This is a genomic window from Hymenobacter aranciens (assembly GCF_030580865.1).
In the GTDB taxonomy this organism is placed as follows: Bacteria; Bacteroidota; Bacteroidia; order Cytophagales; family Hymenobacteraceae; genus Hymenobacter; species Hymenobacter aranciens.
This window is the reverse complement of the sequence record NZ_JAUQSY010000012.1, coordinates 1-55,837: the sequence shown is the minus strand read 5'-3', so window position 1 is coordinate 55,837 and position 55,837 is coordinate 1. Positions and strand designations below refer to the sequence as shown.

The following is a 55,837-nucleotide window of genomic DNA, read 5'->3' as shown; positions in this document are numbered from 1 at the left end:
CGCAGGGTCATGTTGATGCCGGTGAACTCGCGGGTCACGTTGTCGGGCTCCCACTGCATGGGCTTGCCGTCTTCGACGTAGTTGATGGTCACGCGCTGGTCGCGGATGCGGTCGCAGGGCGAGTAGCCGTTGTCGAGGGCCGTGAGGTACACGAAGGGCTTGAAAGTGGAGCCGGCCTGGCGGCGGCCCTGCTTCACGTGGTCGTACTGGAAGAAGCGGTAGTCGAGCCCGCCCACCCAGGCCTTGATATAGCCGGTGAAGGGGTCCATGCTCATCATACCGGCCTGCAGGAAGTGCTTGTAGTAGGCCAGCGAATCGAGCGGCGACATGACGAGGGTGGTGTCGTTGTCGTCTTTTTTCCAGGTGAATACCTTCATCGGCCGCTTGGTATTCAGGGCTTCTTCGAGCTTCGCCGGGTCGTTTTTGTAGCGGGCGGCCAGGGTTTTGTAGGCCTCGGTGCGCTTCATCTGGGTGGCGATGAAGTCGGGGATTTCGTCGCCTTTTTCGTCCACCCAGGGCTGCTTGCCCTTGTTGCGCCAGAAGTTGTCGAAGCTGCGCTGCAGGGCCTTCATGCGCTCGTGCAGGGCAGCCTCGGCGTGCTCCTGCATGCGCGAGTCGATGGTGGTGTACACGCGCAGGCCGTCGCGGTAGAGGTCGTAGCCGTTGGCCTCGCACCACTTATTAGCCGCCTGACTGATGGCCGAGCGGAAGTAGGTTTCGGGGCCGTCGATGTGCTTTTCGACCTGGTATTTCAGGACAATGGGCTGGGGCTGCAGCCGTTTGGCCTCGGCCTCGGTGATGACGCCGGCCTGGGCCATGCGGTCGAGCACCACGTTGCGGCGCTTGCGGGAGGCTTCGGGGTGGAAGCGCGGGTTGTAGGCGGTGGGGTTGTTGAGCACGCCCACGAGGGTGGCCACCTGCTCGGTGTTGAGGCTGTCGGGCGAGGTGCTGAAGTAGGTTTTGGCCGCCACCTTGATGCCGTAGGCTTTCGAGCCGTACTCCACGGTATTCAGGTACATGCGCAGGATTTCCTCCTTCGTGTAGCGCTCTTCGAGCTCTACGGCGGTCAGCCATTCCTTGGTTTTGGCCACGATGAGACTTACGCCGGGGATGTAGCCGAGGCCGCCGCGGGTTTCGCCGCGCCGGGTATTGTAGAGGTTCTTGGCCAGCTGCTGGGTGAGCGTGGAGCCGCCACGCTTGTCGCCACGCAGGTTGGAATACACGGCGCCCACCAGCGAGGTGGCGTCGATGCCGGAGTGCTCGTAGAAGCGCACGTCCTCGGTGGCTACCAGCGCCTTGATGAGCATGGGCGACATCTTATTCAGCGTCACCGGCACCCGGTTTTCGCGGAAATACTTGCCGATGAGCACGCCGTCGGCGGTGAAGAGCTGCGAGGGCTGCTCGACTTTGGGGTCTTCCAGCTCGGCCAGGCTCGGCGACTTACCGAAGAGGAACATGAAGTTGGTGCTCACCATAAAAGGATACACCAGAAAGAAAATCACCCCTACCACGAAAGCCACCCAGGCCCAGCGGACTAACCGGCGCGGCCAGCGGCTTTGCGGGGCTGGCTTTTTGGGGGCAGAGCGGGGGGAGGTCGGCGGGTTGGAATCGGCCATGCGAAGGCAGCAGAGTGGAAACGGGGCAAATATACCAGCGGCCGGGGGCCGGGGCATTTTAACACCGGGCAGGGCGGTTTGATTTCACCTTACTGCCGGCCCCGGGCAGCGGCGATGGCGTGGTGGTGCACATTGCGCCGCGCCTTGGCCCGTTGGCGCTGCCAGCGCCAGCCGATTTCGAGCAAGGCGGTGATAATAATGGCCAGGCCCACGAAATAGCTCCAGTACATAAACCGCACCTGCCCTTTCGTGGCGTGTTCAAATTCGCCGAACAAGAGCAGGCCCCAGGCCTCGTCAATCAGGGTAAAAATCCAGACGATGACGGCCAGGCGGCGGGGCGGGCGGCCCAGTACCAGGTGCCAGTGCAGCAGGTAGAGCACCACGCCCGGCAGCGCCGTGAGCAGCGCCAGCGGCACGGCTTTCACCAGCGGCAAGCCCAGAAAAATGATGGTCAGCGTTTCTTTGGCGACCTGCAGGGCGGCTAGGCCGCGGCCGATGCGCGAGAGCTTCGGCAGCGAGGGCAGCGGGTGGTGGTGGGAATGAGGCATGGCGCGGGCGCAATGGGAGAGAACAAAGCGCTGGCAATATACTCAGTAGCGGCGCGTCAGCATGCGGCTGGCCTGGCAGCGCCAGGTGAGCACGACGACGAGCAGGCCGGTGAGCGAGTCGAGCAGCAGGAATTCGGGCCGCTGAAAGCGCAGAAACAGCCCCAGCCCAATAGCCAGCCACCAGAAGCCCAGCAGGTAGCACAGCGTGGCGTAGCGGGCCCGCCGCTGCCACAGCTGCCCGAAAGCCACTGCAATAATTGCCGACACAAACAGCAGCAGCCAGCCTGCGAGGAAGGTGAGAAACGCCATTTCGGGCGCATACGTCAGCTCGAACTGCTGCATGGTGAAGGCGGGCGCGAAAAAGGCACCGCCCGTCAGCGCCAGCTCGGCGAGGAGCGCGAGGAACAATACCCAGAGAAGCAGCGTGTGGGCCATGACGCAAGGCAGCAGTGAATAGAGCCGCCAAGCTAATCAATGGCATTCGAAGAATCACAATTTCAATTTAAAAATTGAGCACTGGCTTGAAAAAGCTGAACACCGCCAACGCCAGCAATACAATTCCGGGCAGCACGGCAGCTACCGTGGCCCCCAGCAGCCCCAACCGGAGCAGCAGGGCCATCCAGCGCGGGCCCGGGTAGGCAGCCAGCCAGCGCCAGAGCAGGTGCAGCGTTTGCCCGATGGCCGCCAGCATCAGCAGGCACCAGGCCGTAAACAGCCAGCGTTCCGCGGGTTTTGGGTCGGTCCAGAGCTCGCGGCCGAAGCACAAGCACAGCAGGCAGCCCAGGCCGGCTGCCCCGGTGAGCCATAGCGCGGGCGGCGGCACCGGCCAGCTGGGAAACAGGCGGCGAAGCAGGGAGGTAGCGGGTTTCATGAGAGAGAGATGGTACGAGCCGGAAATGGCCCTTACTCCACGGTTTCAGCGGCGGGCTGATTGATAAGCAGGTCAGCCAGCCCGCCGCAACAGATGACGACGCCCAACAAGTAGAGCGGTTCCCAGTGTTCGAGCGGCGTGCTCATTTCTCCGCCGGAACTGTGCGGGTGGTCGCAGTAAAACATTATCAGGCAGAGCAATTCGTGGAGCAGGCTCAGCGCCCAGAGCACCATCGTCGCCGTCGGGTCGCCGGTGCGGCGCAGGAGCTTCCAGCGCAGGTAATATAGGATGAGGCCGGGAATGCCAATTCCTCCCAAGATGCCGAAGAAGAGGTAGCCATTGCCAAGAAACAGCAGAATATTTGCTGTGTCTTTGAGTTGCTGGGCTAGGGCCAGCCCGCGCTGCAGGACGCTGCGACGCGGCAGCTCCTGATGATTAACAGCAGCCATAACTAACTGGAAATTTGAGAATTGCTACTGCCGCGACCACAGCAGCATGGTTTGCACCAGGGCCAGCAGCAGCAGGGCGCCCAGCACCAGCGCGCCCGGCAGCACGCCGCGCAGCAGCCGCATGCGCCGCACCAAGGGCGAAGGGGCCCGCTCCTGCCAGGTAAGCAGCACGCCCAGCGCTGCCACGTCGCCGGCGCAGAAGAGGATTCCTAGAAGAGTAAAGCCGAATTGAGAGAGGGATTCCATAAGAAGAAGTTGAGAAGTGAATTGACAGCTTACTGCCTGACTAAAAGTGTAAACCAGGATTAGGGTCGCCCACTGCCAACAGGGTACAGAGCAGCAGCACGAGGTTCAGACAGCCCCAGCAGCCGTGGAGCAGCAGTTGAAAAAGGCACCATAGACAGGCTATTACTTCGATGCCAGCCGGGGCCTTTGTGGGGCCGGCGCTGGCGGGCTTAAACAGCGACAGCCCCTGCCTGAATGCCAGCCACTGCCCGAGCAGCAGGGCCGGGGTAAGCACTACCAGCAAGCCGCTGGTGCCGCAGGAAACACACATGGCATCAGCCCGTTCGACAATGAGATACCAGAGCCCGCCGCAGGCCAGCACACAGGCCGCAACGCCGGCCAGGCTGCGCCCGAGCCACTGGGCCAGATTGGCGGGCGGCGCGCCAGCGAATGAGTTACTCATGCGGTGGCAGTGCTTCAGCGGTTTGATAAGCAGCCCAGGTCAGGCTTTGCCAGTCGGGGCGGGCAGCGTGGTGGGCTTGCCAGTCGCGGATGGCCATATCGAGGCGGGCCAGGGCGGCGGCATTGTCGATGCTGGTGACGTTGCCGTTTTCATCCTCCACGTTGAGTTGCCGGGCTTCGGCGATGACGGCGCGACGGGCCTGCAGCACGGGCAGCACGCGGCCGGGCATGTCGAGCAGGAAGCCGATGTCGAGGCTGGGGAAGCGGCGCTGCAGGTTGTAGCCGGCAATCCAGGGCTCCCAGTTGCCGGCGGCCAGGGCCAGCAATACCGCGTACACCGCCAGCGAGTTGAGGCGAATGAGCGAGTAGGCCGAGCGACGCTGCCATATTTTGAGCAGCACCGTAGCCAGCCCGAAAAACACCAGCACCAGGAAGAAGCACACGCCGATACGCTTGTAGGCAATGCCGCTGTGCCAGATGTAGTAGTAGTTGCGCAGCCCCACCGAAATGGCCAGTACCGCGTTTTGCAGCACCCACACCGTGGCACCCCAGCGCAGCCAGGGCAGGCCGGGCTGGTAGAAATTGAGGTTGCGGCGGAAAAACCACAGCACGATGCCCATCGCCAGCAGAATGCTGAAAATAAGCACGTACGTACCCTCGTGTACGAATTGCGCAAGGTCGAAATTGGCCTTGGGCACGAAGCCGAACCACAGCCAGTTGATGTCGATGGCGTTGACGACCAGCAGCAGCAGATTCACGAGCCCGAACACGGCCCCGGCAGCCAGAAACTCCTTGCGCAAATCGAGCGTGCGGAAGTTCTTGGCGGAAAAATCGGGCCGCCGCACGCCGAACGAAGCCACCCTATCGCGCTGCCGCCGAATGAATTCGCCGAAGCGCGACTCGTGGTCGGCGAAGTAGTGCACCGGTACCACCACCAGCGCCCCGGCTGTGAGCAAAAAGCCCAGCGCGAAAAACAGCAGATGCGCGAACGATATGTCGGGAATGAGTAGCAACAGCCAATCCATCAGCTTAGCCATTACCTTATAGCTCAGCATGTCGTAGCGCGGGTTGGCCATCGCAAACAGCAGGTGGAAGCCCACCAGCACCGCCAGCGGCACCAGCAGCAACCGGGCGTAGAACCAGCCCCGGCGCAGGCCCGCGCCGCTTTGCCGGGGCGCCCGCAGCCCGCGCAGCACCCGCGGCCCGGCCTGCAGCCAGTTGGCACCCGCTGTGAGCACGGCGTAGAGCACCAGTTTCAGGTGCGGCTGGTTGACGTAACCCAGCAGCATGGCCAGCGAGGCCAGCGTGGCCAGGCCCGCCGCGCCCGAGCCGTACACCGCCACCATCGCGGCGCTGAACAGGCTGCCCGCCACCGCCAGCCAGAAATAGCCCGAGCGCCGCGCCGCCGCATGGCGCGGCAGCAGGTACAACTGCGCCGCCACCACAAAAATCGTAAACACCAGCACGTTCAGGCCCGTGCCTTCGAGCCAGAACAGCCAGTCGAACAGCAGCGCGCCGAGCGGCAGCAGTAGTTTTTGGGCGGCCGTGAGGGGCAGCGGGGCGGGTTGGGCGGGAGTGGCCGACGGCCAGGCGGCCGCGCCGGGTTGGAAAGCAGGATTCATTATTAAAGAACTTTGTGTTTCAAAGTTTAAAGACAAAAAAGAGATTTATCGCTGGTAATGGGTGAGTTGAAGGTCGTCCGCCATAATCAGCCGGTAGCCCTGCAGGTCCGCAAAGTCGGCGGTTTGCTGCATGCGCTCCACTTGGGCATATTCGGCCGCAATGGCGGCGCCGAAGCGCCACAGCCCGAAGCCCCCGGCCCGGAACGTGCGGCGGCTGGCCAGGTACACCACCAGCGCCGTACCCGCCATCAGGCCGCGGTAGGCCTGCCGCCACAGCCAGGTGCTGAGCGGGTTGCGGCCAGCCGTCAGCTGCCGCACGGCCAGGCAGTGAAAGGCCAGGTGCATTTCCTCGTCGTGCAGGATGCGCTGGCAGATGTCGCGCAGCAGCCCCGAGTTAGTAGCCTGGCCCAGCGCCTGATAGTAGATGGTCGCCACCACTTCGGCCGTCAGAATCACCTGCACCATATGGCCCAGGCCCAGCGGCCGCCCCAGGTGCCGGAACACCTCGTGCAGCCAGTGCGCCCGCAGGCGCGGGATGCCCTGCTGGTCCATGAAGCCGCCCAGCATCTCGGCATGACCTTCTTCTTCCTGAATGAACAGGCGCATGGCCGGCGCGTAGTCGGGCGCGGCCCAGCGCTGGGCCAGGGCCAGCAGGTGGTCGCCGCCGGTGCCCTCGCCGCGCTGGAAGGTTTGCAGCGAAGCGCGCACGGCGCGGTGCTCGGCCGGGGTGAGGCGGTAGGCCTCGGCCCAGGGCAGGGCGGCGCGGTGGCGGCGGTTAGCCTGGAAATAGGTTTTGACGTCGGTGAAGGTCATGATATATTGGCGGTTAGGCAAGGCTGCATTTTTCAATTTGTAAACCAGCTGGATTCGTTCGTGCCGCCAGAAATAAATCCTAACGCCCCCAGCAACAAAAGCAAGCTGAATAATTGGAACAGGCCAAGAACAGCCATCCAAACCCTGGCAACCAGCTCCAATAGCCATTCATCAGTACCCGCCCCCCATGAGCCGGCAAACCCTTTCCACCACAGCAGCACATGAGCAATAGCCGCACTACCAATCAGCAGTTCCCAAGCCAATACACTGTATGGCAAGGTGATGTTCCGCAGGCTCACCAGCACCATGCTGTTGAGGAAAGTCCAGCCACCCAGAATGCTTAGCGTCCAGCCGAAACTTCCAGCCAGCCACTGCCCAGGGGTAAGCGTTTCGTTTGACCGTGTATTCATGGCTTGTTGGGAGGGCGACCCGGCCATTTTATTCATTGCAATACTGGCAGCGGCAGCAGCATTTCTGAGGCCGCCGGCGTCGTCGGCCCCTCCCCCACCCCGGTCCGTGGCTCGGTGCCGCGCACCTTGCTCAGGATGGCTTCGAGCAGCGGGCGCATCGAGTGCAGGTGGCGCGACTTTATCATGAAATTCCAGAGCGGCTCGAATTTTTTCCAGCCGCCGGCGTAGGCGAAGTGCTTGAGCTGGTGGCGCAGCGTGTCGTGGGCGAGGCTGGCCTTGGTGATGTTGGTCCAGGAGTAGAAGTCGCGGTAGGCCTGGTCGTAGCCGGCTTTCAGCTGCTCGGCGGTGAGGTGTGGGCCGGGCCGGTGCACCACGGTGCGGGTGTCGTACTCGTTCCAGCGGCGGTGCAGCAGGCGGCCCTGCCGCTCCATCTCGCCGTAGAAAGCCGTGCCGGGGTAAGGCGTGGCAATGTGGAAGGTAGCCGTGGTAATGCCCTGCTGCACACCCCACTCCACGGTGCGGCTGAACACGTCGGGCCCGTCATCATCGAGTCCGAACACGAAGCTGCCGTTCACCATGATGCCCAAATCGTGCAGCCGGCGGATGGCGGCCGCGTAGTCGCGGCCCAGGTTCTGGGGCTTGTTGCTGGCTTTCAGGTTGGCCGGGCTCAGCGTTTCGAAGCCCACGAACAAGCTGCGCAGCCCGGCGCGGGCGCCCTTCTCCAGCAGGCCATTGTCGCGCAGAATGCTATCGACCGTGGCGGCGCCCTGAAACAGCCGCCCCATGCCGCGCATGCCCTCAAACAAGCCGCTGGCAAAGCGCACGTTGCCCAGCAGGTGGTCGTCGAGAAAATACAGGTGCCGGCCCGGCAGGCGGTTTATTTCGGCCAGCGCATCGTCCACGGACTGGGTGTAAAACGACTTGCCGCCCTCAAAAAACGCATCCTTGTAGCAGAAGTCACAGTGGTGCGGGCAGCCCCGCGTCACCACGATGGAGTTGGGTACCAAGTACAGCTCGCGCTTAATCAAGTCGCGGCGGATGGGCGGCACGCCCACCAGCGTGCGCCCGGCGCCCGACACGTAGCGCGGCTGCGCCCGTCCCGCCCGCCACTCGGCCAGGAAGGTCGGAAACGTCTCCTCGCCTGGCCCCAGGAAGATGCTGTCGGCGTGCGGCGCGGCCTCCTCGGGCAGGCTGGTCACGTGCAGGCCGCCCAGGCATACGTAGCTGCCCCGGGCCCGGTAGTGGTCGGCCAGGGCGTAGGCCCGGAAGGCATTGGTGATGTACACCTGAATGATAACCAGGTCGGGAGTATCGTCCAGCCGTAGCGCTTCGACGTGCTCATCCTGCAAATCCGCCTCCCAGTCGGCGGGCAGGTAAGCGGCCAGCGTGGCCAGCCCCAGCGGCGGAAACAGCGAATACTTGATGGGCCGCCAATACGGGTTGGTGGCTTCGGTGAGCGCGGGCAGGATGAATTTGACGTGCATAATAAAGAACTTTGTGTTTCAAAGCATGAGAGTCAAAAAAAAGCGCCAGCAACTGCGCCCACCGAAAAACCGGCGTTTCAAACGACAACCTTTACCTTACTTCAACTTTATTTTTTTAAATCAACTACTTATGGTCGTAACAGCTTTTCCAGTGCCGCTAGGTGCTCCTGAAAAGCAGCCTTGCCCTCGGCCGTGGCGTTGTACGTCGTATTGGGTTTTTTGCCAATGAACTGCTTGCTCACCAGCACGTAGCCCGCTTTTTCCAGCGCCGCGACGTGGCTGGCCAGGTTGCCGTCGGTGAGGTCGAGCACTTCCTTGAGGTCGTTGAAACTCACCGACTCGTTGGCCAGCAGCACGGCCATCACGCCCAGCCGCACGCGGTGGTCAAACGCTTTGTTGAGAGTGTGGATGAGGTGTTTCACGAGTCGGCAGGCCGCGGGGGCAAAGTTAGGACGTGGGGCCGGCCGTTTCGGCCCGCTCGTAGCGGTTATACATCAGCAGGCCGTAGCCAATATGGCCCAGCCCGAAGCCCAGGGCGAAGAAAACCAACCCCCAGCCCGGCTGCAGCATGGCCACCAGCCCCAGCCCTATCTGCGTGATACCCAGCCAGCGAATCTCATCCAGCGTGTACTTGCTGGCATTCAGTAGCGCCAGGCCATAGAACACCAGCATGCCCGGCACCACCATGCCCGCGTCGCCGCCCAGGTAGAGGCGCAGGCAAAACAGCCCGCCCGTCACCAGCGGCAGCGCCAGCGCCACAAACAAGCGCCTGGTGATGCTGCTCCACAGCGACTGTCCGTGCCGGTGCGTGCGCCGCCAGGTGAAGTACACCGCCAGCAGCAGCGCCCCGCCCAGCACCACGCCCGCCAGCAGCAGCAGGAAGGGCAGCGCCGCCCAGCGCTCGGCCGCCGAGCCGTTGATGAGGTGGATGTAGCCCGCCGGGTAGTGGTCCTGCAAATAGAAATGCCCGGCGGCGGCCCCCAGCAGGCCCACCACGCCCGCCCCTACCCCACTCAGCCCCGAGAGCGACAAAAAGCGCGAGCTGCGCTCCATGATGGCGCGGATTTCGGTGAGCTGAGCGAGTGGGTCGGGCGTGGCGGCGGGCTTCATAGGGAGCGAAGTGCTTTGTGCTGCAAAGTTAGAGGAAATTCTTTTAGCTTCGCAAAAAAATACTGATGAATTCCCGACCTGCCCCCACTTTTCTTCGTGCGACACTCTTGTGGTTGCTTACGGTAGTGCTTGGAACCTTTGGCATCTGTATCTGGCTAAGCATAGTACCAACTGGGGATGTACTGGCTGTACCGGAAATAGCTCCGCTTTACGGCTATTTTGCTGGCTTCTTTTCGCTACCAGTTATTCCGGCAGCATACTTCATTTTTCGATGGATAAGCGGTTTCGATGAATTCGTTGACCGCTTGATAAGTGCGTTGTTCTGGTTAACTGTGTTTTTTTTAGTGCCAATGCTTTTCCTGACAAGCGGTGACTTTGGCAGCATCTGGCGCGACGCTTCCTCCCGGCCCGTGTGGGCATACTTACCGGCAGCATGGCTGGCGGGGTTGTGGCTCTACTGGCCCTGGTTACGCTCCACCTCAACCGCTACCACCTGACACAATGCCGCCTCTCGTTCGTCAATGGCTGCTTACACTGCTGCTCGGCAGCATCTTCTATGCCGGCTACCACCGCGTAGTGCATTTCAGCGACTGGTGCTACCTGGGCACATCCACGTTTTTTGCCGCCGGGTCGTCCTACCTCGTCATTCCATTGAATGGCTGGCTGCTACGGCAGTTGGCTGCTAGCTCTTGGCCGGCTATTGGCCGCTGGTTGGCGCTGTTGGGTGGCACGCTGGCGCTGTTTGCCTTGGCCAACCTGCTGGTATTGCCGCTCCTGTCGTGGCCGGGGCCGGGCAGCACCTGGCCCTGGGGCGTGGCGGCGCTGCTGGTAGCACCACTTGTGCATCGACAATTGTTGTCGGCCCCCCAGCCGCAATAGCTTTCCGGCGCCGACCTGCGTATGCGGGCTGCATGCGCCCACGTTTGTTCGAGTTTGAGGATTTACCCTGGTTTCCGGCCGTCATTCGCTCGGGCATGATGGATTACCTGCGCTTTATGATTTCGGCGCTGCGTATCTATCAGCCCATTGTGCCACTACTGGCCGAGGCCCTGCGCCGTAGTGGGCAGTGCCAGCTGCTGGAGCTGGGCGCCGGCAGCGGCGGCGGCACCGAAACGCTGTGGCGGGCGCTGCGCACCGAGGGATTCCCGCAGCTGCGCATTACGCTCACCGACCTCTACCCCCAGCCCGCCGCCTGGGCCGACCTTGCCGTGCACACGCACCACGCCATTGGTCACGAAAGCCGGCCGGTTAATGCGTTGCGGGTACCCAGGGAGTTAGTCGGCTTCCGGGTTATTTTCTCGGCCTTTCATCACTTTGCGCCGCGCGCCGCCGAAAGCCTGCTGCACGACGCCGTGCAGGCGGGCACGGGCATCGGCATATTTGAAGGAGCAGGCCGGCGCTGGTGGGAATACGCCGCCGCCTGGACCGTGCTACCCCTGGCGCAGCTGCTGCTGACGCCTTTCTTCCAACCATTTCGCTTTAGCCGACTGGTTTTTACCTATTTGCTACCCATCATTCCGCTCTGCACCATCTGGGATGGCACCGTGTCGCTGCTGCGGCTGTATTCGGAAGCCGAGCTGCTGGCGCTGGCCCGGCGGGCCGACGACACCGAAAAATTTGCCTGGCAGGTGGGCAAAAAGCGCCACCGCTGGGGCGCCGAAGTCAGCTACCTCATCGGCTGGCCCAAGTAGCCCCACCTTTGCACCATGCTAGCTGCTTACCGCCGGTCGCTGCCACTGCTGCGCATCCCATTTTCGCTGTATCTGATGCCCGTGTTCTGGTTTGGGCTAAGTGCCCTGCCCGGGCCGTGGGCGGCGGGGCGGGCGGCGGCCGTGTTCGTGGTGTTGCACTTATTTGCCTACCCCGCCTCCAACGGCTACAACTCCTTCTACGATAAGGACGAAGACAGTATCGGCGGCCTTAAGACCCCGCCCAAAGTCACGCCTGAGCTGCTGCACCTCGTGCGGCTTTTCGATGCGTTGGCCGGGCTGGGGGCGCTGCTGATTTCGCCGGTTTTTGCGGCCCTGCTGGTTATTTACCTGCTAGTTTCCAAAGCCTACAGCTACGACGGCATCCGGCTCAAAAAGTACCCACTGCTCAGCACGCTGGTGGTGGTGATATTCCAGGGCGCCTTCACGTTTTTGATGACTCAGGTGGGCGTGGGCGCTACCGTGCCGCAGCTGCTGGAGCCTACCAACCTGCTGCTGGCGCTAGTGAGCAGCTTGTTTTTGTGCGGCTCCTATCCTCTCACGCAGGTATATCAGCACCAGGAAGATGCTCGCCGTGGCGACCGTACCCTAAGCCTGCGGCTGGGCATTCGGGGCACGTTCGTGTTCGCGGCTGTCGGGCTGCTGGCGGGGGCCGCTACCCTGGCCCTGGCCCACTGGCTGCGGCAGGATGCGCGGGCTATTCTCATTTTTCTGGTGGCCACCGGGCCAGTGGTAGCCTTATTTATCCGCTGGGCCTGGCAGGTATGGCATAATCCCACAGCGGCCGACTTTGAGCACACCATGCGTATGAATCAAGTATCATCATTGTGCTTGAGTAGCGCCTTTATCGCGCAGCTGTTACTGACTACCTGACTGAACTTTACCCAAAAATTCAAGGTTGACACACAGGTATTTTCAGCCGTACTTGAGCCTTTTATCCTGCACCACCCGAAACAATCGTCGCTATTGCCGCAGTTGTAGTGGTCTCACGGCCCGATTCCCAGAAATAGACAGCCCATTTATCATCCAAAACTGCGTCAAGCCACTTTTTCTTGGTACTATTCCGGTTTTGACACTTACCCTACTGCGGTTTTTTAGCTAAAATGGGCTATATTTCGCCTTCGTTTGCTTGGCTCGCCCAATTGAGGGCAACTTTACCTCACCCTTCTTGAAACAAACTTTACCTTTCATTCTGCATTATGGTCAATTTACCAGACGGTACACTCTCTTTCCAAACTGCACCCTCGACTTTGCTCATGCCTAATACTGTCGTTGTTCAGGCGCGGCCAGCTAAAGCCAACCGGTTTCGTCAGCTATGGAAGTTTAGGAAATGGCTGGGGGCTACGGCGGCATTGGTGCTGCTGGCCTTTATCAGCTACTGTAATGTTGACCGCACCCTCACCGATGAGGACCGGCAGTACATTCACCTCTACCTGCCTGGCGTACCCGAAGGCATTGCTCCCACGCTAAGCTTCGAAGAGCAAATTCGCCTGATTGAGCATGCTCAACAGGCCGTGCATAAGCGCACTACCGGCTGGGAAGGAATTCCCGAAGGGCAGCCGCGCGAGCCCAAGCAGCTCTACCTCGGCCGCACCGGCATGTGCTATGACCGCAGCCGGGTGCTGGAAAAAATCTTTACCTACCTGGGGTTTCCCAACCGCCACCTGGCGATGTTTGAGCGCGAGCCCAACGTGCACGCCTACACCACCATCCTGCTACACCACGTTTCGAGCCACGCCATTTCGGAAGTCAAGACCAAAAAAGGCTGGCTCATGGTCGACTCCAACACCCTCTGGCTGAGCCTCAACGACGACTACCAGCCCGTTTCTATGCCGCAGCTGCAGCAGCGCTACAAACACGGCGAAACCATTCACTGGGCCAACCCCATCGTCACGGAGTTCGACAACTTCTACAACAGCCGCTGCATTGCCCTCTACGGGCTGTATTCGCGGCACGGCCGCTTTTATCCGCCCTACGTTTCGGGCATTCCCGACTACCGTGTGCGCGGGCTGCTCTATAATTTTGAGCAGGTCGGCGACTAGCTGCCGCTTTATTTTTCCGATAACAAAAAGCCCCGCGCCGATAGTCGACGCGGGGCTTTTTTTGGCCTGACGAGTGGCAGCTTAGCCGTTCATCGCCAGCAGGAATTCTTCGTTGTCGCGGGTGCCTTTGATACGGTCCTTGAGGAATTCCATGGCCTCGGTGGCCGTCATGTCCGACATGAACTTGCGCAGCACCCACACCCGGTTTAGCTCGTCCTTGCTCATGAGCAGGTCTTCGCGGCGGGTGCCGGAGGCCGGAATGTCGATGGCCGGGAACACGCGCTTGTTGGCCAGCTTGCGGTCGAGCTGCAATTCCATGTTGCCGGTGCCCTTGAATTCCTCGAAAATCACCTCATCCATCTTCGAGCCCGTGTCGATGAGGGCCGTGGCGATGATGGTGAGCGAGCCCGGCCCTTCGATGTTGCGGGCGGCGCCGAAGAAGCGCTTGGGCTTTTGCAGCGCCCCGGCGTCGATACCCCCCGAAAGGATGCGCGACGAGCTGGGCTGCACGGTATTATAAGCCCGGGCCAGGCGGGTGATGGAGTCGAGCAGAATCACTACGTCGTGCCCGCACTCCACGAGGCGGCGGGCTTTGTCGAGGGCCATCTGCGCGATTTTCACGTGGCGGTCGGCCGTTTCGTCGAAGGTCGAGCTGAGCACTTCGGCCTTCACGGTGCGAGCCATGTCGGTTACTTCCTCCGGGCGCTCGTCGATGAGCAGCACCATGAGGTACACCTCGGGGTGGTTTTCGGCGATGGAGTTAGCAATTTCCTGCAGCAGGACGGTTTTACCGGTCTTGGGCTGGGCCACGATGAGGCCACGCTGGCCCTTGCCGATGGGCGCAAACAAATCGAGCACGCGGGTGCTAATCTGCGTGGGCTTGCTGGTAAGTTTCAGCTTCTCATCGGCGAAGAGCGGAGTGAGGTGGCTGAAGGGCACCCGGTCGCGGACTTCCTCCACGCTGCGGCCGTTCATGCTTTCCACGTTCACGAGGGCGAAGTATTTTTCGCCTTCGCGCGGTGGGCGAATGGTGCACACCACCGTGTCGCCGGCTTTCAGCGCAAACTGTTTCACCTGCTGCGTCGACACAAAAATATCGTCGGGCGAGGCCAGATAATTATAGAAGGGCGAGCGCAGGAAGCCGTAGCCGCCGTCGGGCATCAGCTCGAAGGTGCCGTGGCCGGGCACCACCATATCGAGCTCCTGGCGCTGCGGACGCGGCTGGTTTTGCTGCTGCTGAGGCTGTTCACCGCCGTTTTGCTGGCGGCGCTCCTGCCGTTCCCGGTCGCGCTGGGCAAACCGGTCTTCGCGGCTCGCGCGGGGCTGGCCGTCCTGAGCGGGGCTGCCTTCGGCGCGGGGGGCGTCGTTGCGGGGCTGGTCGTTGGGGCGCGGCTCGCGGGGGGCGTCGTTGCGGGGCTGGTCGTTGCGGCGCTCGCGGCCATCGCGGGGCTGGTCGTTGCGCCGTTGGCCATCGCGGCCGTCCCGGGGTTGGTCGCGGCCGTCGCGCTGGTCGCGGTTGTCGCGCTCAAAACGGTCGGCGCGGCTTTCGCGGCGCGGCTCCATATCGGCCTGGCCTACGCCCGAACCAAAATCGGAGCGGGGCTCGGCCGCTTCGGCAGGAGCGGCGGCCTGGGCGGCAGCTTCGGCGGCACGGGCTTCGTAGTTGATGGGGCGGCCGGCGCGGTCCACACGTTCGCGGCGCTCGCGGCGGGGCTGGTTGTTATCGGTAGCGGCGTCGGCCGCCAAGGTTTCCGAAGCATCGGCCGTTTCAGGAGCGGAAGCTTCAGGAGCAGCAACCGGCGCAGCCACTTCGATGGGGGCAACTACAGCAGCCGCCATTTCAATGGGCTCGACAAACTGCGGAGCGGCTGGGGTTTCCGGCTGCGGCGTAGCGGGCGTTTCAACAGCGGCCGCCGCAGCGGGGCGCGGAGCGCGGGCCGGCCGAATGGGCCGGGCGGCAGGCGTAGCCGGGGCGGCAGGCGTAGCAGCAACGGGAGCATCGGCAGTAGGCGGCCCTACATCACTGAAAGGCTGCTCAATGACAGGGACGGCAGGCCGGCGGGACTGGTTGCGCGGCGCGGCTTTGGCGGGCGCTACTGGCCGCTGACTGGCGGCGGGCTTGACCGCCGGAGCCGGCTGGGCGGGCTCGTCGGAGGGCACCGGCACGTTGGGGTTGAGGGCCTGCTGGTCGAGGATTTTGTAAATCAGCTCCTGCTTGGTGAGCTTTTTAAAATTGCCCACGTTCATGCGCTCGGCAATTTCCTTGAGGTCGGACAGCAGCCGGTCCTTCAACTCGTTAATGGTGTACATACAGGGAATAAGGGGGAAACATCGTCGGGAAGCGGCGCAACGGGCGCCGGGGCGGTTGACGCAACACGAGGGGAATGGGGGAGGCCGGGACCCGGCCGGGCTGCGCTAAAACATTCGCAGCAAGCGCCTACTGCCACTCGGCAGCTTCGGGCGCAACACGCTAAAACAGTAAAAAAGGGCTGAACAGGACCGCGGAAAAACGCAAATCAGGCGGGTCGCTAGCGGAGGCTAAGCCCCGCCGGACCGGCCCCGACGGCCAGTTGCTTGCGCAATGTTAGCGCATTACGGCCAAACTGCCAAATTAGATGTGCCTGGAAAGGGGCAAAAGCGCCTTCCCGGGCCAAATTAACTGGTGACGTGCGGCGCACCGGGGCCGCAAGTCCTACCTTTGCCCTAGTTTACACGCATCTTTCTCATGCTGCAAGTTTCCGTCATCAAAGAGCAAACCGACCGCGTGCTGGCCGGCCTTGCCAAAAAACACTACAAAACCGCCGCGGCCGATGTGGCCGCCATCCTCGACCTCGACCAACGCCGCCGCCAGCTCCAGACCTCGCACGACTCGGCCCAGGCCGAGGCCAACGACCTGGCCCGCCAAATCGGCCAGCTGATGAAAAGCGGCGACAAAGCCGGCGCCGAAACCCTCAAGGCCCGCACCGCCGAGCTCAAGCAGCATACCAAAACCGCCTCCGAAGAATTGGCCCAGGTGGAACACGAGCAGCAGCAACTCCTCTACAAGCTGCCCAACCTGCCTCACGCCAGCGTGCCCGAAGGCCGCTCGGCCGCCGACAACGAGGTGGTGCGCGAAGGCGGCCAGAAACCCGCGCTACCCGCCGATGCCCAGCCCCACTGGGAGTTGATTAAGAAATACGACATCATCGACTTCGACCTCGGCATCAAAATCACCGGCGCGGGCTTCCCGGTGTACAAAAACCAGGGCGCCCGCCTGCAGCGCGCGCTTATCAACTTCTTTCTCGACGAGGCCCGCGACGCCGGCTACACCGAAATCCAGCCACCCATCCTGGTGAACGAGGCCAGCGGCTACGGCACCGGCCAACTCCCTGACAAAGAAGGCCAGATGTACCACGACGCGCAGGACAACCTGTACCTGATTCCAACCTCGGAGGTGCCCATCACCAACCTGTACCGCGACGAAATCATCGCGACGGACAAGCTGCCCATCAAGAACACCGGCTACACGCCCTGCTTCCGCCGCGAGGCTGGCTCGTGGGGCGCCGACGTGCGCGGGCTGAACCGCCTGCACCAGTTCGACAAGGTGGAAATCGTGCAAATCACGGAGCCCGAGCGCAGCTACGAAGCGCTGGATGGCATGGTGGCCCACATCGAAAACCTGCTGCAGAAGCTGGAGCTACCCTACCGCGTGCTGCGCCTCTGCGGCGGCGACATGAGCTTCACCTCGGCCCTGACCTACGACCTGGAGGTGTGGAGCGCCGCCCAGGGCCGCTGGCTCGAAGTGAGCTCGGCCTCGAACTTTGAGACCTACCAGGCCAACCGCCTCAAGTGCCGCTACCGCGCCGAGGGTGGCAAAACGCAATTGCTGCACACGCTGAATGGCTCGGCACTGGCGCTGCCGCGCATCGTGGCCGCGCTGCTGGAAAATAACCAGACCAGCGACGGCATTAACCTGCCGGCGGTGCTGCACTCGTACTGCGGGTTTAGCAAGATTGGGTAAGTTTGCCGTTCTCTAATCAGCAATCTTCAGTATGCATTACCAGGAGCAAGTAGAAAAAGTACTGGGTACTCATCAGCATTCTAGCTTACGAACCTGTTTTGACCCTTATGCTCATGAATGGAGTGAAACCACATTGCCTCAGAAAGCTGCTATCCTCCATAAATGCGTAACTGCAGGGCTAAGCATAGAGCACTTGGTTCGTGAGTATCAGTTTGAATACAGTGAATTAAAAGGGGCATACGCTGTAGAAGACACTCACATAGCACTTGCTGCCATTCTTAATCATGTGTTCTTGGCTGCAAATGCTGAAAATCCATTTTTAAAGTAAAACAGAATTCACAAGAAGGCCCGGCTAAGTAGTTAGCCGGGCCTTTTGCGTGTTTTACAACTTTCCCAAAACCTGCCGTTACTTTGGGTCAACGCACGGGATACACCTCGCCAACGCGGTTGCCTATAAACGGCGAACCCCCGGCGTTAGGCGACGCCAGGGGTTCAGGAAGAAGGTGGTTACACACCTAAATCCGTACTCAAATGGAAAAGGACCGTGTGAAATCGGAAGTCAGGTTCAAACTTGATTTCCGAATACCCGAAGGGCTGGTCAAATGGCTCTTTTGGTTTCTAGTGAGCGGTGGAGCCTTATCGGCCGCCGAACACTGGATTAAGTAGGGTAAGGGGCTGGGCCGCGAGGTTCGGCCCCTTATTTTTTGATGTTGACGCTGCCAGTTGCAACGACTTTCGTTGCAAATATACACCAACTGGCCAGCAATAGTTGCGCTCTTATTGGTGGCAGTCCACCTTATTGCGTTACTGGCTACGCCTCCGGCTTCACATCCGCCGGCTCGGTGTCATTCACAATATAATCGTCAAATTTCCGGGCATTGGTCTGCGCATACAGCGCCTTGCCGGTGCCGCAGATGTCCATCAGCTCGGCGTAGAGGGCGTTGGCGGCCCGGATGCGGGCATCGGCGGCCTCGCCGCGGGCGGTTTCGGCGTCCTGCTGCTCGCCGAGGCGGGTGAGGAAGGTGGCGTTGCGGGTTTCGAGCTCGGTAAGCAGGTCGGCGGTGAGGCCTTTGGCGGCGTACTTGTCCAGGCTGGCGCGGCCCACGCGCACGGCGCGGATGATGCCGAGGTGTAGGTCGCCCTCGCTGGCGTTGTCGAGGCCGGCGGTGCCAAACTTCTTGTAGCCCGAGGTGCTGGGCTTGTCGACGGTGCCCACGATGCCCATCACGATTTGCAGCTGGGTGATGAGGTCGCGCTGCGCGGCGTCCTTGCGGTCGGTAGCCTCCTGCTTGGTTTGGTCGAGCTCGCCGTCGGTGGGCAGCGCGGTGAAATCGGTAATCTGGCCTTTAAAATCGGTGATGCGCTTGAGCGGGATGCCGCGCCCCTCCAGCTCTTTTGCATCACGCACCATGAAAAGCTGCTTTTCGAAACTAACCGTGACCAGGTCGCTTTGCGACATGTTAAAATCGGCAACAATCGGAACCTCACGCATGACTACAATCCAGTAAAAAAAGAAAGACACAACCCCCTAGGGGCTAGCACTTCACTCGAAGCACGGGCCGAATATAGGGAGTTGTTTTCATTTTTCACCACCCCCGGCCCAAAGGCCGGCCGGTAGCCATCAAACTGGCGCCGGCAGGTCGTAAAGGCCTAGCGGCCATTATCCCGCCCCCAGCGGGAGCTTACGCAAGAATAGCGGGTGGTTTCGATGGCCCACCGGGAGCTTTCAAACGCTCAGCGGGTGACATGAAACGGTCAGCGGGAGCACTTTCCCGGCGTTTGATAGCACTTTTCCGACTTTCTACGGCACCAGGGACCTGATGCTAGTATTCGGCAAAGGCCTCGTCCACGAAGCACCACAGCCAGCGCTCACCCGGCTGGGCCGAGGCAATAACAGGATGTTGCGTGGCCTGAAAATGCCGGGTAGCATGCTTGTTTTTCGAGTCGTCGCAGCAGCCCACGTGGCCGCAGGCCTGGCACACGCGCAGGTGCACCCAGGTGTCGCCCAGAGCCACGCACTCGGCGCAAACCTGGGTGGTGGCGGGGCGGATTTCGGTGAGGGCCGCGAGGTGCTGGCAGAGCTTGGGGTTCATGGCAAAAGCGGGGGTAAGCGAGCTTGCAATATAGCGCCGCCGGTCCGGCCCGGGTTCGGCGATGTAGGCCGCGGTTGCGTATCGACTAGCTCACGCTCTGTTTCTCGTTCGTATGTGGGTTGTTTTTTCGTTGGTGGCGGCGCTGTTGGCCGCCGTGGTGGTTACGCTGTCGAAGGTGGGCGTAAAGAACCTGGAATCCAGTGTGGTGTTTGCCGTGCAGTCGGTGCTGATAGTGGCCGTGGCCTGGGGCGTGGTGGCCTGGCAGGGGCACCTGAAGCAGGTGGGCGAAATCGACCGGCGCACCTGGGTGTTTCTCATCGCGGCGGGGGTGCTTACCTGCGCCTCGTCGCTGTTTTCGTTTCAGGCCCTCAAGCTGGGGCAGGCCTCGCGCACCTCGTCGTTCGACAAGATTTCGCTGGTCTTTTCCATCCTGCTGGCCGTGTTTTTTCTGAAGGAAAAAGTAACCTGGCAGGTGATTCTGGGCGCGGCCCTGATGGCGGGCGGGGCCCTGCTCATTGCCTTCACGCGGGAGGCGAAGTAAGGCGAACCGCAGGTCGGCGTTACACGCTGGGCCAGACCCGGTCCAGCTGCTGCTCCTGCATGCACCGGAAATGCCCCTGCGGGCACTTGGCAAAGCCGATTTTGGAGCAGGGCCGGCAGGGCAGCCCCAGCACCTCCAGCTTCTCAAACTCGGTCCGAAACGGATACATGCCGAACTCGGGCACTGTATTGCCCCACACGCTGTAAATCAACTTGCCAAAGGCGGCCGCAATGTGCATCAGGCCCGTGTCGTGGCTCACCACGAAGCTGGCCTGCCGCAGCAGCGAGGCCGACTGATGCAGCGAGTAGCGCCCGCAGCCGTTTTCAATGGGCGAATGGGTGAATGGGCGAATGGGTGAATGAGCAGCTACGTCCTTCATAGCAGCCAGTATTGCCTCGGCCACCGGCGCATCTTCGGGGCCGCCGAGCAGCATGAGGGGGCGCGGGGCCAGGCGCTGGCACAGCTCCACCAGCTTGGCCAGCGGCAGGCGCTTGGTGGCGTGCTGCGCGCCGATGGCCACGGCCACGTAGCCGGGGTGGAAGGCGGGCGGCAGGGTTTTTACGTCCACCTCCTGGCCTTCGGGGATGAAATAGTCAAGCCCCTGGCCATCGTCCCGCACGCCCAGCGGCGCGGCGGCCGCCAGGTAGCGCTGCACGATATGCACGTCGGGCAGGCGGTTGATTTTCAGATTTACCAGCAGCCACTTCGGCCAGTTCAGCTTGTCGAAGCTACTCGATTTCACCCCCAGCCGCAGCTTGATGAGGCGGGTGCGCAGGTTGTTGTGCAGGTCGACGATGAAGTCGAACTGCTCGGCTTTCAGCTCGCTTACCAGGTCGTTCAGGCTGCCGGTCAGGCAATGCACTTTGGCCACGTAGGGGTTGGGCTCCAGCAGGCCCCGGTAGCCGGGCTTGGTGGCTACGTGCACGGCCGCGCCCGGCAGCTGCTGCGCCAGCGCCCGCAGCACCGGCGTGGTCAGCACGATGTCGCCGATGGAGGAAAAGCGGAGGACGAGGATTTTCATGAGAACGAAACTCCCCTCCTTTTCAAGGAGGGGACGCCAAGCCGCAGGCTTGGCTGGGGTGGTTGGACGTCGGCAGGGCTCACACGCCGATAGGAAATTAATTACTCATACAAACGAGCTCTAACGGCGCGACCGGGCGAACCACCCCCGTTTTCGCTACGCGAAAACATCCCCTCCTTTCCAAGGAGGGGAGTTTTCGTTCTCTCATGCTCTACCCAAACAACGACTCCTTAAACTCCAGCGGCGGCTTGATGCCCGCCTTGCGCTGCTCAAAATACGCCGCCACCTCGTCCACCGACTTTGCGTTGAAGGTCATCTCCTTGGTGAGGTGGCCTTTGCGGCCCATCAGCACGCCGTAGCGCATGTCGGCGTAGCCGTCGGTGTGGTGGGCGTCGGGGTTGATGCTCAGCTGCACGCCCTGGTCGAGGGCGTAGCGCACCCAGCGCCAGTCGAGGTCGAGGCGCCAGGGGTTGGCGTTGATTTCGATGATAACCTGGTGCTTGGCGCAGGCGTCGATGACGGCTTTGTAGTTGATGGGGTAGCCCTGGCGGCGCAGCAGCAGGCGGCCGGTGGGGTGGCCCAGCATGGTGCAGTAGGGGTTTTCGATGGCCCGCAGCAGGCGGTTGGTGGCCTTCTGCTCGTCCATTTTCAGGTTCGAGTGGATGGAGGCCACGATGAAATCGAAGCTCGCCAGCACCTCGGCGGGGTAGTCGAGGGCGCCATCGCTGAGGATGTCGCTTTCGATGCCCTTGAAGATGCGGAAGGGCGCCAATTCGGCGTTCAGCTTGTCGATTTCCTGGTGCTGCTGGCGCACCCGCTCCACGCTGAGGCCGTTGGCATAATGGGCGGCCTGCGAGTGGTCGCAGATGCCCAGGTACTCGTAGCCGTGGTCGCGCAGCCAGGTGGCCATTTCGCGCAGTGTGTGGTTGCCGTCGGAGTAGGTGCTGTGGTTGTGCAGCGAGCCGCGCAGGTCGGCGTCCTCCAGCAGGTGCGGGAGCTTTTTGTCGGCGGCCAGGCCGATTTCGCCCAGTCCCTCACGCAATTCAGGCACGATAAATTGCAGGCCGGCGCGTTCATACAGCGCCTCTTCCTGCTGGAATTTCTCGCGCCGCGCCAGCTGCCGCAGCGTGGCGGATTGCGCCAGCGGCTCGTCCAGATGCCCCTCGGCAGCCGAGTTCAAAAACACCTCGGTGGCAAAGTTTTCGGGCTGCACCAGCAGCACCTCCACCCCTACCCCGGAGTCGGTGGCGGTGCCGCGCCAGGCCCAGGGGCCCGAGCGGCGCGGGTCGGCCAGCAGGCCGGCCGAGGCATTGAGCAGCGCGTGTACCGGCGCGGGGTTGGCGGTAGCGGCCACCAGGCGCACGGTTTCCACGGTTTCGAGGCGGCGGCGCAGCTCGCCGGCGATGGCCACCTGGTCGGTGCGCAGGGTTTCGCGCAGGCGGGCGGCCAGCGCTTCGGCCAGGTTTTCGGCCTGCGGATAGAGCAGCTTACCCTTGCTCTGGCCCGCAAATTCCAGGGCTTCGAGGATGGCGTCCTGCGTCTTTTTACCAAAGCCTTTGAGCTTGCTCACCTGGTCGGTTTCGGCGGCTTCGCGCAGGGCCTCGGGGGTTTCGATGCCCAGCTCGCGCCACAAAGCGCGCACTTTCTTGGGGCCGATGCCTTTGATGTTCAGCAGCTCGACCACGCCGGGCGGGGTGATTTCGAGCAGGCGCTGCAGGTCCGAGAACGTGCCGGTATCGAGCAGCTCGGCCACCTTGGCGGCGGCGGTTTTGCTCAGGCCGGTGCGGTCGGGCAGGCCGGCGCGCTCCACCTCGGCCACCGGGAAGCTCAGGGCGTCGAGGGCGTTGGCCGTGCCTTCGATGGCGCGGATTTTGAACGGGTTTTCATCGTGCAGCTCCATGAGCTGGGCGGCCAGCTTGAAGGCCCGGGTAAGGTCGCGGTTGTCCACTTGCGAAAAGGCTTTAGGAAAAACGAAAGTACGGCCGGGCGTAGCTTAGCCACGTAAAACCAGCGGGGCCAGCCCGAAAAAAGCGGGCGCCCCGCCCACCCGACAGGGCCCTTTTACGTTGCGCCACCCTCTTTGCTTCGTGCTTATGTTTTACCCCTCCGCCAAACTCCTGCTGCTGCCGCTGGCGCTGCTAGCGGCCTGTCAGGCTACTGATTCCAAGCCCGTGGTTTCTTCCCTGAAAGCCCTGGAAGGCACCTGGCTGAACGCGCACGAGGAAAACCGGGGCGACACCCTCGTGTATCGCCCCAACACCTACAAATTTCCGCCGGCGCGGGGCCGCACGGGCTTCGCCATCGAGCCCTACGGCCGCTTCACGCAGTACGACATTGCCCCCACCGACGGCCTCGAAGGCCGCGACGGCACCTGGACCGCCACCGGCCCGCACCGCCTGCGTATTCATCTGGAAGACGGCGGCACGCCCGACTATACGCTGGAAGTAATTTCTTTGAAGGGCAAGGTGCTGACCGTGCGGCAGCAGCGGCCCTGACTTCATCCGGCCTTCATGCCAGCCCGGGAGCTTTGCTGAATCCGCTGAACGCAACGGCATTGCCGGCCGTTAGCGGAACATCACACAATTCTTTTTCGCATGGCATTTGGTGCTGCTATCATCCGTTTCCGGGCTGTTGTTTTGGGGTTGATGCTGCTGGCGCTGGCTCCGGCGCGCCCGGGCATCGCGGCCGTTCAACTTCTTCCCCCAGCCGCCGAAGTGCCCACCGGCTGGCTCGGCGACCTGAGCGCGGCCCAGGCGCAGGCGCGGGCTACCAACCGGCCGTTGCTGGTCGTGTTTTCGGGTTCCGACTGGTGCAAGCCCTGCATCATGTATGAGCAAGAGGTTTTTGCGCAGCCCGACTTTATGGCTTTCGCTAAAGACCGGCTGGTGCTGGCGCACTTCGATTTTCCGCGCCTGAAGAAAAACCAGCCCAGCGCCGCCCAGCTCAAGCTCAACGAAGCCGCTGCCGCCCAGCTCAACCGGGCGGGTGATTTTCCGCTGGTCGTCATCATCTCGCCCGAGGGCAAGGTGCTGGCCAAAACCGGCTACCTGGCCGGTGGCCCGGCCGCCTTCACGGCGTATCTGAAGCAGGTGGTTCCGACGCTGCCGTAATTTCTCGCCCGCCTTGACTGCTTTCCCTAACTATCAGCTTTGGAGCCGGCTACGGCCGGTGGGCGCCTATGTCCTGGCCGCCCTGCTACTGCTTGGGAGCCGCCCGACGCCGGCCAGCCCCCCGGTGGCCCACAGCTACACCCGCAGCGCCCACCTGATGGGTTCGCGCTTCACGTTCACGGTAGTAGCGGCCGACGACTCGGCCGGGCAGCGGGCCCTGCGCGCCAGTCTGGCCGAAGTGCGGCGCATCGACCACCTGATGTCGTTCTGGGATTCTACCTCGCAGATTACCCGCATCAACCGCGCGGCGGGCCTGCGCCCGGTGGCGGTCGATGCCGAAACCTTCGAGCTCATTCAGCGCACCATACGGCTGTCGCAGCTCAGTGACGGGGCCTTCGACATCACTTTTGCCAGCGCCGACAAGCTCTATAAATTTGACCGGCAGACCCACCCGGCACTACCCGATTCGGCGCTGGTGCGGGCCTCGGTGCGGCGCATCGGCTGGCAGAAAATCCAGCTCGACGCCCGGGCGCACACGGTTTTTCTGCCCGAAAAAGGGATGCGCATCAATCTGGCGGGCATCCTGCAGGGCTACGGCATCCGGCGGGCGCGGGCGGTGCTCGACGGGCTGGGCATCCGGGGCGGCCTGCTCAACGGCTCGGGCGACATTCTGTGCTGGGGCCGGCAGGCCGACGGCTCGCTCTGGCGCGTGGCCATCGGCGACCCTGACCACCCGCGCAGCGTGGCCGCCTGGATTGACGTGACCGACGTGGCTGTGGTGACGGCCGGCAACTACGAGCAGTATTTCACGGTGGGCGGCACCGTGTACGGCCACATTATCAACCCGCGCACGGGCTACCCGTCGGTGGGTTTGCGCTCGGTCACCATCGTGTGCCCCGATGTGGAGCTGGCCGACGGCCTCGATGAAGTCGTGTTCGTAAAAGGTCCTGAAGCCGGCCTGGCCTTCATCAACCGCCTGCAGAATGTGGCCTGCACGCTGATTACCGACGACAACCGCACGCTCGTATCGAACGGCATGGCGCTCAAGTATTACCACGGCCCCGCCGCCGCCCAACGTCCCTGACTTTTATGCCAATTCCCTTTTCTAAACGGCTAGTAGCGGCGCTGGCGCTGGCCGGCGGCTTGGCGCTACCGGGCTGCGTGTCGGTGGCTGCCTACCAGAAAGCCTACCTGAACGACGAGGACATGAAGCTGGCCAGCAAGCCGGTGGAAGCGCCCGAAACCAACTTCGAAAGCTACCGCGAGGGCGCCGGCGGGGCCAACGGCGGCAAAGTAGGCGGCGGCTGCGGCTGCAATTAATTTTGAGTATCGCAGTATGAAGGCCTTTTTCGCTACCCTTATCCTGCTGAGCGGGCTGGCCATGCAGGCCCGGGCCCAAACCCAGCCCGGCACCACGCTCAGCCCCAACCGCATCGATGGCTACGGGGCACCCCTGGGGCCGCCGGTGCCGGTGAGCCGCGCCGCCGAGCCCGCCACCATCGACATCATCGGCGGTTATTATCAGCAGGATGGCAGCCACGGGGCCGTGGAGGGCGGCCGTGGCACCCAGCAGCTCACCGACGTGCCCCCGGCCATCATCGTGAACGTGCCCCTCGACACGGTGAGCCGGCTGTCGGCCAACGTGGGCGCCGATTTTTACGCCTCGGCCTCGACGGATAGGATTGATTTTGCGCTCAGTACGCCGTCCAGCCACGACGTGCGCTACCACGGCGACTTCGGCTACAGCCGCGAGCAGCGGACCAAAGGCCGCCTGTGGGGCGTGGGCGCGGGCGTATCGAAAGAATACGACTACTTCTCGACCAACGTCACGGCCTCCTTCGCCAAAACCTCGCGCGATGGCAACCGCCAGCTCAGCGTGGCCGGCCAGGTGTTTTTCGACCAGGTGACGCTGATTGCGCCATTGGAGCTGCGCACCAACGGCCGCAAGGAAAACGGCACTGATACCCGCCAGACCTACAACTTCACGGCCACGTATTCGCAGGTAATAAGCAAGCGCCTGCAGCTGGCCGTCAACGCCGAGCTGGTGTCGCAGAACGGACTGCTGAGCACGCCGTTCCACCGGGTGTATTTCTACGACAACCCCACGCCCAACCCGGCGCCCGCGGCCCCTACCGACTTCGCGGCCACGGCCCCTTCGGCCCCCAAGGCCGAGCTGCTGCCGCGCACCCGCCTCAAGTACCCGGTGAGCTTGCGGCTGAACTACTACGCCACCGACCTGGTGCAGCTGCGCGCTTTTTACCGTTTCTATAACGACAATTTTGGCATCGTGGCCCACACCCTGGAAGTGGAGCTGCCGGTGAAAGTGACGCCGTTTTTCGTGCTCTACCCCTTCTACCGCTACCACACCCAGATAGCCTCCCGGTATTTCGCGCCTTACCTGGGCCATTCGATTAACGATGAATACTATACCTCCGACTACGACCTGTCGGCCTTCGCGGCCAACAAGCTGGGCCTGGGCCTGCGCTACTCCCCGGTGTATGGCATCGGGCGCTTCCGGGTGCCGGGCAAAACCACCCAGGGTCTCCCCCACGTCATGCGCTTCCGGTCGGTAGACCTGCGCTACGCGCACTACCAGCAAACCGGGGCCAGCCGCTACGCCACCGCCGACCGGGCCGACCTGATTGCCAACATCGTAAGCTTCGACCTGGGCTTTAGTCTGTAATCTTTACCCCGACTACGTTCGGGATTTATTTCCTTTGCGGTGTGCAAATGCGGCCGGCCGGCATCTATGCCAGTGCCGGCCGTTTCCGTCTGCCTCCTGCTGTTTTCTATTTCCCCCTCCCCTCCCTTGAATCACTGGCTCGTTAAATCGGAACCCGAAGCGTACTCCTGGACCGTCTTCGTACAGGACAACGGCACCGCCTGGACCGGCGTGCGCAACTACCAGGCCCGCAACAATCTCAACCTCATGCAGCCCGGCGACCTCGTGCTTTACTACCACAGCGTGAGCGAGAAAGCCGTGGTGGGCGTGGCCGAAGTAGCCGCCCCCGCCGCCCCCGACACCACCGCCGAGCCCGGCTCGCCCTGGGTAGCCGTGCAGCTGCGCCCGCTGCAGCCCCTGGCCCGCCCCGTGCCGCTGGCCGCCCTCAAGGCCGATGCACGGCTGCAGCAGCTGGGACTCATCCGGCAGTCGCGGCTGTCGGTGACGCCCGTGCGGCCCGAGGAATTCGATGCCATTGTGGAACTAGGCAGCGGGGCCGATGTTGGCTGAAAAGAAATGACCTGAAGCGGCGTTTTCCCGTAATTACCGACTATTGGCCTACCTTGTATAAGAAGAGGCTTTTCGGCTCATCATCTGTTGTTTTCCTTAAATTCCGGGGTATGAAACCTTGCTACTACCTACTCTTGCTGCTGCTGCGCCCGGCACTGCTGTGGGCGCAGGTACCGGCCAGCTCCCCGCCCGATGCGCCCATTCAGACGGCCCGCACCGAACTGCCCCTGAGCAACAGCAGCAGCGAGGCGCACGTGCAGCCCCTGCCCGCCGACAGCAGCGTGGTGGTACTGCTGGGCCGCGACAAGCCATTTACCAGCAAGACCAGCTACTTCTTTCAGCGCTACAACCGCGAGCTGCAGCTGACGCAGGAAACCGAAGTAGCCGTGCCCGACGAATTCAGCTTTGCCCGCATGTGCGCCGAGGGCACGGTGGTATACGCCCTGTTTTCGTCGCGCGTCACGCCCGGGCGGCTGTGGGCCGCCGCTTACAGCGGCGTGCTGGGGCAGGTGCACATCCAGCAGTTCGACACCAAGCTGAGCCGCGAGATAGTCGAGCTCAAAGCGCTTGACGGGCGGCTGTTTGCCACGGTAGTGCTGGCCGACCAGTCGCACGTCACGGCCCTGTTGCTGGAGGTGGCCACCGGCCGCATGCAGTATCTGGCGGCCGTGTACGAGCCGGCGCCCACGCAGTTCACTTTCGTGGCCAATGCGGCGGCCGGCCGCGCCGAATACGTGCTGAGCCAAACCAACGGCCGCAAAAGCCGTCTGCAGCTTAAGCAGCTCTCCGACCGTGGCCAGCTCATTCATTCCGAGTTCATTCAGACCGAGAGCGAGCGCAGTCTCATCACGGCCCAAATCAGTCCGCCGCAGGATACCACCGCCCGCCTGCTGATGGGCACCTACTCGCTGCGCGACCCTACGTACGCCCAGGGCCTCTTTGCCACCGACTTAACGCAGGGCAATGGCCCCAAGGCGCCGCTCCGCTTCTACGACTTTCTGCGGCTCAAGCACTTTTTCGATTACCTCAAGCCCGCCCGGCAGGCCCGGCTGCGCGCCCGCGTCGAGCGCCGCCTGGCCAAAACGCTGCCTCCCCTGCGCTGGCACTACCGCCTGCTGCTGCACGAGCTGCGCCCGCAGGCCGATGGCAGCTATGTACTGGTAGCTGAGGTATATTACCCGCACTACCGCTACAACAACTACGGTGGTTTCGGCCCCATTGGCTCGGCGGGCTACAGCCCTTCGCCCTTCAGCTACTCCAACTCCCGCGTGTTCGACGGCTACCAGACCACCCACGTGCTGGTGTGCGGCTTCGACCGCCAGGGTACCCTGCAGTGGGACAATACTTTCGTGGTGGACAACCTGCGCCGCTACGAGCTCGAAGAAGCCGTGCGCCTGCAAACCCTGCCCGACGGTCGGCTCGTACTGGCCTACATCGACGAGGACAAGCTACGCTACAAAGTAGTGAACCGCGCCGAGCACTCGCCTAACGACCTGCAGGTGCCCATCCAAACCGCCCCCGTGGGCACCGTCGAAAAAGTGGCCGATACCAGCAATGCCGATTTGCAGCCCTGGTTTGGTAGCCGCTTCGTAGCCAGCGGCTACCAGCGTCTGCGTACCAACCGCGGGCCGGAGCGGGAGGTGTTTTTTCTGAACGCCGTGGCGTTTTAAAACAACCCAATGGCCGGAATGGAGTAAACCCCATTCTACTTTTGCGCCATGACTATGCTTTCCAAACTCCGCTTACCCGCTCTGCTTCTGTTGGTGCTGCTGGCTGCCTGCCGCGCTGGAGGCCCCAGCACGCCGGCCCGCACGGTGGCTTCCTTTTTCTCGAAATACGAAGGCCGCGACGGCTTCAAAACCGCCGACTGGTCGGCCGACTTGCTCGACCGGCTGGCGCTGGTGAAGGCCGCCAAACTCCTCGGTGGCACCGACTTTACCGATGGCATCACCGGCATTCGCTCGGCCCGCGTCATTGGCTTCGCCCCGGTTACGGCTTCGGCCCGGGCCCTCTCGCGCGAAGGCCTGCGGGCCGAAGCCACTGGCATTCTGCAGAATGAAAAGTACGAGCCGCTGGTTAACACTTCGTCCAGCGACGGCGGCTACCAGGTTTCGGTACGCGGCTCCGGCGATAAGATTTCGGAGTTCGCCGCCATCGGCCAGTTGCCCGATGTAGCGGATTCCTTTGTGCTGGTGTCGGTGAATGGGAATTTCACCCGCTCGCAGGTACAGGCTCTGACGAAGTACCTGCCGCAAATTCTGCGCGCTACGGCCAAGTAGCTGTCCTGCTGAACGCAGCGAAGCGTCCTTTCACGCCGGAACAGGTCGTTCCGACATGAAAGGACGCTTCGCTGTGTTCAGCAGGGTATATCCTTACTTCTTCATCAGCCGCTCAATGTCATCCGCCAGCAGCGGAATGTCGGCCATCAAATCCTCATTCCCGCTCGCCGTCAGCAGAATATCATTCTCCAGGCGAATGCCCAGGTTTTCCTCGGGAATGTATATGCCGGGCTCGCAGGTGTACACCATGCCCGCCTCAAACTTGCGGTATTTGGCGCCCACGTCGTGCACGTCGAGCCCCAGGTAATGGCTGGTGCCGTGCATGAAATACTTCTTGTAGAGCGGCGCTTCGGGGTCCTGGTTTTTCACGTCGTCGGCCCGCAGCAGGTCGAGCTTGATGAGCTCTCCGGTCATTTTTTCGCCCACGCTTTTGTGGTAGGCTTCGATTTCGTTGCCGGCTACGAGCTGGGTTTTGGCGTAGTTCATCACGCTCAAAACAGCCTCGTACACATCGCGCTGACGCTGCGAAAACCTGCCATTCACCGGGATGGAGCGCGAGAGGTCGGCCGCGTAGTTGGCGTACTCGGCACCGAAGTCGAGCAGCAGCACGTCGCCGTCCTGGCACTGCCGGTCGTTGCTGACGTAGTGCAGGATAGTGGCGCTTTTGCCCGAGGCAATGATGCTGCCGTAAGCCGGCCCGCGGCTGCGGCTGCGCACAAATTCGTGCAGGATTTCGGCCTCAATCTCAAACTCCCACACACCCGGCTGCACGAAGCCCAGCAGCCGCCGAAACGCCTGCCCCGTGATGCGGCAGGCCTCGCGCATCAGCCGGATTTCCTCCGGGCTCTTGATGGCGCGCAGCTGGTGCAGCAGCGGCGCGGCCCGGCGGTACTGGTGCAGCGGGTATTGCGCCTGCAACTGTTTGATGAAGCGGGCATCGCGCGTTTCGACTTCCACCACCGAGCGGATGTGCTCGTTGGTGTTGAGGTACACGTACTCGGCCTCGTTCATCAGCGCCGCGAGTACCGCCGGCAGGCTGTCGAGCCACATAATGGTTTGCACGCCCGACTGGGCGCGGGCCTCATCCTTGGTCAGCTTGTAGCCTTCCCAGATGAGGATGTGGTCGGAAGTTTCGCGCAGAAACAGGATTTCGCGGTACTTCTCCAGCCGCGCCTCGGGGCAGATAAGCAGGACGCTTTCCTCCTGGTCGACGCCGGAGAGGTAAAACAGGTCGTTGTTCTGGCGGAAGGCCATCGTGCCGTCAGCATTGGTCGGCATGATGTCGTTGGCCTGGAAAATAGCCAGCGAATTGGGTTTCAGCAGCTCGCGGAAGCGGCGACGATTTTCAATAAACAGCTCAGGGGCAATGGGGCCGTAGCGCATGGAAAAGGGGATTGTTGGGAGTTGCAAGTTAAGCGTTGGCGCCGGGCCGGGGGGCCATTTCCTCTACCAGGTCCTTTCAGCTCATCGGCAATAGCACTGTCACCCAGAAGCCTGGCCCGGCAGCCTCGTATTTTACCAGCCCTCCTACGGCCCGCGCCCGCGCCTGCATATTGCGCAAGCCATTCCCGCCCGAACTCAGCGCATCAGTGGTCGTACCATCGCCATTATCACGCACCTGCAGCTGAAGCTGATTTTTTAACCTGGCTAAACGAATGGTAACCAGCGTGGCACCATGAGCATGCTTCACCGTATTGTGCAGCGCTTCCTTGTAGATAAGGTACAGCGCCTGCCGCGTTTCGAGGGGCAGCGTCAGGGCTTCCAGCCCCGGCTCGGTGGCAAAATCCACTTCAATACTACTGGCCGACAGCACTTCGTGGGCGTGCTCGCGCAGGCGGTCGAGCAGGCCGGCCAACTCGTTGTTACCGATATCGGCTTGCAGGCCCCACACCACGTCGCTCATCTGGCGCACAGCGGTGCGGCTGGCTTCGGCCATGTGCGTCAGGTACTGCGCCTGCTGGTCGGGGCCGTACACGCCCTGGCTGAGCAGCTCGCTCTGCAGGCTGATTTGGGTGAGCAGTGAGCCCACGTCGTCGTGCAAATCGGCAGCAATGCGTTGCCGCAGGGCCGCTTCCTGGCTTTTCTGGCGCCGCCGGTAAAGCCGCACTCCACCGATAACCAGCAACGCTAAACCAACACTCAACGTTGCTATAATTAGCTGATTACGATTACGCCGCTGGCCGGCCACAAGTTCCGTGATGCGGCGCTGCTGCTCCAGGCTGCGGATTCTGGCCTGTTGCTCGGCCCGGTCGAAGCGGGCCTGGGCTTCGGCCACGGCCTCGGTGCGTTCCTGGTCGAAGATGGTATCGCGCAGGGCCACGTAGCGGTTCAGGCTGTCGAAGGCACCGGGCTGGCCTTGCTGGTGCAGGGCCAGAGCCAGCACGTGCAGGTCGTCGGCCACGCTCACGTAGTCGCCCAGCTCCCGGTTCAGGCGCAAGGCCTGCTCGGCGTAGCTGCGGGCGGCCGCGGGTTGACGCTGCTGCAGGCTGATTTCCGCCAATCTGCTCAAGGCCAAAGCCTCCACCGCTACGCTCTGAATGCTGCGCGCCAGGCGAATAGACTCCCGCCAGCTGGCTTTGGCCGAGTCGGGCTGGTGCTGGTCGGCCTGCACCAGCCCGAGCTGGTTGAGCAGCCGGGCTTTCATGCTCACATCGGTAGTGGGCTGCACCAGGGCCAGGGCCTGCCGCACCAGCGGCGCGGCTTGGCTGGTCTTTTCTTCGTCAAGGTAGTGGTTGGCAATATTATGCAGCACCAGGGCCAGGCCGCGCACGTTGGGCGGCTGGCAGGCGGCGTAGGCCACCCGGGCCTGCTGGTTGTAAGCAAAGGCGCCCTCTTCGTTGCCCAGCGCCCGCGCCACGCTGCCCAGGCCCAGGTAAGCATGGCCAATCAGCAGCTGGCTGCGGGCCTGCCGGGCGGCCCGCAAAGTTTGCTCAAATAACTGCTGAGCACCCTCATAATCATTAGAATAATACAGCGCCGCCGCCAGATTGTTGCAGGCCTGCGCCTCCCCCAGCCGAAAGCCAATGCGCCGGGCCAGCCGCAGGGCCCGCTCGCCGTAGTAGCGGGCGCTGTCGAGGTCGGTTTTGGCCAGCTGCCGGGTGATGCTGGCGTACAGGCGCACCCGAACCGTATCGGCCAGGCCCGGGCGGCGGGCCAGGGTTTTCAGCGAGTCGAGCGCGGGCAAGGTGGCAGCGCCAGCCGCACCTTGCAGCAGACAGGTTACCAATGTTATAGCCAGAAACCGCCAGCAGAGCCTCATCAGATAAAAAGTGCGGAGAAAACCGCCGGGCTAAAGCTACAATTTTATCGTGCGAATTCAGCCTGCTCTGAATATTAACCCGCCTGCCGTGCCATGCGCGCCATGATTTCGCTTTTGCTGTTCACCTCCAGCTTGCGATACACGGTGCGAATGTGCGAGCGCACCGTATCGAGACTGATACCCAGGCGGTCGGCAATGAGCTTGTAGCTCAGGCCATCTTCAATGCCCTGCACGATTTGCAGCTCGCGCGAGCTCAGCGCCTTACTGACATCCTGCACCGGCCGGAAATGCTGCACCACGTGCCGCGCCACGCTCGGGCTCATCGGCGAGCCGCCGGCCGCCACCTGCAGCAGGTTTTCCTTTAGCAAAGTCAGCGGCGTGTTCTTCACCAGATACCCTACTGCGCCGGCGCATAAGGCCTGGAAAACGCGGGCTGCATCGTTATAAACGCTGATTAGCAGCACTTCCGTCTGCGGCAGCTGCTGGCGGATGTGCTTCACGCCCTCAATGCCCGACAGCCCACCGGGTAGCCCGATATCCGACAGCACTACCTTGGGCGCTTCCGCCAACTCGGGCAGCCGGGCCAGAAAATCCTCCACCGAGGCGCACACCAGCACCACCCGAAACTCGGGCTGCGCCGTCAGATAAGCGGCGTAGGCCTCGCGGATAGCGGGCTGGTCTTCAATGATGGCGAGGCTGAGCATACGGCAAAGGTACCGTGCTCCCGGGAGGTGGTCAATAGCACGAAGATGTTAGTGTCCACCCAAAAAAGCGGCCCCGCCAGAGCTGCTTGCTCCGGCGGGGCCGCTTGCAATTGAGGCTGATACCTAGGCCGTAACCTGGGCATCCAGCTTTTGGGCGAGCACGTGCTTGGGCACGGCGCCTACTTGCTTGTCCACAATCTGGCCGTCTTTGAACACCAGCAGCGTAGGGATGCTGCGGATGCCGAATTTCATGCTGGTCTGCGGGTTGGCGTCCACGTCGACTTTGCCGATGATGGCTTTGCCTTCGTATTCGCCGGCCAGTTCTTCCACTACCGGGCCTACCATGCGGCAGGGGCCGCACCACTCGGCCCAGAAGTCTACCAGCACGGGCTTGCCGGAATTGATGATTTCTTCGAAGTTAGCATCGGTGATTTCGATGGCTTTATGTCCCATAACAATTTGGGTTTAATGGTTTCGGGGTGTGAGTTCCTACTACGTAATCGCGGCGCGAAGGTAGTAGTAGGCGTCTGAAACAACGGCGGGGGAGGAAAGTTCAGACGCTTGTCATGCTGACGAAGGAAGCATCCTCTCACGCCGCAACGATTGAGTTACTGCATCGTTGCGGCGTGAGAGGATACTTCCTTCGTCAGCATGACAGATGGGCGCGTTCTGCCTGACAGGCAAGCCTTAAATCAACGTACACACGTCCATCTCCATCTCCTTCATCTTGTCGATGAACTGCTTGGGCTCGATGGTAAAGCGCCGCGAGAACATATCCACCGACAAATGCTCGTGCGGCTCGGCAAACTGGATTTCGAGCCGTTTGCGCCCGGGGGCCGACTCGATGGCTTCTTCCAGCCGGTCGAGCATGGGGCTGGTGACGGTGCGCAGGTCGAGGCGTACGCGCACGCCCTTGCTGCGCTTTTCGGCTACCTCGGCCAGGGGCTCCATGGTGAGGATGCGCAGGTCCCACTGGTCCTGGGTGTGGCGGCGCAACTCCTGCTTGAGCTTCACGAACATGGGCGGCACCTGGTCGTTGGGGTAGTTGCGCGGGTTGATGAGGGGCGCAAACTTGGTATAGTCGTCGCGGAACAGGGCGGGGCTGATGCTGCTCTCGTAGTCTTCGAGGGTGAAGGTGGCGAAGGGCTGGCCGTTTTTGGTGGTCTTGAACATCACGTTGGTGATGAGGCCGGCCACCAGCATTTCCTTGTTTTTGATTTCGTCCACCTTTTCCAGGCCGCAGGTGCAGTAGGCATCGAGCTCCAGCTTGTAGCTGTCGAGCGGGTGGCCCGAGAGGTAGAAACCAACGACTTCCTTCTCGCGGCGCAGCTGCTCGGTTTTGCTCCAGGGGTCCATTTCGTGGATTTTGGGCAGCGGCGCGGCCACCGCGCCGAAGGCCCCGGCCCCGAACAAGCTGTGCTGGGCCGACTCCTTGGCCGCCTGGTGCTGCTGGCCCAGCTGCATGGCTTTTTCGATGAGGTTGCGGTCGCCCTGCGGGGCCTCCACGTAGAGGCGGCGGTGCTTGCCGAAGTCATCAAAAGCGCCGGCCTGGGCCAGGCTTTCGAAGGTTTTCTTGTTGACGGTGCGCAGGTTGACGCGCTTGGCGAAGTCGAAAATGTCCTGGTAGGGGCCGCTTTTCTCGCGCTCTTCCACCATGCTTTCCACGGCCAGCTCGCCCGCGCCCTTCACGGCAGCCATGCCGAAGCGGATTTTGCCCTCCTGGTTGACGTTGAATTTCAAGAGGCTTTCGTTCACGTCGGGGCCGAGCACGGGCACGCCCTGCTTGCGGGCTTCCTCGATGAAGAAGGTCACCTTCTTGATGTCGCCCATGTTGTTGGTGAGCACGGCGGCCATGTACTCGGCGGGGTAATTGGCTTTCAGGTAGCCAGTCTGGTAGGCTACCACGGAGTAGGCGGCGGAGTGCGAGCGGTTGAAGCCGTACTCGGCGAATTTCTCCATCACGTCGAAGACTTCGTTGGCCTTCTTGGCGGGGATATCGTGCAGGTCCTTGGCGCCTTTGGTGAACTTTTCGCGTTCCAGGGCCATCTTTTTCATGTCCTTTTTACCCATGGCGCGGCGCAGCAAGTCGGCGCCGCCGAGGGAGTAGCCGGCCAGAATCTGCGCGGTTTGCATAATCTGCTCCTGGTACACCATGATGCCCTGGCTGTACTCCAAGATGGGCTTCAGCAGCTCGTGGGGGTACTCCACTTCCTCGCGGCCGTGCTTGCGGTTGATGAAGTTCGGGATGAACTGCATCGGGCCGGGGCGGTAGAGGGCGTTCATGGCAATCAGGTCCTCGATGTTGGTCGGCTTGAGGTCCTTGAGGTACTGACGCATGCCCTCGGACTCGAACTGGAACGTGCCGATGGTATCGCCGCGCTGGTAAAGGGCGTAGGTTTTCTCGTCGTCGAGCGGGATGTCGTCGATGTCGATTTTTACGCCGTGGTTGCGCTCGATGAGGCGCAGGGCATCGACGATGATAGTCAGGGTTTTTAGCCCCAGGAAGTCCATCTTGAGCATCCCGGCGCTTTCGATAACCTTGCCGTCGAACTGCGTGACGAGCAGGTCCGAGTCCTTGGAGGTCGAGACGGGGATGTAGTTCGTGATGTCGTCGGGCGCGATGATGACGCCGGCGGCGTGGATGCCGGTGTTGCGCACCGAGCCTTCGAGCTGGGTGGCGAGGCGCAGAATGTAGCCTTTCAGGTTCTCCGGCGACTCATCGCGGCGGATGAAGTCGAGTTCCTGGTTTTCGGCGAAGGCGCCGGCCAGGGTGGTGCCGGGCTTGTCGGGCACCATCTTGGTGAGGTCGTTGGTCTGGGGCAGGGGAAGCTCCATGGCGCGGGCCACGTCCTTGATGCTGGACTTGGCGGCCATCGTGCCGAAGGTAATAATCTGGGCGACTTGGGTTTTGCCGTATTTGCCCACCACGTAGTCGATGACGCGCTGGCGGTTCACGTCGTCAAAGTCGATATCGATATCGGGCATGCTCACGCGCTCTGGGTTGAGGAAGCGTTCGAAGAGCAGGCTGTATTTAATCGGGTCGATGTTGGTGATGCCCACGCAGTAGGCCACGGCCGAGCCGGCGGCCGAACCCCGGCCAGGGCCCACGGCCACGCCCATTTCGCGGCCCTTGTTGATGAAGTCCTGGGTGATGAGGAAGTAGCCGGCGAAGCCCATCGTCTGGATGATGCGCAGCTCGTAGTCAAGGCGTTCCTCGATTTCGGGGGTGCGCTCGGAGTAGCGCGGGGGCTTGGTCATCGTCACGATGCCCTTGCCGGCGCTGGGGCCGAAGGCGCCCACGTAGGTCAGCTCGCGCAGGAACTCGTCGGCGTTGGCGAAGGCGGCCGGGATGGGGAAGTTGGGAAGCAGAATGTCGCGGGCCAGCTTCGGGGGCGTGATTTTATCGACAATCTCGTTGGTGTTATCCACGCTGTCGGGCACGTCCTTGAACAGCTCGTTCATCTGCGCCTGCGTCTTGAAGAAGAACTGGTCGTTGGCGAAGCCGAAGCGGGTGTGGGGCTTGGGCTTCTGCAGTTCCTCATCGATGCGGCGGAGCTGCTTCTGGGCGTTTTCGTCGCGGCCGTGGGTGGCGCGCAGGTTGTCGAGCAGGTCGTAGTGGACCTGGCCGTTGCTGGTGAGCAGAGTGTAGTAGTTAGTGCGGATGTCGCCGACGGGGATGCTGTGCTCCTCGCCGGTGTTCACGCACAGCAGCAGGTCGTGGGCGGCGTAATCGGTTTGGTCGACGTAGTGCGAGTCGTTGGTGCAGATGACCTTGACGTTGTACTTCTTGGCCAGGCGCAGCAGCACCTGGTTCACGTCTTCCTGGCTTTTGCCGGTGCCGTCGAAGTTCATCAACCCGTGGCGCTGGATTTCGATGTAGTAGTCCTCGCCGAAGAGGTCGAGCCACCACTTCAGCTTTTCCTCGGCCGCGGCTTCGCTTTCGAAGAGAATGGCCTGCGGAATCTCGGCGCCGATGCAGCAGCTGGTGGCGATGAGGCCCTGGTGGTAGCGCTCAATCAGCTCCTTGTCGACGCGCGGGAACTTGGAGTACTGGCCCTCGATGAAGCTCAGCGAGCAGAGCTTGGCCAGGTTGTGGTAGCCGGCCTGGTCCTTGGCGAGCAGCAGCTGGTGGTAGCGGTTGTCCTTTTCGCCCTTTTCGCGGCTGAAGGCTTTCTTGTGCCGGTCTTCTACCATGTAGAACTCGCAGCCTACGATGGGCTTGACGTTGTACTTGTTGGCCTCGGCCACGAAGTTGAACGCCCCGAACATGTTGCCGTGGTCGGTGAGGGCCACGGCGGGCATCTCGTCCTTCTGGGCTTTTTTCATGAGGGCCGCGATGCTGGCCTGGCCGTCGAGGAGCGAGTACTGGGTGTGCGAGTGGAGGTGGGAGAAAACGGGCATCTTCTTTTTAATTAATAATTAGTAATTAACAATTACTAATTAGCTGGCGGCAGTAGGTAAAGATACCGCCGGGCGGGGGGCTTTGGCAAACCCTTTTTAGTGGGCTACTGATTCCCTGGCTGCTCTGAGTTTTCGCATCTGCTACCCGTGGGCCCCTCCCGGCCGGGCCGCCAAAACTTCTTTTTGTTGGAGCGCCGGGCAGCCCCAAGCCTTCGCTGTAATGCGCGCTTGGCAGAGACCGTTAGTTTGCTCTGCAAAACGCTTAAATTTGAGCTGCCTATTCGCCTAACTTCGTGTACGGCCTTGTTGCCAGAGCATTTCTTTTATAGTTCGCATGATGGTGACAGTACGGAACCTTACACTTTTACTTTTAGTGTATCTACCGGGTGCTTGTGTTTCCGTACCCGCAAAAACAGGAACCGACCCACGCGTTGCTGCTTATTTTCAGGATTACTTCGCTGTACTTCACCGCGAGGTAGACGGGACAGGCGACCTTGCTGCGCTCAAATCAAAAGATTATGAGCTGCTGCTTATAAATGGAGACAGCCTTTATATGGTCGCCCGCGTAGGTGAGGCCCTCAGGTTCATCCAGACCATCTCGGGAATCCAGGCACCGATTCGCAACCCAGGGCAGTACACTGCTGCTCCAGCCCCTACCCGCGCCGTACTTCGTCGCTGGGAGCAGTGGTACCAAGCCAATCAACACGCACTGCGATGGGACGAGATAACCAAGCAGCCTGTACGCAAATAAGTAGAAGCCCCGACGCCTTACCGGCACCGGGGCTTCTATCATAGGTTCAAACGCTACGCGTCAGGCTTGGCCTCTTCTGGCTTTGCCCCCTGCCGCCGGTGCGCAGCACCACCTTCGAATACCTATGAAAGCGCAGCCACACGCTGTGCCGGGCGACTGAGATTTTAGCGAGGCGCTCCTACTCCACCACCACGTGCTGGGTGCGGGCGGGCTGGCCCGGAGCCTGCACCGTGAGCAGGTAGAGGCCGGGGGCCAGACCGGCGGTGGTAATGTCGGATTTAGCCTGCTGAAAAGCCTGTTGATGCACTATCTGGCCCAAGAGGTTTTGCACGGTAATGGTGCCGGCAGCAGCAGTAGTACCCGTCAGCAGGTGTAAGGTGGTGCCGCGTCCCACTGGATTGGGCCAGATGGTAGCCGGAGCAGCAGACGCCGGCTGCTGGGTAGCGGTGGTCAGCTGGTTGAACCGGACGTTAAACGTAGTAGAGCCGGAGATTCCGTCGGTGGCCAGGTCTAAGTCGCCGTCGCCGTCAAGGTCGCCCAGCGCGATATGATTGGGCGTGGCGCTGAGGGCCACCACCGCATCCCGGCCTAGTGAAAACCCGCCCAGGCCGTCGTTTGTCATCACCCGAACCGTCGGGGCATTCCCGTACGCATTCACGGCCAGGCCATCCAGGTCGCCGTCGCCGTCAATGTCGCCTAACGCGACATCGAACGGCGTAGCCGCTGGCACCAGGCCCAGCACCACGGCGGGGACGACGGGCGTTAGCAGCGCAGCGCCATTATTCAGGCAAACGCTGACGCTGCCGCCGGCGGGATTCGTAACCAGGGCGTCGAGGTCGCCATCACGGTCTACGTCGCCTAAGGCTACCCCGATGGATTGCAGGCCGGTCGAGAGGCTTCCTCCCTGAGCTGGAGCCGTGAACAGTCCGCTGCCATCGTTGAGCCGCACGCTGGCATTGGGAGTGCCCCCACCATTGGCCGTCACAAAATCCAGGTCGCCATCGCTGTCGAGGTCGCCCAGCGCTAGGTCGCGGGGCGAATCGCCCACGGCCACCGTAGCCGCCAGCGTGAAGCCTGCGCTGCCATTGTTACGGCACACACTCACGGAGTTGCCGGCGTAGCTGGCGGTCAGAATATCCAGGTCGCCGTCGGCGTCAATATCCCCCACTTCTATCCCCAAGGGCTGATTGCCCACCAGCGTGGACAAGGTGGCGGGGGCGGTAGTGGTGAAGTTGCCCTGCCCATCGTTGAGGCCGATGGTAATCGCGCCATTCCCTCCCTGCGTGCTGAAATACGTAGAAATTGCCAGGTCGAGGTCACCATCGTTGTCGAGGTCACCGATGGCCAACTCCTGGGGAGAGTAATTCGGTGGCAGCACCAGGGCCGGGGCCGGAACGGCAAAAGTGCCGCCCCCGAGATTGCGGGTGACTGTAATGGCCCGATTAATCACATCCACCACCAGCAGGTCCAAATCGCTGTCGTTGTCGAGGTCGGCCACCTCCACATCGCTGGTGCTGGACCCAATGACGGGGTTGCTCACCCCCCTGAATACGCCGGCCCCCTGGCCGGCGGCGGCCGTAAACTGCCACACCTGCGGTACGGCGCTCCCCGCAGCGGTGAGGGTGGCCCGCACGACTTCGCCGGGCTTAAACCCAACAGTGGGGGTAAGACTGATGACGTTGCCGGTGGCGGTGGCGGTGCCGGCTTTGTGGCCGCCCGCCTGGGCGCTGAATACGTGCAGGGCCGAACCTGCGCCCACGGCAACCGGTGCCGACAGGGTAGCCGCTACGGCAGTTGAGCGGGCAACGCTACGGGCATTGCGAGGTGGAAGCAGGCTCGTAATGACTTGGGCAGAGGCCCCGGAGGCAGCGAAAACAAAACCAAGAAGCGTAAGAAAGCGCATCGGGAGGCCAGGAGTTAGAGAGTGATAAGGTGCCACAAAGTTAGACCGCTGCTGTACCATCGCCTTTGCCCCTGCCGCCCGTGCGCAGCACACTTTCGAATACCCGTGAAACTGCAGCTACACTTCGTGCCGGGTAGCTGAGCCTTTGTAGAGCAGCAACTGCTAGCGTTTTTTTTGATGAGCTGCTGGTTGCATGTTTCAGGCAACAAACAATTCTTAGCTAACCCCGGCCATGGGGCCACGTACAGCGGTCGTAATTATCCAGCTGTCCGCTCCTGCCATGACCCGTACCCTATTCTTCGGAGCCGCCCTGCTGCTGGGGCTGGCCGCCGCGCCCGCTGCCCGGGCCCAGTCCGTCGAGCTGACGATGGACATCTTCACCAGCTCGGTGCTGAGCCAGACCACCACGCTGCTGAATCAGAATGCCCTGGAGGCTTCCTACCGCAACTCGGGCCGCACGGCCGGAGCCAGCGGGCGCAGCAGCACCCGCGCCGCCCGCCCGGCCGCCAGCACGGCCTTCACCCCTACCCCGGCGGCCCGGCAGCAGGCCCTGGCCCAGCAGAATGCCGGCAAGCCCGCCGCCACGGCCCAGCAATTCACGGCCGCCTTTGGGCCGGGCGGCAGCACCGACTACACCGTGCTCTACCGCAAGCTACTGGCCGGCTCGGGCCTGCGCGAAAACGATGTGGCCGACGCCTTTGCCGCTTACCTGGTGGCCACCTACCGGGTGGCCCACGGCGAGGCCCCGGCCGGGGCTCTGCTGCCGGCCAGCGGCTCGGCGGGCGTGCGGCGGCAGTTTGCCCCGGCCGTGGCCAATGTGCTGAGCGGGAAGTCGGCCACGGCTGCGGCCGCGCTGGGCGAGTACCTAAAGCTGCAAACCGCGTTGCTCGCGGTGGGCGCGCAGGGCAGCCCGGCCTCGCTGGTGGCTTTTCGGCGCAACGTGGCCAGCACGCTTAAGCAGCGCTTCCAGCTCGACGTGATGCAGCTGACGCTGACCAGCCAGGGGCTGGTGAAGCAGTAGCCGGCGCTAATCTGGCCGGGGGCATTACTCCACCACCACGCGCTGGGTGCGGGGGGCCTGCCCGGCGGCCTGCACCGTGAGCAGGTAGAGGCCGGGGGCCAAGCTACGAGTGGAAATGTCGGATTTAGCCTGTTGAAAAGGCTGTTGATGCACTAGCTGACCAAAGAGGTTCTGCACGGTAATGGTGCCGGCAGCAGCAGTGCCCGTCAGCACTTGCAAGGTGGTGCCGCGCCCCACTGGATTGGGCCAGATGGTAGCAGGTGCCCCAGCCACTGCGGGCTGGGTAGCGGTGGTCAGCTGGTTGAACCGGACGTTGAAGGTAGTAGAGCCGGTGATTCCGTCGGTGGCCAGGTCTAGGTCGCCATCGCCGTTCAGGTCGCCCAGCGCGATGTGGTTGGGAGTGGCACTGAGGGGCACTATGTAATTTCTGCTTAGCGAAAATCCTCCCAGGCCGTCGTTTATCATCACCCGGACCGTGGGGGCATTGCCATACGCATTAACGGCGAGGCCATCCAAGTCGCCGTCCCCGTCGATATCTCCTAGAGCCACATCAAATGGGGTAGCCGCTGGCACTCCACCCAGCGCCACGGCGGGGACGATGGGCGTTAGCAGGCCAGCGGCATTATTGAGGCAAACGCTGACGCTGCCGCTGGAGGGATTCGTAACCAAGGCGTCCAGGTCGCCATCACCGTCTACGTCGCCCAACGCTACCCCGATAGACTGTTGGCCGGTCGACAGGCTTCCTCCCTGAGCCGGCGCCGTGAACTGCCCGCTGCCATTGTTGAGCCGCACGCTGGCATTGGGAGTGCCCCCGCCATTGGCCGTTACCAAATCCAGGTCGCCGTCGCCGTCCAGGTCGCCCAGCGCCAGGTCGCGGGGCGATATGCCGACGGCCACCGTGGCTGCCAACGTAAAGCCTGCGCTGCCATTGTTGCGGCACACGCTGACGGAGTTGGCGGCGTAGTTGGCGGTCAGGATATCCAGGTCGCCGTCGGCATCAATATCCCCTACTTCTATACCGGTGGGCTGGTTGCCCACCAGCGTGGACAAGGTGGCGGGGGCGGGAGCGGTGAAGGCGCCCTGCCCATCGTTGAGGCCGATGGTAATTGCTCCATTGCCCCCTTGGGTACTGAAATAGGTAGAAATTGCCAAGTCAAGGTCACCATCATTGTCGAGGTCGCCGATGGCCAGCTCCTGGGGAAAGTAATCGGATGGCAGCGTCAGGGCCGTGGCCGGCGCGGCCAAGGTGCCGCCCGCAGCGTTGCGGGCGACCGTGATAGCCCGGTTAAGTATATCTACTACCAGCAGGTCCAAATCGCCATCGTTGTCGATGTCGGCGACCTCAACATCATTAGTACTGGACCCAATAAGGGGGTTGGTGGCGCCTCTGAATACGCCGGGCCCCTGGCCCGCAGCGGCCGTGAACTGCCACACCTGCGGTGCGGTGCCCGCCCCGGCGGCAAGGGTAGTCCGCACAATTTCACCAGGTTTGAACTCGACGGTGGGGGTAATACTGATGATGTTACCGGTAGCGGCAGCCGTCCCGGCTTTGTGGCCGCCAGCCTGGGCGCTGAATACGTGCAGGGCCGAACCTGCACCGACGGCAACCGGTACCGACAGAGTGGCCGCCACGGCCGTTGTACGGGGAGCGTTAAGGGCATTGCGGGGCGGCAGCAGGCTGGTAATAACTTGGGCAGAGGCTCCGAAGGCGGCGAAAACAAACCCAGGCAGTATAAGAAAGCGCATCAGGAGTATTACTAGAGTTGGGCAATGACAAGACGCCGCAAAGCTAGGCAGCGCCCGACCCACTTTTAGCCGACCCGCCGGTGCGCAGCACCACCTTCGAATACCCCTGAAACCGCAACCACACGTCGTGCTTGGTGGGGGAGTTTTTGTAGGGCAACAGCTGCTTGCGGATTTTTTTGATGAGCTGCTGGTTGGCGGCCAGCAGGTCGGAGAGGATTTCGCGGGTGCTTTTGCCCTCCACGTCGGCGAGGCGGCCGGGGGTGAGGCGGCCGGCGAAGCGCTGGAGCAGGCGCTTGGCCTCGGCGAGGTCGGCGGGCAGGAACTCGCGCTTGGTGAGCTGGGCGGCGGGTACTTTGTCGGCTTCGGCAAGCAGGCCGGTGGCCAGGCGCACGAAGGAGTCTTCGTCGGCTTTGCGGAGGGCGTCGCTGCCCAGGGTCACGCGGGGCAGCAGGTCTTCGTCATCGTTGGCTTTGCTTTCGGCGAAGGCCTGGAGGCCGGCCGAGAGTCGGTTGAGCAGGGGCAGCAGCAGGCCTTTGGTTTTGGTTTTCACTTCGGCCGAGTCTTCGCTGTCGGCCTTCAGCACCTCGTCGATGAGCTTATCGGCGTTGGCGTGGTTGGTGGCGAGCTGCTCACGGAGGGGGGCAATGTCCTCTTCGATGGGCTCGTAGTTCTTTTTGTCGGCGTCGAGGCCGGCGGTGGTGGCGGTGTCGCGCCGGTGGTAGGCGTCGAGGCGGTTATTTTTCATGGCAGAAAGAGTTAAGGTGCTGAAAGGTAGAAATAATTTTTGATTGGTCCTGTTTTTTGGCGGTAGTCCGGTATATTTTTTCGTTGGGAGTGCTGCCAGAGGCGTTTCGGACACTGTTCCAGCTGTTTCGGCCACTGTCGGCGGCGTTTCGGGCACTGTCCCGTTGGTTTAGGGCACTGCCCAGGGCATTGTGGGCGCTGTCCCGCCCGTTGCGGGCACTGTTCCGCGTTTTTCGGCTACTTCCGCAGCGTTGCGGGTGCTGTCGGCGGCGTTTCGGGTGCTGTCCGCAGATAGAGGGCCAGGGCCGGGGAGGCGGCCGCGCCGGCCCACAACTTTCGGGCATTTGGAACGACTTATCTTGCATCACGTTTAACCCCCTATACGGGCCCGCCGGGCCCACGCCACGGGCTGCGCTTAGCTCCATTCAGCTACTTCTGCCCCATCGGTGTCAGCGAGTTCCGCCCTCTGGGGTGGGGCCCCGCCTCCTCCTTTTCCTGGCCTTGGATAGCACGCTTCTCCCCTATCCTCGCATGAAAAGCTTTTCCGGCACCACCGACCCGGTGTACCTTGCCCCTACTTACCCTTCGCGCGCCGATGAATTTTTCGGCCGCTTCGTGCAGGACCGGCGCGACCTGCCCTTCGTTTATCTGACGCTCCAGATTTCGGCCACCATGCTGCCGCTGGCGGTACTGCTGTTCGTGCCCGCCGTGACGGGCTGGCTGTGGTGGGCGGTGTTCGGCGTGTATTTCGCGCTCGGCAATGCCCGGTTCCGGGGGCCGTTTGGGCTGATGCAGCACTGCACCAGCCACCGGGTATTTTTCAAGAAAAAGTACGGCTACCTCAACCACTACCTGCCCTGGGTGATTGGGCCGCTGTTTGGGCAAACGCCGGAGACGTACTTCACCCACCACCTGGGTATGCACCACCCCGAGAATAACCTGCCCGACGACGAAAGCTCGACCATGTTCTACCAGCGCGACTCGCTGCGGAGCTTCCTGCGCTATCTGGGTGATTTTTTCCTGCTCGGTATTCCGAAGCTGGTGAGCTACCTCGGCAGCCGCAACAAGCCCACGCTGCGCCGCCGGCTGCTGCGCGGCGAAGCTGTTTACCTGGTGGTCACGTTCGGGCTGCTGTTTGTGAACTGGCCGGCCACGGTGGCGGTGCTCATTCTGCCGGTCATCACCGGGCGCTGCATCATGATGCTCGGCAACTGGGCGCAGCACGCCTTCATCGCCGCCGATGCGCCCGACAACTGCTACCAGAACAGCGTGACCTGCATCAACACGCCCTACAACCACAAGTGCTGGAACGACGGCTACCACATCAGCCACCACCTCAAGCCGGCCATGCACTGGACCGAGCACCCCCTGCACTTCCAGAAGAACCTGGCCCAGTACGCCGCCAACGACGCCATTGTGTTCGATGGCATTCACTTCCTGCACATCTTTTTCTACCTCATGGCCAAGCGTTACGACCTGCTGGCCCGCCACTTCGTGAACCTCGACGACCGGTATGCCGACGACGCCGAAGTAGTGGCCCTGCTGCGCAGCCGCACCCGGCGTATTGCGGCCGCGCCGGTGCTAGCGGTAGCCTGCTGTAGCTGTCATGCTGAACGCAGTGAAGCATCCTATCACGTCGGAACCAAGCGTTCGAACGTGATAGGATGCTTCACTGCGTTCAGCATGACAGCAACTATCTCCCAAACTCAAACGTGTGGGCAAACCGGTGCTCGCGCCCCGTCAAGGCGTCGCGGATAATTTCGGCGGCCAGCAGGCTGTAGGTAGTACCGTTGCCGCCGTAGCCCAGGGCAAACCAGGCGCGGGGAAAATCGGGGTGCTGGCCGATGTAGGGCAGGCCGTCGGAAGTTTCGCCGTACACGCCGCCCCAGGCAAAATCGGGCGTGCAGGGCGTATCGGCGTCGAATAACTCCTGGAATTGGGCCAGCAATTTATCGGTCTTGTGGTTCAGCACGGCGTGCTGGAAGGTACTGTTTTTGATGACCTCGTCGCGCCCACCCACGAACAGGCGGCCGTCGGCCGTGACGCGGGTGTAGAGATAGGGCCGGGCCGTTTCCCAGATTTGGGCGGTGCCGGTGGGCAGCGTGGCGGCCTGGCCGGGCAGGCTGCTCACCACATAGGTCGAGTGCAGGTTCACGATGTCCTGCGGCACCAGTTCGGCCGCCGCGTAGCCCGTGCACACCACGATGTGCCGGGCCCGGATGCGAAACTGGCCCTCGCTGCCGGCCTGCACGGTCACGCCGGGGCCATCAGCATCGGGCGTGTAGCGCTGCACCGGCGTGCGCTCGAAGGCTTGCAGGCCGTTGGCCTGGGCGGCTTGCAATAGCGTATGGGTGAGTTTGTAAGGGTTCACCTGCGCAGTATCACCAGAAAGCAGGCCCGCGGCGGCCTTCAGCTTGAACCGGGCGTGGAGCTCCTGCTCCTCCAGAAAAACACACTCGATGCCAATGCCGCGCCGGGCCTCGCCTTCTTCGAACAGGTGCGGCACATCGGCCTTGGTGCTGGCCAGGTAAAAGCTGCGGCAGTATTCAAATTCGCAGTCGTCGGGCAGCTCTTCGCGGCAGAGGCGGGCCAGGGCGTGTACGGCGTAGAGGTTGCCGAGGTAGCCGTCGTTGGCGCGCTTCACTCCCACTTGCTGGCGCAGGTTGCTCAGGTCTTCATCAAGCTCGTACTGGCACATAGCCGTGCTGGCCGAGGTGCTGCCGCTGCCAAAGTAGCGGGCCTCCAGCACGGCCACGCGCAGGCCAGCCCGGGTAAGGTAGTAGCCCAGAAATGCCCCGGTGATACCGCCGCCCACCACGGCCACGTCGCAGGTGATGTTTTGGTCGAGGACGGGGTAGCGCCCGAGGCCGCGTTCGGTAAGCCAGAAGGGTTGGCCGGTGGTTAAGTTCATACCCAGGGCTTACGCACTGGGGGGCGGGTTGTGTTGCGCCTGCCGCCGGCGCCATCGTCGGAGACGAGGCATAAAAAAACCTCCCGGCCGTGGAGCCGGGAGGTTTTTTAGTGGAAAAGCCAGGCGAATTACTTCGTTTCCTTGTCGCTCTTGCGGTCGGCTTTGGCTTCTTCTTTGTCGGGGTTGGGGTCCTTCTGGGCGTTGGGCGCATCTTCGATGACGCGCAGCTGCTCGGCCACCGGGCCTTTGTACACCTCCGGGCCTTTCTGGCGGCGGGCTTTCTTGGCCTTCTTGGCAGCCGCTTTGTCGGCCTTGGGGTCGGTTTGGGTGGGCAGGGCGCTGGCTTGCAAGTCAGCCGTAGCTACCAACAGGGCGCAGAGAATCAGGAGGTGTTTCATACAAAAAGAAAAGAGAGTGTGAGGGAAAAAAGTTGAAATCAGACAGCGGCTTTAGCAGCTGGGTGCTGCGGGCGGCAGTAATACAACCGCAATAACGCAAATTGTTCCCAAAATCTCACAAATGACTGTTATCTTTTCCCAGGCTATGGAGCTTTCACGCGCAATACCTCCCCTACCTTGACGGCATCTACATGGTTGTTATTCCAGACTTTAAGGCTTTCTACTTTTACCTCATAAAGCCGTGAAATACTGTACAGCGTTTCGCCAGCCACCACGGTGTGCTGGCTGCTGGCAGCGGCTTTTTTCGGGGTAGGCGGCACGTAGAGGGCAGGGTTAGGCGCGGTAGTAGCCAGGCGCAGGGCGGCGGCGGGCTTGCTGGCGGCAGGCGTGGGCTTGGTAGCGGCAGGGGGCGCCGCCGGGACAACGGGCGCGGGCGCCGCTTCTGCCGCCGGACGCAGGCGAACGAGCTGGCCCACGCTCAGGCCGGCGTTGGGCGGCAGGTTATTCCAGGCCAGCAGGTCGGCGGGCTTGATTTCGTACTGCCGGGCCAGGCCGTACACGGTTTCGCCGGGGACCACGCGGTGCAACTCGTCGGCAGCAGTAGCCGGAGTGGCAATTGGAGCCTTAGGGGCGGGCGCTTTGCCGGGGGCAGGCCTTGCGGCGGGCTGATACGTCACCAGTACCTTGCCGTCGGTGTCGGCGACCGGGGCGGCAGGGCGGGCGGGGGCCGGCGCAACCGCGGCCGCAGCTACCGGCGCGGCGGGCCGGGGTGGCATGGTCTTCGCCGGTTGCGGCAGCACAATGGGCTTCGGCAGGGCGGCGGGGGCTTCGGCAGTCGGCGCCGGGACAGCGGGCTTGGAAGCCACCGGCCGGGGGGCGGCGGGCTTCGGCGCGGTGGGCCGGGCCGTCACGGTTTCCGGTTCGGGCTCATCGGCCAGGCCGCCGGTGGGCAGCGGGGCGCGGGGCGGCAGGCTGAGCGGGGCGGCGGGGGTGGGCGGCAGGGGCCGGGGCGTGGGCAGGGCGGGCGGCGCAACGACCACCGCCGGGCGGCTGTTCAGCGCCTCGGTGGCGGCGTCCACATCGGGGGCGTCCGGGATTTCGCGGGCTTCGGACGGCTCGGTGGCGGGCGTCGGCGTGGGTTTGGGGGCCGGGGCCACTACCACCGGCGCGGGCTCGGCGGTCGGTGGCAGGGGCGCCACGGGCGGCACCACGGGCACCACTGCCACCGGGCGGGCGGGGCGGGGCGTGCCCACCGGCATTTCCAGCCCGATGCCCTCCTGCTCATTGCGGTATTCCACGGCAATGGAGCGGGGGCGGGTGTGCTGCAGCCACAGCACGCGGCCGGGGCGCAGCTCCTCGTTCTTCGCCAAGTGGTTTTTTTGCTGGATGGCGTGCTGGCGGATGCCGTACTTCTGCGCCACGTCGGCTACCGACTCATTGGCCTGCACCACGTGGTACTCCACGGCGGCCACGTCGCGCTTGTGCTGCAGGAAGTAGGGCCGGCCGGCAATGGCATTGTCGAACCCGCGCAGCTCGTTGAAGCGCAGGAAGTGGCCCAGCTTCACGCCGCCGCGGCGGGCCAGGTCTTCCTTGCTTTCGTTGGGCAGGGCAACGAGGGCGCGCAGGTTGTTGACGCGCACCTCGGCCTTGTTACGGGCGTTGAGCGTGGGCGCGGTGATGAGCTGCGTTTCGGTGATGCCGCGCTGGCCAGCGGCGAGGCCGGCGGCCGCCGCCGCATCGGTGATGGGCACGATGAGCGTGTAGGGCCGGTCGGCGGGCACCACGGGGGCCAGCAGCCAGCGGTTGTGCACCGCCAGCGCGGCCGGGTCGGCGTAGATGATGTCGGCCTGCTGGGCGAGGCTCTGCCCCGGCACGGCCGGAAATTCCTGCAGGCGCAGCGGGGGCTTGGGGTTCATGCCGCAGGCCGGCTCGAAGGCAATGCAGTGGGCCAGAAACATGAGCACGTAGGGCGAAGTCTGCTCGGTGATGCTCATCTCGGTGGCGCCCTTATCGGTGGGCAGCACGTAGGCTTTCACGCCGCCGGGGCCGGTGTTGTAGCTCAGCAGGGCATTCATCCAGTTGCGCAGGTTGGCGTTGTTGCGCGAGAGGTAGCGGGCGGCGGCGCGGGTGCTGGCCGTGAGGTGGCGGCGCTCGTCCACCTGCTCATTCACCAGCAGGCCGAGGTCGGTGGCGGTGCCTTTCTTCATCTGCCAGTAGCCCACGGCCTCGTGAATGCTCTGGGCGTCGCCGCGCAGGGCGCTTTCCTGCAGCACGAGGTAGCGGAAATCGAGCGGCACGCCCTCCTGCTGCAATACCTTATCAATGATGGGAAACGAGCCATCGGCCAAATCGACCCGGGCCTGAAACGAGGGCTGATGGCGGCACAGCGCGTCGGCCTTCTGCTGGATGAGCGTGCGGGCGGCCTCGTTGATTTCCAGGTGCAGGCCGGCCACGTCCATCGCGGCGGGCACGTCGGGGTGCGGGCGGGTGGTCTGGGCCCGGGTGGAGGCAGCCAGGGCCAGGAGCAGCAACAGGAAAGCAGGTTTGCGCATACGCGGAGGGCATCGTGGAGCTACAAAGTACCTGCTTTTCGCGTGAAGAAGAGTTAAAAGGTAAAAGTGAAGAGTTAAAAGCGAGTAGTTGCCAAGAGCTTCTATCCGCATTTTAACTCTTCACTTTTACCTTTTAACTCTTTCTTACCCGCCGTACGGCCCGCCCCCACCGCCGCCCGGCGGTGGACCATCCGGCCGCCCGCCGCGCCCGCCTGGCCCATCGGTGGGGCCATCGGCGGGCTGCACGTTGCCGCTGCGGATGTTGTAAGTAAACATCAGCATTAGGTAGCGCTGCAGAATGGTCGTCTGCACGTCTTCGTAGTACGCCGAGGTCACGTTGCGCTGGATGCCCTGGTTCTGGTTGAGCAGGTCAAAGGCGTAGAGCTTGATTTCGCCGCGCTGGCCGGGGAAGATTTTCTTGCCAATGCTGGCGTTCCAGAGGATGTACTGCTGGTTGTAGCCGGCCGAGAGGCCCGAGTAGGCCGTGTGTGCCACGTCGGTCTGAATGCTGATACCCGGGCCCACTATCCAGCTCAGGCGCAGGCGGGTGCTTTGGTTGAAGTAGCTGGTGCTGGCGTCCTGCAGGGTGTTGAACACGTAGCTCTTGGTGGAGTTCGACGACACCGTGAAGTCCAGCTTCTCGCTGATGTTGCTGCTCAGGGTCAGGCCCAGGCCCACGCTGGGGGTACGGGCGTAGTTCAGCTGGCCGTTGACCAGGCCGGGGGTCTGGTTGAAGTTGGCGTTGACGCTGCCGTTCACGTTGGTTTTGATGGCCTTGATGGGCTGGCCGTAGCTCAGCAGCGAGCGCAGGGTGTACTGCTGGCTGAGGTTGACGGGCTGGGTGAGCTGGGCGCCGGCGGGCAGGTCCACGGCGCGGGTGGTGCCTTCGGGCGTGATAGTCTGGGCCTGGGCGGCCACGGTGGTGCGGTTGGCAATGGGGTTCTGGGTGTAGGAGCCGCCGAGCAGGGCGAAGAAGTTGCTGGCCTTGTCGGGCGCCGAGGCCGTGTAGCGCACGTTCACGTTGTGCTGGTACTCCTGCCGCAGGTCGGGGTTGCCGATGGTGAGCTGCAGGGGGTTGGAGTTATTTACCACGGCCTGCAGTTGGCTGACGCTGGGCGGACTGGTGCTGGTGCGGTAGTTCAGGCGCAGGTTTTTCTGCTTGCTGAACTTGTAGTTCAGGTTGGCGTTGGGCAGCAGGTTCAGAAAGGTGTAGCGGCCGGTGCCCACCGTCGGAAACTCGGTATCGCTGTTGAGCACCGACGACTGCACAGCCGCGCCCACCGAAGCCTGGTATTTAGGCGTCACGTGGCGGTAGGTCACGCCGCCGGCCTGGTTGAGGTAGTAGTTCTCAAACACGTTGCTCAGCGTCGTGTCGAGGCGCGAGTACTGCTGCTCGGCGTTTTCGAAGTTGAAGGTGCGCTTGTTGGAGTTGTTCGGCGCGTAGCCCAGGGTGTAGTTGACTTGCAGCTGGTCCTGCTTGCTGAGCGGCTCCGAGTAGGCGAAATTGCCGCTCAGGTTCCAGCCTTCCTGGGTGAGGGTGGAAAACTGGTTGAGGTCGGAGGATGACTGGCCGGTGTTAGTGGTCAGCAGGTTGTTGTCGCCGGTGCGGCGGTTATAGTTGGCCACCGCGCCCAGCGAGAACGTGCGCCCCGGCTTACGGAAGCGGTGGCTGAACAGCAGGTCGTTGTTGGAGCTGATGGCCGTGGTGGCAGCGCGGTAGTTGCTCAGGATGTCGCTCTGCCGCACCCCGGCGCTGTCGGTGGCGCCGCTAAAGTTGCTGGTGGCATCGTTCTGCTGCGAGCTGAAGCGCGGGCGAAACAGGATGGTGTTGGCCGAGTCAATCTTGTGCTCCAGCCGGAAGTTGAGGCGGTGGTTGGTGTTGACGCTGCCGGTGGTGGCGTTCTGGGTGTAGGTGATGTTGCTCTGCTCGGGCAGGGTGTAGCGGCGGAAGGTACTGCTGAGAAGACTGTTGTTGCCGCGGTTGAAGAAGTAGCTGCCGGTCAGCTCGGTCTTCTTGTTCCAGGCGTTGGAGTAGTTGAGGCCGCCGGCGAGGCTTTTGGTGATGCCGCCGCTCTGGTTCACGAGGAAGTCGCTGGCGTTGCCGCCGCCACCGCCTCCTCCCCCGCCGCCGCGGTTGCCGCCGTTGCGGCCGCCGCCCTGGCCGCCCCCGCCCTGGTTCGAGTTACCCGACACGCCGGCCAGGTCTTCGGGACTGAAATTCTGCTCGTTCACGTTGTTGGCCTGGGCCACTACCGAGAGGCGCCGGTCGCCGTGAAAGTCGTTGAGGTTGCCGCTGGCCTTGTAGCGCTCGGTGCCCGCGCCGGCCACGATGCGGCCGAAGCGCCCGTTCTTGTACTCGGCCTTGGTGATGATGTTGATGGTCTTGGTGGTGTTGCCGTCGTCGAAGCCCGAGAAGCGGCTCTGCTCGCTGCGCTGGTCGAATACTTCGACTTTGTCGATGACGTCGGCGGGCAGGTTTTTGAGCACCGCGTCGGGGTCGGTGCCGAAGAAGGGCTTGCCGTCCACGAGCACCTGCTGCACGTTTTCGCCCTGGGCCTGCACCTTGCCGTCGGCGCCCACGGTCACGCCCGGCATCTTCTGGATTAGGTCGTTGGCGTTGGCGTCGGGGTTGGTTTTAAAGGCGCGGGCGTTGTACTGGGTGGTGTCGCCCTTCTGCACACTCTGGGCGGCCTGGCCCACCACGGTCACGCCCTTGAGCTGGATGCCGCCGGTGGCCAGCGCCAGCGTGCCCAGCACCACCGGGCTGCCCGCCACGGTGATGGTCTGCCGCTGCTGGGCATAGCCCACGTAGGAGATGTCGAGCACGTAGCGCCCGGCGGCCACGTTGTCCAGCTGAAACTTGCCTTCGGCATCGGCCGCCGCGCCGGTTTTCACCGAGTCGGGCAGGTGGATGAGCAGCACGTTGGCCCCGATGAGGGGCGACTGGTCTTTGCCATCCACGACGCGGCCGCTGACGGTGGTGGGCGCCTGGGCGCGGGCCGCCAGCGTGCTTAACAGCAGGAAGACGAGTAGAAAATAGTTGCGCATGAAGTTCGAGTAGGTCGCGGGAATGCCCTTTGACGTTTTTGCGGCGGCTTCGTTGACTTCCGGGCGGCCCTACTCCAGCTCCTACCGCTTCCGCAGCAGCAGCAGCCCGTCGCGCAGCGGCAGCAGCACGCTTTCCAGCCGGGGGTCCTGGGCCACGCGGTCGTTGAAGGCGCGCACGGCCAGCGTGTCCTTGTCGCTGGGCTTTACGGGGTAGTCGGGCAGCACCTTGCCGCCCCACAGCACGTTGTCGATGAGAAGCAGGCCACCGGGCCGCACCTGGTCAATTACCAAATCAAAGTAAAGGCCGTTGTTAACCTTGTCAGCGTCAATAAAGACTAAGTCCCATACTTCATCGACCAAGAGGCTCAAAACTTCGCGCGCCGCGCCGATGTGCAGCTGGATTTTTTCCGCCAGACCGGCGGCGGCCACGTAGCGCCGGATGCGCGCCTCGCGCTCGGGGTTTACTTCGATGGTGTGCAGTAGGCCGTCGGGGGCCAGGCCCTCGGCCAGGCACAGGGCGGCGTAGCCGGTGAAAGTGCCGATTTCCAGAATCCTTCGCGGCTTAATCAAATGGCTGAGCATGCTCAACAGGCGGCCCTGGGCGTGGCCGCTGCTCATACGCGGCATGAGGAGCTGCACGTGGGTTTCGCGGGTGAGCTGGGCTAGTAGCGGAGGCTCGGGCGTGGTGTGCTGGTCGGCGTAGTGCTGGAGGGGGTCGTTGGACATGACTGGAAGAGAACAACTAAAAAGGTACGGGGCCGTCGGCGCGGGCCGGGGGTGGGGTTACACCGCTAGCGGCTCCAGCCGGAACCGGTACACCATATACCCCGACTTGCCCCGCACATACTCCCACGCCACCACGCGCCACAGCCCCTCGTAGCGGAACTGCGCCGGGCCGGCCGGGGCCACCCGCCGGAAGACGCGGATGGGCTGGCCGGTTTCGTGGCTCTTGATTAAGCCCTGGTTGCGGGCGTCGAGGGTCTGGTCGGCGGTTTGGTGGCCGGTTTTGGGGTCGCGGGCGCCGTGGCCGGCGTACCAGAAGTAGTCGTCGTGGATTTCGTCGTCCTCGTACTGGTCGGCGAGGATGAGGCTTTCGGCGCCCGCGGCGGCGGTGGCGCACACGCCGGCGCGGGGCGGGCGGTGCTGGCGCAGCAGCGAGAGCTCGGCACGGGAGGCGAAGAGGTCGCCGGGCTGGGCGTGGGCGATGGGGCCGAAATGAGGCATACGGTGTAGCGCGAACTTTGTAGTTCGCGTCCCCGCGCCATTATAGTCGTTGAACCGGCGCGGGGACGCGAACTACAAAGTTCGCGCTACAGCCTACTTCCCCTCCGGCACGTACTGCAGCACGCTCAGATTATCCTCCGTCAGCACCTCGTTCGCCATTTCCTGCAGCTCGCTGGCGGTTATTTTATTGATGCGCTCGAAGATGCTCGTCAGCGGCTCGACGTGGCCCAGGTCCAGCGTGCTCTTGCCCAGCAGCTGCATTAGGCCCGAGTTGCTTTCCTCGCTCATGGCGAGCTGACCCATGAGCTGGTTTTTGGCGATGTGGAGCTGGTTGGTGGTGAGGGTCTTTTCGCGCAGCAGCTTCAGTTCCTTCTGCACCAGGCCGATGGTGCGCTTCACCTGCTTGCCCTCGGTGCCGAAGTAGATGCCGAAGAGGCCTGTATCGGTGTAGGGCGAGTAGGAGCTGTCGATGGTATAGACGAGGCCGTACTTCTCGCGCACGGCCAGGTTGAGGCGCGAGTTCATGCCGGGGCCGCCGAGGATGTTGTTCAGCATGAAGAACGGGATGCGGCGCTCGTCGGCGAGGGCGTAGGCGGGGCCGCCGAGCAGGCAGTGGGCCTGGGTGATGGGGCGCTTCTCCACCTTGTCCTTGCGCTGGTAGCCGCCTACGGCCAGGCGGGGGCGCGGGCCCAGGCGGGCGGGCAGCGGGGCCAGGAACTTATCGGCCAGACGCTTCACTTCCTTAAACGGCAGGTTGCTCACGGAGCTGAACACCAGCCGGTCGGTGCGCACGTTCTCGTTATAGAAGGTGTGGAAGTCCGCGGTCTGGAAGTTGCTCACGCTCTCGCGGGTGCCGAGGATGTTGACGCCCAGCGGGTGCGCGCCGAAGACGACTTCGTCGAAGTCGTCGATGATGGCGTCTTCGGGGGCGTCCTGGTACATGCTCATTTCTTCGAGGATGACGCCGCGCTCCTTTTCCAGCTCCTTACCTGGAAATACAGAATTGAACGTGAGGTCGGTGAGCAGCTCAAAGGCGCGCTCGAAGTGGCTGCTGAGCAGCGTGGCGTAGAAGCAGATTTTCTCCTTGGTGGTGTAGGCGTTGAGCTCGCCGCCCACGCTTTCGAGGCGGTTGAGGATGTGGAAGCTCTTGCGCTTGGTGGTGCCTTTGAAGGCCATGTGCTCCCAGAAGTGGGCCAGGCCCTGCTGATGGGCCTGCTCGTCGCGCGAGCCGATGTCTAAGAGGAAACCGCAGTGGGCTATTTTGGTATGCAGCACCTGCTTGTGCAGCAAGCGGATGCCGTTGGGGTATTCGTGGATATGGTAGTCGGTCATAAGAAAGGCAAAGGTACGGGGCAACAACCGCAAGCCGTTGATGGAATATTGGTGGTGAGGTTCGGTGTTCGGTGTTCGGTGTTCGGTGTTCGGTGTTCGGTGTTCGGTGTTCGGTGTTCAGGAAAGTTCATACCCAATACCCAATACCCAATACCCAATACCCAATACCCAATACCCAATACCCAATACCCAATACCCAATACCCA

51 protein-coding genes (1 of these 51 cut by a window edge) are annotated in these 55,837 nt (G+C 62.7%); 18 read left to right on the top strand and 33 right to left on the bottom strand.

Annotated elements, in window-relative coordinates; translation table 11 throughout:
- From Q5H93_RS17490 to Q5H93_RS17430, 13 genes are all read right to left on the bottom strand, one after another.
- Nucleotides 1-1,616: the 5' portion of a penicillin-binding protein 1A gene (locus Q5H93_RS17490; protein ID WP_305007917.1), read on the bottom strand. The gene continues 778 nt to the left of window position 1, outside the view; the window shows 1,616 of its 2,394 coding nt (coding positions 1-1,616); the start codon lies at nt 1,614-1,616; the stop codon falls past the left edge of the window.
- Nucleotides 1,617-1,705: 89 nt separating this feature from the next.
- Nucleotides 1,706-2,164, bottom strand: coding sequence for a hypothetical protein (locus Q5H93_RS17485; protein WP_305007916.1), 459 nt, complete (start codon nt 2,162-2,164; stop codon nt 1,706-1,708).
- A 42-nt stretch (nt 2,165-2,206) separates the two neighbouring features.
- Complete coding sequence (locus tag Q5H93_RS17480; RefSeq protein WP_305007915.1) at nt 2,207-2,599, bottom strand: hypothetical protein; 393 nt, start codon at nt 2,597-2,599, stop codon at nt 2,207-2,209.
- 67 nt (nt 2,600-2,666) lie between these two features.
- Nucleotides 2,667-3,035 (bottom strand): hypothetical protein, encoded by a 369-nt coding sequence (locus Q5H93_RS17475; RefSeq protein ID WP_305007914.1) that lies wholly within the window; start codon nt 3,033-3,035, stop codon nt 2,667-2,669.
- 32 nt (nt 3,036-3,067) lie between these two features.
- Nucleotides 3,068-3,484: a hypothetical protein gene (locus tag Q5H93_RS17470; RefSeq protein ID WP_305007913.1), complete on the bottom strand. Its 417-nt coding sequence runs from the start codon at nt 3,482-3,484 to the stop codon at nt 3,068-3,070.
- A 24-nt stretch (nt 3,485-3,508) separates the two neighbouring features.
- Nucleotides 3,509-3,730, bottom strand: a complete 222-nt coding sequence (locus tag Q5H93_RS17465; protein ID WP_305007912.1) for a hypothetical protein — start codon at nt 3,728-3,730, stop codon at nt 3,509-3,511.
- Between the two features lie 40 nt (nt 3,731-3,770).
- Nucleotides 3,771-4,172 (bottom strand): hypothetical protein, encoded by a 402-nt coding sequence (locus tag Q5H93_RS17460; protein ID WP_305007911.1) that lies wholly within the window; start codon nt 4,170-4,172, stop codon nt 3,771-3,773.
- Nucleotides 4,165-5,793: a DUF4153 domain-containing protein gene (locus tag Q5H93_RS17455; protein WP_305007910.1), complete on the bottom strand. Its 1,629-nt coding sequence runs from the start codon at nt 5,791-5,793 to the stop codon at nt 4,165-4,167. Before Q5H93_RS17455 ends, Q5H93_RS17460 begins: the two co-directional genes overlap by 8 nt.
- A gap of 45 nt (nt 5,794-5,838) precedes the next feature.
- Nucleotides 5,839-6,606 (bottom strand): ferritin-like domain-containing protein, encoded by a 768-nt coding sequence (locus Q5H93_RS17450; RefSeq protein ID WP_305007909.1) that lies wholly within the window; start codon nt 6,604-6,606, stop codon nt 5,839-5,841.
- 32 nt (nt 6,607-6,638) lie between these two features.
- The gene (locus Q5H93_RS17445) at nt 6,639-7,052 is read right to left on the bottom strand and encodes a hypothetical protein (RefSeq protein WP_305007907.1); all 414 of its coding nucleotides are present in this window, start codon (nt 7,050-7,052) and stop codon (nt 6,639-6,641) included.
- Nucleotides 7,049-8,500: a B12-binding domain-containing radical SAM protein gene (locus tag Q5H93_RS17440; protein ID WP_305007906.1), complete on the bottom strand. Its 1,452-nt coding sequence runs from the start codon at nt 8,498-8,500 to the stop codon at nt 7,049-7,051. The genes Q5H93_RS17445 and Q5H93_RS17440 overlap by 4 nt, the downstream gene beginning before the upstream one ends.
- A gap of 128 nt (nt 8,501-8,628) precedes the next feature.
- The gene (locus tag Q5H93_RS17435) at nt 8,629-8,922 is read right to left on the bottom strand and encodes a winged helix-turn-helix domain-containing protein (RefSeq protein WP_305007905.1); all 294 of its coding nucleotides are present in this window, start codon (nt 8,920-8,922) and stop codon (nt 8,629-8,631) included.
- 25 nt (nt 8,923-8,947) lie between these two features.
- Nucleotides 8,948-9,610, bottom strand: a complete 663-nt coding sequence (locus Q5H93_RS17430; protein WP_305007904.1) for a hypothetical protein — start codon at nt 9,608-9,610, stop codon at nt 8,948-8,950.
- Nucleotides 9,611-10,111: 501 nt separating this feature from the next.
- Between Q5H93_RS17430 and Q5H93_RS17425 the strand changes: the two genes are divergently transcribed.
- The 4 genes from Q5H93_RS17425 (at nt 10,112) to Q5H93_RS17410 (ending at nt 13,361) form a co-directional block, all read left to right on the top strand.
- Nucleotides 10,112-10,489 carry a hypothetical protein gene (locus Q5H93_RS17425; RefSeq protein ID WP_305007903.1) on the top strand — a complete coding sequence of 126 codons (378 nt, stop codon included), beginning with the start codon at nt 10,112-10,114 and terminating at the stop codon, nt 10,487-10,489.
- Nucleotides 10,490-10,521: 32 nt separating this feature from the next.
- A complete protein-coding gene (locus Q5H93_RS17420; RefSeq protein ID WP_305007902.1) occupies nt 10,522-11,301 on the top strand; it encodes a class I SAM-dependent methyltransferase in 780 nt (259 codons plus the stop codon).
- A 15-nt stretch (nt 11,302-11,316) separates the two neighbouring features.
- Complete coding sequence (locus Q5H93_RS17415; protein WP_305007901.1) at nt 11,317-12,192, top strand: UbiA family prenyltransferase; 876 nt, start codon at nt 11,317-11,319, stop codon at nt 12,190-12,192.
- A 383-nt stretch (nt 12,193-12,575) separates the two neighbouring features.
- On the top strand, nt 12,576-13,361 hold the full coding sequence (locus tag Q5H93_RS17410) for a hypothetical protein (RefSeq protein WP_305007900.1): 786 nt from the start codon (nt 12,576-12,578) through the stop codon (nt 13,359-13,361).
- A gap of 81 nt (nt 13,362-13,442) precedes the next feature.
- Here Q5H93_RS17410 and rho read toward each other — a convergent pair whose 3' ends face one another.
- The gene (gene rho, locus Q5H93_RS17405; protein ID WP_305007899.1) at nt 13,443-15,671 is read right to left on the bottom strand and encodes a transcription termination factor Rho; all 2,229 of its coding nucleotides are present in this window, start codon (nt 15,669-15,671) and stop codon (nt 13,443-13,445) included.
- 415 nt (nt 15,672-16,086) lie between these two features.
- On the opposite strand from rho, the gene serS reads away from it, so the two are divergent.
- Together serS and Q5H93_RS17395 are read left to right on the top strand one after the other, a co-directional pair.
- On the top strand, nt 16,087-17,361 hold the full coding sequence (gene serS / locus Q5H93_RS17400) for a serine--tRNA ligase (protein ID WP_305007898.1): 1,275 nt from the start codon (nt 16,087-16,089) through the stop codon (nt 17,359-17,361).
- Nucleotides 17,362-17,392: 31 nt separating this feature from the next.
- Entirely contained in the window at nt 17,393-17,689 is a 297-nt protein-coding gene (locus tag Q5H93_RS17395; RefSeq protein WP_305007897.1) for a hypothetical protein, read from the top strand.
- A gap of 483 nt (nt 17,690-18,172) precedes the next feature.
- Here the strand turns inward: Q5H93_RS17395 and Q5H93_RS17390 are convergent, their stop codons facing one another.
- Nucleotides 18,173-18,853, bottom strand: coding sequence for a hypothetical protein (locus Q5H93_RS17390; RefSeq protein ID WP_305007896.1), 681 nt, complete (start codon nt 18,851-18,853; stop codon nt 18,173-18,175).
- Between the two features lie 331 nt (nt 18,854-19,184).
- On the bottom strand, nt 19,185-19,454 hold the full coding sequence (locus tag Q5H93_RS17385; protein WP_305007895.1) for a UBP-type zinc finger domain-containing protein: 270 nt from the start codon (nt 19,452-19,454) through the stop codon (nt 19,185-19,187).
- Between the two features lie 112 nt (nt 19,455-19,566).
- Between Q5H93_RS17385 and Q5H93_RS17380 the strand changes: the two genes are divergently transcribed.
- Nucleotides 19,567-19,995: an EamA family transporter gene (locus tag Q5H93_RS17380; RefSeq protein ID WP_305007894.1), complete on the top strand. Its 429-nt coding sequence runs from the start codon at nt 19,567-19,569 to the stop codon at nt 19,993-19,995.
- Nucleotides 19,996-20,014: 19 nt separating this feature from the next.
- Here the strand turns inward: Q5H93_RS17380 and Q5H93_RS17375 are convergent, their stop codons facing one another.
- Nucleotides 20,015-21,016 carry a glycosyltransferase family 9 protein gene (locus Q5H93_RS17375; RefSeq protein ID WP_305007893.1) on the bottom strand — a complete coding sequence of 334 codons (1,002 nt, stop codon included), beginning with the start codon at nt 21,014-21,016 and terminating at the stop codon, nt 20,015-20,017.
- A gap of 211 nt (nt 21,017-21,227) precedes the next feature.
- Nucleotides 21,228-22,964 carry a DNA polymerase/3'-5' exonuclease PolX gene (gene polX, locus Q5H93_RS17370; RefSeq protein WP_305007892.1) on the bottom strand — a complete coding sequence of 579 codons (1,737 nt, stop codon included), beginning with the start codon at nt 22,962-22,964 and terminating at the stop codon, nt 21,228-21,230.
- Between the two features lie 145 nt (nt 22,965-23,109).
- Here polX and Q5H93_RS17365 point away from each other — a divergent pair, with 145 nt between their 5' ends.
- From Q5H93_RS17365 to Q5H93_RS17330, 8 genes are all read left to right on the top strand, one after another.
- Nucleotides 23,110-23,511: a hypothetical protein gene (locus tag Q5H93_RS17365; RefSeq protein ID WP_305007891.1), complete on the top strand. Its 402-nt coding sequence runs from the start codon at nt 23,110-23,112 to the stop codon at nt 23,509-23,511.
- A 99-nt stretch (nt 23,512-23,610) separates the two neighbouring features.
- Complete coding sequence (locus tag Q5H93_RS17360) at nt 23,611-24,126, top strand: thioredoxin family protein (RefSeq protein WP_305007890.1); 516 nt, start codon at nt 23,611-23,613, stop codon at nt 24,124-24,126.
- A 13-nt stretch (nt 24,127-24,139) separates the two neighbouring features.
- The gene (locus Q5H93_RS17355; RefSeq protein WP_305007889.1) at nt 24,140-25,210 is read left to right on the top strand and encodes an FAD:protein FMN transferase; all 1,071 of its coding nucleotides are present in this window, start codon (nt 24,140-24,142) and stop codon (nt 25,208-25,210) included.
- Nucleotides 25,211-25,215: 5 nt separating this feature from the next.
- A complete protein-coding gene (locus Q5H93_RS17350; protein WP_305007888.1) occupies nt 25,216-25,446 on the top strand; it encodes a DUF4266 domain-containing protein in 231 nt (76 codons plus the stop codon).
- A gap of 16 nt (nt 25,447-25,462) precedes the next feature.
- Entirely contained in the window at nt 25,463-26,809 is a 1,347-nt protein-coding gene (locus tag Q5H93_RS17345) for a DUF3570 domain-containing protein (RefSeq protein WP_305007887.1), read from the top strand.
- Nucleotides 26,810-26,935: 126 nt separating this feature from the next.
- Nucleotides 26,936-27,358, top strand: coding sequence for an EVE domain-containing protein (locus tag Q5H93_RS17340; RefSeq protein WP_305007886.1), 423 nt, complete (start codon nt 26,936-26,938; stop codon nt 27,356-27,358).
- A 110-nt stretch (nt 27,359-27,468) separates the two neighbouring features.
- Nucleotides 27,469-29,028, top strand: a complete 1,560-nt coding sequence (locus Q5H93_RS17335) for a hypothetical protein (RefSeq protein WP_305007885.1) — start codon at nt 27,469-27,471, stop codon at nt 29,026-29,028.
- A gap of 54 nt (nt 29,029-29,082) precedes the next feature.
- Nucleotides 29,083-29,637, top strand: a complete 555-nt coding sequence (locus Q5H93_RS17330) for a DUF4252 domain-containing protein (protein ID WP_305007884.1) — start codon at nt 29,083-29,085, stop codon at nt 29,635-29,637.
- Between the two features lie 93 nt (nt 29,638-29,730).
- Here the strand turns inward: Q5H93_RS17330 and Q5H93_RS17325 are convergent, their stop codons facing one another.
- The 5 genes from Q5H93_RS17325 to dnaE form a co-directional block, all read right to left on the bottom strand.
- Nucleotides 29,731-31,020: an aminopeptidase P N-terminal domain-containing protein gene (locus Q5H93_RS17325; protein ID WP_305007883.1), complete on the bottom strand. Its 1,290-nt coding sequence runs from the start codon at nt 31,018-31,020 to the stop codon at nt 29,731-29,733.
- A 76-nt stretch (nt 31,021-31,096) separates the two neighbouring features.
- A complete protein-coding gene (locus Q5H93_RS17320) occupies nt 31,097-32,896 on the bottom strand; it encodes a tetratricopeptide repeat-containing sensor histidine kinase (RefSeq protein WP_305007882.1) in 1,800 nt (599 codons plus the stop codon).
- A 74-nt stretch (nt 32,897-32,970) separates the two neighbouring features.
- On the bottom strand, nt 32,971-33,600 hold the full coding sequence (locus tag Q5H93_RS17315; protein WP_305007881.1) for a response regulator transcription factor: 630 nt from the start codon (nt 33,598-33,600) through the stop codon (nt 32,971-32,973).
- A gap of 123 nt (nt 33,601-33,723) precedes the next feature.
- The gene (gene trxA / locus Q5H93_RS17310) at nt 33,724-34,053 is read right to left on the bottom strand and encodes a thioredoxin (protein WP_305007880.1); all 330 of its coding nucleotides are present in this window, start codon (nt 34,051-34,053) and stop codon (nt 33,724-33,726) included.
- Between the two features lie 234 nt (nt 34,054-34,287).
- Nucleotides 34,288-38,001, bottom strand: a complete 3,714-nt coding sequence (gene dnaE, locus Q5H93_RS17305) for a DNA polymerase III subunit alpha (protein ID WP_305007879.1) — start codon at nt 37,999-38,001, stop codon at nt 34,288-34,290.
- A gap of 334 nt (nt 38,002-38,335) precedes the next feature.
- Between dnaE and Q5H93_RS17300 the strand changes: the two genes are divergently transcribed.
- Nucleotides 38,336-38,752: a hypothetical protein gene (locus Q5H93_RS17300; protein ID WP_305007878.1), complete on the top strand. Its 417-nt coding sequence runs from the start codon at nt 38,336-38,338 to the stop codon at nt 38,750-38,752.
- Between the two features lie 178 nt (nt 38,753-38,930).
- On the opposite strand, the gene Q5H93_RS17295 is transcribed toward Q5H93_RS17300, so the two are convergent.
- A complete protein-coding gene (locus Q5H93_RS17295) occupies nt 38,931-40,655 on the bottom strand; it encodes an FG-GAP-like repeat-containing protein (RefSeq protein WP_305007877.1) in 1,725 nt (574 codons plus the stop codon).
- A 280-nt stretch (nt 40,656-40,935) separates the two neighbouring features.
- On the opposite strand from Q5H93_RS17295, the gene Q5H93_RS17290 reads away from it, so the two are divergent.
- Nucleotides 40,936-41,676, top strand: coding sequence for a DUF6683 family protein (locus tag Q5H93_RS17290; protein ID WP_305007876.1), 741 nt, complete (start codon nt 40,936-40,938; stop codon nt 41,674-41,676).
- 24 nt (nt 41,677-41,700) lie between these two features.
- Here the strand turns inward: Q5H93_RS17290 and Q5H93_RS17285 are convergent, their stop codons facing one another.
- Nucleotides 41,701-43,422, bottom strand: coding sequence for a T9SS type A sorting domain-containing protein (locus Q5H93_RS17285; RefSeq protein WP_305007875.1), 1,722 nt, complete (start codon nt 43,420-43,422; stop codon nt 41,701-41,703).
- Between the two features lie 43 nt (nt 43,423-43,465).
- Nucleotides 43,466-44,167 carry a hypothetical protein gene (locus Q5H93_RS17280; RefSeq protein ID WP_305007874.1) on the bottom strand — a complete coding sequence of 234 codons (702 nt, stop codon included), beginning with the start codon at nt 44,165-44,167 and terminating at the stop codon, nt 43,466-43,468.
- 530 nt (nt 44,168-44,697) lie between these two features.
- Between Q5H93_RS17280 and Q5H93_RS17275 the strand changes: the two genes are divergently transcribed.
- Nucleotides 44,698-45,924, top strand: coding sequence for a fatty acid desaturase family protein (locus Q5H93_RS17275; RefSeq protein WP_305007873.1), 1,227 nt, complete (start codon nt 44,698-44,700; stop codon nt 45,922-45,924).
- On the opposite strand, the gene Q5H93_RS17270 is transcribed toward Q5H93_RS17275, so the two are convergent.
- The 7 genes from Q5H93_RS17270 to Q5H93_RS17240 form a co-directional block, all read right to left on the bottom strand.
- The gene (locus Q5H93_RS17270) at nt 45,860-47,077 is read right to left on the bottom strand and encodes an NAD(P)/FAD-dependent oxidoreductase (protein WP_305007872.1); all 1,218 of its coding nucleotides are present in this window, start codon (nt 47,075-47,077) and stop codon (nt 45,860-45,862) included. The genes Q5H93_RS17275 and Q5H93_RS17270 overlap by 65 nt on opposite strands.
- A 128-nt stretch (nt 47,078-47,205) precedes the next feature.
- Entirely contained in the window at nt 47,206-47,475 is a 270-nt protein-coding gene (locus Q5H93_RS17265) for a hypothetical protein (RefSeq protein ID WP_305007871.1), read from the bottom strand.
- Between the two features lie 143 nt (nt 47,476-47,618).
- On the bottom strand, nt 47,619-50,027 hold the full coding sequence (locus tag Q5H93_RS17260) for a LysM peptidoglycan-binding domain-containing protein (protein ID WP_305007870.1): 2,409 nt from the start codon (nt 50,025-50,027) through the stop codon (nt 47,619-47,621).
- A 144-nt stretch (nt 50,028-50,171) separates the two neighbouring features.
- Entirely contained in the window at nt 50,172-53,075 is a 2,904-nt protein-coding gene (locus Q5H93_RS17255; RefSeq protein ID WP_305007869.1) for an outer membrane beta-barrel protein, read from the bottom strand.
- Nucleotides 53,076-53,156: 81 nt separating this feature from the next.
- The gene (locus Q5H93_RS17250; protein ID WP_305007868.1) at nt 53,157-53,801 is read right to left on the bottom strand and encodes an O-methyltransferase; all 645 of its coding nucleotides are present in this window, start codon (nt 53,799-53,801) and stop codon (nt 53,157-53,159) included.
- A 57-nt stretch (nt 53,802-53,858) separates the two neighbouring features.
- Nucleotides 53,859-54,299 (bottom strand): YDG/SRA domain-containing protein, encoded by a 441-nt coding sequence (locus Q5H93_RS17245; RefSeq protein ID WP_305007867.1) that lies wholly within the window; start codon nt 54,297-54,299, stop codon nt 53,859-53,861.
- 93 nt (nt 54,300-54,392) lie between these two features.
- Nucleotides 54,393-55,631 carry a M16 family metallopeptidase gene (locus tag Q5H93_RS17240; RefSeq protein WP_305007866.1) on the bottom strand — a complete coding sequence of 413 codons (1,239 nt, stop codon included), beginning with the start codon at nt 55,629-55,631 and terminating at the stop codon, nt 54,393-54,395.
- Between the last annotated feature and the right edge of the window lie 206 nt (nt 55,632-55,837).

Bases quoted from the DNA above. Each gene is read 5' to 3' on its own strand.
- Q5H93_RS17265 (WP_305007871.1), bottom strand. From the start codon at position 47,475: ATGAAACACCTCCTGATTCTCTGCGCCCTGTTGGTAGCTACGGCTGAC.
- serS (WP_305007898.1), top strand. From the start codon at position 16,087: ATGCTGCAAGTTTCCGTCATCAAAGAGCAAACCGACCGCGTGCTGGCC.
- Q5H93_RS17240 (WP_305007866.1), bottom strand. From the start codon at position 55,631: ATGACCGACTACCATATCCACGAATACCCCAACGGCATCCGCTTGCTG.
- Q5H93_RS17260 (WP_305007870.1), bottom strand. From the start codon at position 50,027: ATGCGCAAACCTGCTTTCCTGTTGCTGCTCCTGGCCCTGGCTGCCTCC.
- Q5H93_RS17255 (WP_305007869.1), bottom strand. From the start codon at position 53,075: ATGCGCAACTATTTTCTACTCGTCTTCCTGCTGTTAAGCACGCTGGCG.
- Q5H93_RS17375 (WP_305007893.1), bottom strand. From the start codon at position 21,016: ATGAAAATCCTCGTCCTCCGCTTTTCCTCCATCGGCGACATCGTGCTG.
- Q5H93_RS17270 (WP_305007872.1), bottom strand. From the start codon at position 47,077: ATGAACTTAACCACCGGCCAACCCTTCTGGCTTACCGAACGCGGCCTC.
- Q5H93_RS17440 (WP_305007906.1), bottom strand. From the start codon at position 8,500: ATGCACGTCAAATTCATCCTGCCCGCGCTCACCGAAGCCACCAACCCG.
- Q5H93_RS17460 (WP_305007911.1), bottom strand. From the start codon at position 4,172: ATGAGTAACTCATTCGCTGGCGCGCCGCCCGCCAATCTGGCCCAGTGG.
- Q5H93_RS17450 (WP_305007909.1), bottom strand. From the start codon at position 6,606: ATGACCTTCACCGACGTCAAAACCTATTTCCAGGCTAACCGCCGCCAC.
- Q5H93_RS17365 (WP_305007891.1), top strand. From the start codon at position 23,110: ATGTTTTACCCCTCCGCCAAACTCCTGCTGCTGCCGCTGGCGCTGCTA.
- Q5H93_RS17320 (WP_305007882.1), bottom strand. From the start codon at position 32,896: ATGAGGCTCTGCTGGCGGTTTCTGGCTATAACATTGGTAACCTGTCTG.
- Q5H93_RS17415 (WP_305007901.1), top strand. From the start codon at position 11,317: ATGCTAGCTGCTTACCGCCGGTCGCTGCCACTGCTGCGCATCCCATTT.
- Q5H93_RS17470 (WP_305007913.1), bottom strand. From the start codon at position 3,484: ATGGCTGCTGTTAATCATCAGGAGCTGCCGCGTCGCAGCGTCCTGCAG.
- Q5H93_RS17380 (WP_305007894.1), top strand. From the start codon at position 19,567: ATGTGGGTTGTTTTTTCGTTGGTGGCGGCGCTGTTGGCCGCCGTGGTG.
- Q5H93_RS17345 (WP_305007887.1), top strand. From the start codon at position 25,463: ATGAAGGCCTTTTTCGCTACCCTTATCCTGCTGAGCGGGCTGGCCATG.
- Q5H93_RS17385 (WP_305007895.1), bottom strand. From the start codon at position 19,454: ATGAACCCCAAGCTCTGCCAGCACCTCGCGGCCCTCACCGAAATCCGC.
- Q5H93_RS17480 (WP_305007915.1), bottom strand. From the start codon at position 2,599: ATGGCCCACACGCTGCTTCTCTGGGTATTGTTCCTCGCGCTCCTCGCC.
- Q5H93_RS17290 (WP_305007876.1), top strand. From the start codon at position 40,936: ATGACCCGTACCCTATTCTTCGGAGCCGCCCTGCTGCTGGGGCTGGCC.
- Q5H93_RS17475 (WP_305007914.1), bottom strand. From the start codon at position 3,035: ATGAAACCCGCTACCTCCCTGCTTCGCCGCCTGTTTCCCAGCTGGCCG.
- Q5H93_RS17285 (WP_305007875.1), bottom strand. From the start codon at position 43,422: ATGCGCTTTCTTATACTGCCTGGGTTTGTTTTCGCCGCCTTCGGAGCC.
- Q5H93_RS17455 (WP_305007910.1), bottom strand. From the start codon at position 5,793: ATGAATCCTGCTTTCCAACCCGGCGCGGCCGCCTGGCCGTCGGCCACT.
- Q5H93_RS17245 (WP_305007867.1), bottom strand. From the start codon at position 54,299: ATGCCTCATTTCGGCCCCATCGCCCACGCCCAGCCCGGCGACCTCTTC.
- Q5H93_RS17390 (WP_305007896.1), bottom strand. From the start codon at position 18,853: ATGCGTGAGGTTCCGATTGTTGCCGATTTTAACATGTCGCAAAGCGAC.
- Q5H93_RS17430 (WP_305007904.1), bottom strand. From the start codon at position 9,610: ATGAAGCCCGCCGCCACGCCCGACCCACTCGCTCAGCTCACCGAAATC.
- rho (WP_305007899.1), bottom strand. From the start codon at position 15,671: ATGTACACCATTAACGAGTTGAAGGACCGGCTGCTGTCCGACCTCAAG.
- Q5H93_RS17465 (WP_305007912.1), bottom strand. From the start codon at position 3,730: ATGGAATCCCTCTCTCAATTCGGCTTTACTCTTCTAGGAATCCTCTTC.
- Q5H93_RS17275 (WP_305007873.1), top strand. From the start codon at position 44,698: ATGAAAAGCTTTTCCGGCACCACCGACCCGGTGTACCTTGCCCCTACT.
- Q5H93_RS17315 (WP_305007881.1), bottom strand. From the start codon at position 33,600: ATGCTCAGCCTCGCCATCATTGAAGACCAGCCCGCTATCCGCGAGGCC.
- Q5H93_RS17325 (WP_305007883.1), bottom strand. From the start codon at position 31,020: ATGCGCTACGGCCCCATTGCCCCTGAGCTGTTTATTGAAAATCGTCGC.
- Q5H93_RS17360 (WP_305007890.1), top strand. From the start codon at position 23,611: ATGGCATTTGGTGCTGCTATCATCCGTTTCCGGGCTGTTGTTTTGGGG.
- Q5H93_RS17395 (WP_305007897.1), top strand. From the start codon at position 17,393: ATGCATTACCAGGAGCAAGTAGAAAAAGTACTGGGTACTCATCAGCAT.
- Q5H93_RS17300 (WP_305007878.1), top strand. From the start codon at position 38,336: ATGATGGTGACAGTACGGAACCTTACACTTTTACTTTTAGTGTATCTA.
- Q5H93_RS17425 (WP_305007903.1), top strand. From the start codon at position 10,112: ATGCCGCCTCTCGTTCGTCAATGGCTGCTTACACTGCTGCTCGGCAGC.
- Q5H93_RS17330 (WP_305007884.1), top strand. From the start codon at position 29,083: ATGCTTTCCAAACTCCGCTTACCCGCTCTGCTTCTGTTGGTGCTGCTG.
- Q5H93_RS17295 (WP_305007877.1), bottom strand. From the start codon at position 40,655: ATGCGCTTTCTTACGCTTCTTGGTTTTGTTTTCGCTGCCTCCGGGGCC.
- Q5H93_RS17410 (WP_305007900.1), top strand. From the start codon at position 12,576: ATGCCTAATACTGTCGTTGTTCAGGCGCGGCCAGCTAAAGCCAACCGG.
- dnaE (WP_305007879.1), bottom strand. From the start codon at position 38,001: ATGCCCGTTTTCTCCCACCTCCACTCGCACACCCAGTACTCGCTCCTC.
- trxA (WP_305007880.1), bottom strand. From the start codon at position 34,053: ATGGGACATAAAGCCATCGAAATCACCGATGCTAACTTCGAAGAAATC.
- Q5H93_RS17485 (WP_305007916.1), bottom strand. From the start codon at position 2,164: ATGCCTCATTCCCACCACCACCCGCTGCCCTCGCTGCCGAAGCTCTCG.
- Q5H93_RS17280 (WP_305007874.1), bottom strand. From the start codon at position 44,167: ATGAAAAATAACCGCCTCGACGCCTACCACCGGCGCGACACCGCCACC.
- Q5H93_RS17420 (WP_305007902.1), top strand. From the start codon at position 10,522: ATGCGCCCACGTTTGTTCGAGTTTGAGGATTTACCCTGGTTTCCGGCC.
- Q5H93_RS17350 (WP_305007888.1), top strand. From the start codon at position 25,216: ATGCCAATTCCCTTTTCTAAACGGCTAGTAGCGGCGCTGGCGCTGGCC.
- Q5H93_RS17250 (WP_305007868.1), bottom strand. From the start codon at position 53,801: ATGTCCAACGACCCCCTCCAGCACTACGCCGACCAGCACACCACGCCC.
- Q5H93_RS17335 (WP_305007885.1), top strand. From the start codon at position 27,469: ATGAAACCTTGCTACTACCTACTCTTGCTGCTGCTGCGCCCGGCACTG.
- Q5H93_RS17445 (WP_305007907.1), bottom strand. From the start codon at position 7,052: ATGAATAAAATGGCCGGGTCGCCCTCCCAACAAGCCATGAATACACGG.